This window comes from Bittarella massiliensis (ex Durand et al. 2017), assembly GCF_001486165.1.
GTDB classification, from domain to species: domain Bacteria; phylum Bacillota; class Clostridia; order Oscillospirales; family Ruminococcaceae; genus Bittarella; species Bittarella massiliensis.
On the sequence record NZ_LN908977.1, the window covers coordinates 869,733 to 927,403 of the forward strand.

Genomic DNA, 57,671 nt, shown 5'->3' on the forward strand with positions numbered 1-57,671 from the left:
TGGGTGATTTTAGCGATACTGCCCTGTTTTCAAATGGCGACCGTCGCGGCACACACCTGGCAGGCGACCGTCTGCTTGCCCTTTCCCCGGGGGACCACCCCATTCTGGGGGAGATCGCCGGGGACGACAACAACGAGCACTTTGCGGGGCAGATCGGTACCCTGACCATCTGCAAGACAGAGCCACGCGCGGGGATGGACGCCGCCGCCAACCGGTTTGTCTACGCGACGGGCGCTTGCAATGACAACAGGACGCCGGTCTACCGATCCCCCGTCTACAAGGGCTATGTGGGCGGGCCCGGAGAGAAAATCGCGAAGACCAGCCTGACCTGCGATGGGGTGACCCTCATTTCTGCGACCGGGATGTTCGCGAACGAGATGGATGACTGGGGCTTTGGATACCTGGCAGACGACCCGGAGACCCTCAACCGTTTTCGGCCCGGCGTCTACGACCTGATATACGAGTCGACCGAGAGCGCCCACAACAGCGCGGTGCGCGAAAAGGTGGGGGAGCTGACCTTTACCGGGGCAAAAGGGGTGGCGGTCACCCCCGCTGCGGCCGCCGTGCTGCCGGGCAGCCTGTCGGAGCCCTTTGATGCCGCGGTGGAGACGGTGGGCGACGGGGTGAGCCGCGAAGTGGTGTGGCGGGTGAGCGGCAACACCTCGCCTCAGACGCGGGTGGTGGCGCAGGGAGACGGCTGCCGCCTGCAAGTCGGCGCGGACGAGACGGCGCCTGAGTTGACGCTGACGGCGACCTCGGCACATCAAAATGGGGTACAGGGGGCGGTAGAGGGCACCGCCGTCGTCACCACCGGCGTGGTGACAGGGGTGACGGTTGACCCGCCGTTCGCTACGGTGAAAAAAGGCGGCACCCAGCAATTTACAGCCGCGGTGGCAGCGGCGGGCAATATCGGCCGCGGGGTGGTCTGGTCGGTGGACGGCACCGACTCGGCCATCGACCAAAACGGCCTGCTGACGGTAGGCGCAGGCGAGAGAAACGAGCAACTGCTGGTGACGGCGACTGCCGCCGACAGCGGCGTAAAGGGATACGCCGAGGTGACGGTGGACGTGAGCGGCGGCCCGACCGAGCTGCGGGCGGGAGAGGACGGTCACTGGGTATTTAACGGCGACTACGACACCCTCAAGGCGCTGCGGCTCGACGGCGTCGATCTCGACATTCGGCCCCAATCGGCGACACAGGCAAACTTGGGCTACCCGGGATACGAGGGCCAAGCGGGGACCGCTGAGAAGGGCAGCGTCGAAGTGGCGCTGTACAGCGACTTTCTCGCCACCCTGCCGGCGGGGGTCCACCGACTGGAAGCGGTGTTTGAAAACGACGGGAGAGAGACGGCCGGGACGCTGGAGTTCACCCTCGTAAAGGAGGCGCCGCCGACCCCGGAGAAAGGCGATGGGGTCGCAACCGGCGATCCGTCGCGGCCACTGGCGGTCACGGGCATGGCAGCCCTGGCAGGCGCTGTTTTGCTTGCGGGCAGGAAGCGCCGCCGCTAGGAAAATAGAGTGCGGGGCCGAGCGCCTCAACAGGGGAGAGGGGGACCAGATCGGTCCCCCTCTCCCCTGTCTCTCTGGCAGTTGACGGCGTCCGGTCCGGCACAGGAGGGTGAGGGCTGGACTCCCCCACCGACTGGTCTTTACCGGTGGACTGCCCCGGTCAATCCCCCCAGGACCCCTCTCCACCCCACCCTGGCGACTGTGCTCGCCCTGCCCGATCGCCCTCTCGGGCAGGGCGAGGGCGAGGGCAAGGGCAAGGGCGGGAAAAGGCAGAGAACAAGGGGGCGGGAGAAAAGCCGGGGCAGAAATCCCTCCACCCCCGAAAAAGGAGAGAAGGCCGTATCCCTTTTCGGCGCTGAACCATTGGGACCACCTTTTCGCCCCCTCAGAGAGAAGGGCGGCAGCACCCAGCCGTCGGCCTTGGGACAGGTGCGGATAGAAGCCCCCCTCCCCCCTGCAAGACGGCGGAGGCCCGAGCGGTTTATCACCGCTCGGGCCTCTCTCTTCTTTAGGGCAATCCTCTGCTCAGCCGCATCAAGTCTCCGTGGGGGCGGCGGGATCGCCTCTCTGTCGCACCAGAGGATGGCGGACGAGCCAACGCTGACGGCGCGACCTCGACACATCGAAATGGGGCGCAGGGTGCGGCAAAGGGCACCGCCGGCTGCCTGGAACGTGGAGCAGCGGCTCAATCGACCCAGAACGTGAGCTTCTCCTCGTCGCCGTAGGTGATGCGAAAGCGGCGGGCGGCGAAAAATGCCTCCACCGTCCGGCGCATCTCCTCAAAGCGGCCGGAACAGGCGCACTCCCCCAGCGGTTCGATCCAGCAGGACTGTTTGCCGCAGGCGTCCCGCAGGTGGACGCGAAAGGCCAGGCCCCGCTCCTCCAACAGGTGGTTGCAGTCGAGAATGTCGGTCAGTAAGATGATGTTCATTTTCCCTCTCCCCTCTCTGCGGCCCGGCTGGCCGCGGCCGTTTGCCCTCTCTCCAAACCGCTGTAAAAGGCCTTTAAATCAGCCTTCACGTCGGGGGGCAGCTCCTTCTTCGGCAGGCCGCGGATGGCCCCTTCCAGGGCGTAGAGCAGGTGCAGGCAGGCCCCCGGATCGGCGTGCAGCCGCACCCGCAGCAGGGCCTCCTTGGCCCCGATTGCCCGCAGCTGCTCCGGGGTCTCGATCCCCGCGCGGCGCAGCTTTTCCTCCGCCACCCGGCCCAGACCGGTTATCTGATGAAGTTCCATCTCGCGCCCTCCTCTCTTCTCCGCCCCGCCTCAAATCCCCCTACATCAGGGGGGAAAACACCCGCAGCACCGCCGCGAACATCCGCTTGTAGAGGGGGATGGCATTGTACTTTTTCATGGTCATCTGCTCGCAGCACTCCAGGGTCTGCAAAAAGTCCTTTTTCAGCTGGAGCACCGCCTTGGAGCGGTACATCCAGACGCCGCACTCAAAGTGCAGGTAGAGGCTGCGAAAGTCCAGGTTGGTGGTGCCCACCACCGCCACCTTGTCGTCGGCGACAAAGGTCTTGGAGTGGATGAAGCCGGGGGTGTACTCGTAGATTTTGACCCCCGCCTCCAGCAGTTGTTTGTAGTAGGAGCGGGTCACCATGTGCACATACCACTTGTCGGGCACATGGGGGGTGACGATCCGCACGTCGATGCCGCTCTTGGCCGCCAGGTTGAGGGCGGTCACCACCTCGTTGTCGACGATCAGGTAGGGGGTGTTGATATAGACGTATTCGGTGGCGTTGTTGATGATATTCAGGTAGACCTGCTCCCCCACGATCTCGTCGTCCATGGGGCTGTCGGCGTAGGGCTGCACGTAGCCGTCGCTCTCGCAGGGGGCGGGCATGTACCGCTCGGGGCGAAACTGGCTGAACTCCTCCCCCTTCTTGGTCTCGTACTGCCAGAATTGCAGGAACATCACCGTCAGGTTCCAGACCGCCTCCCCCTTGAGCATGATGGAGGCGTCCTTCCAGTGGCCGTGCTTCTCGTAGCCGTTGATGTACTCGTCGGCCAGGTTGATGCCGCCGGTGAAGCCCACATACCCGTCGATGACGGTGATCTTGCGGTGGTCGCGGTTGTTCATCTGCATCTGCAGCCGGGGGCGGAACTTGTTGAAGGCGTAGCACTTGATCCCCTTCTGGCGCAGCTCCTTGTAGTAGCCGCTGGGAAGGGTGACCAGGCTGCCCACGTCGTCGTAGAGCATCCGCACATCCACCCCCTGGGCGGCCTTGCGCTCCAAAATCTCCAGCACCGTGTCCCACATCACCCCGGCCTGAACGATAAAGTACTCCATAAAGATGAAGTGCTGGGCCTTTTCCAGCTCCTCCACCAGCTTCTCAAACATCCGCTCCCCCGGGGAGAGGTAGCAGGTCTCGGTGTTCTTGTAGACCGGGTAGAAGGAGTTGTTGCTGATGTAGAGGGACTGTTTGGCGGTGTGCCGGCTCATGGACTCGATCTCCTCGGTGACCACCCGGTTGGCGATCAGCTCATCCTTGGTCTTGTCGTAGATCTCGCTGACCCGGCCGCGCAGGGCCCGGGGCACCTTGTTGTTGCCGAAAAAGACGTAGAAGAGCCCGCCGAAGATGGGCAGGGCCATGACGATGAGGATCCAGGGGATCTTGTAGGCCGGGTTGTCGTCCTTGGAGATGACCCAGACGGCGCAGAGGCCGCTGAGGACGATGAGAATGGGCTGTAAGTAGACGAACTCCTCGCTGAGGCGCCAGATGGCGACCACCAGAAAGGCCGCTTGCAGGAGGATCAAGACCCCCACGATGACGATCCTGCTGAGCAGGACCTTGGCTATTTTTTTCATACGTTATCCTTGTCTGTGCTCTGATTTTGCCGGTGCGGCGGAGAAGTAGCCCTGCACCAGCTCCTTGTAAAAGAGGACCGCCTTGGCCAGCGCCTCCACGCTGAGGTTTTCGTCCACCCCGTGGATGCTGCCCAGCTGCTGTTTGTCGATGGAGAGGGGGGCAAAGCGGAGCACGCAGTCGCAGATCCTCTCGTAGTGGCGGGAATCGCTCCCCTGCAACATGATGTAGGGGGCCACCCCCGCCTCGGGGAAGGTCTTCTGCACGCAGGCCTTTACCGCCTGGTAGCCATAGCTGTCGGCGGAGGAGACGCCCGAGCAGTCCCACCCCGAGACCAGCTGTACCTCCACGTCAAAGCGCTCGCCGATGGCGCGCAGCTTCTGCATGGTGGCCTCCTTGCGCTCGTGGGACATGAAGCGCAGGTTGGCGGTGATGGACGCCTCCTGGGGGATGACGTTGGCCGCCTCGCTCCCCGCGGCCATGGTAAAGGCGCAGGTGGTCTGGAGCATGGCCCCAGCCTGGGCGCTGAATTTGGGGAGGAGCGACTTGAGCAGGGGCTTAAAGAGCCAGAGATTTGCCAGCACCAGCCGCAGGGGCATGCTCATATAGGGGGCCATCTCCCGGAACATCCCCTCCACCGGCGGGGTGAACTGCACCGAGAAGGGGTTTTTCTTCTCTATGTAGTTCACCATCCCCGCCAGCCGGGCCAGGGGGGTGCCCCTGGGGGGCGTGGAGGCGTGGCCGCCCTTTGACTTGGCCACAAACTTGACCTGGGCGTTCCCCTTCTCCATCAAACCGATCATGGCGAACTTGCAGTCGAGGCCGGGCAGGGGGCTGTCGGCCACCGCGCCCCCCTCGTCCAGCACCAGGCCCAGCTTGACCCCCTGGGCGGCCAGGTAGTCCACCGTGGCGGGGGCGCCGGGGCCGTTGATCTCTTCGTTGCAGGAGGAGGCCAGATAGACGTCCTGCGGGGGGACGTACCCCTCGGCCAGCAGCTCCTCCACCGCGTTCATAAAGCCGCAGAGGGAGCCCTTGGTGTCCACCGCGCCCCGGCCCCAGATGATCCCATCCTCAACCTCGCCGGCAAAGGGCGGGTGGCTCCACGCCCCCTCGGCGGGCACCACGTCCATGTGGGACATGAGCAGCAGGGGCAGCCGGTCGGAGCGGCCGCTCCCCCTCCAGTGAAAGAGGAGGGCGCCGTCCAGCTCCACCCGCTCCAACTGGCGGTGGATGTTGGGGTAGAGCTCCTCCAGCAGCCGGTGAAAGGCGTAGATCTTTGACAGGTCTCCGCCGGGGGCCACGGTGACCGTCTCCTGTGCCAGCATCCGGGAGAGGGTCTCGGCGTAGTGCGCGACCCGCTCCTCCGGCGGCAGAGGCGCCCCCTGGGGCGACACCGACTTGGTCCCCACCCGCAGGGTGTTGACCAGGATGGCGGCAATCAACAGCAGCAAAAGCCCCAGCACCGCCCACAAAATGATCCAACCCATCTGTCCTCTCTCCCCTCTCGGCCTTTAGTTGGCCTTGGCCTGTTTGGCCTTTTTGCGGGCCCGGCGCTTGCGCATCCTGGCCTGCACCTTTTCTGAAAAATCGACGAATTTCTCTACCCAGGGGGTAAAGACCAGATCGAACTCCCCGGCAAAGGTGACCACCTGGCCGTTAAAGCCCTTTTTGAAGAGGTAGACCCCGTGCATGTGGTCGTTCCCCGACAGGTCCAGGGGGATGCCCTGAAAGTCGTAGACCACACAGCCGGTGTCCACCGCCCACTGGATCATCTCCCACTGCATCAGGTGGTTGGGCATGACATTGCGGAAGGCGTTGTCCGACGCGCCGTAGACATAGCAGGTCTTGCCCGCGTAGTTGGTGGTGATGGCGCCGGAGATGGGCTGCCCCTCGTAGTAGCAGAGGTAGAGGCGCACCCGTTCGCCCAGGGCGTCGAGCATCCGCTCGAAGTAGCTCATGGGGCGGGTGTTGAAGCCGTCGCGCTGGCCGGTGACCTGGTAGACCTTCATAAAGTCGGGCAGGTCTGCCTTGGTGCCCACCTTGCAGACCACCCCTTTGCGCCCGGCCAGGCGGATGTTGTAGCGCCACTTCTGGTGGAAGCTGGCCAGCAGCTCCTCCTTGGTGCGCCCGGCCAGGGGCAGCATGTAGTTGCTGCGGCGCTGGATGGTGTCGTCGTCGGTCTGGTCCTCGGTGTAGGTGAAGCCGTATTTGCGGGCCATCTCCACAAAGGCGGTGTCCCCGGTCATCACCATGGGGTCCATCTTAAAGGCAAAGCCGTGCTCCAACTTGGCCACCGCCTTGACCCCTTCGACCAAGTCGGCAAAGACGGCCTCGTCGCCGTAGTCAAACACCGGGCCCCGGGGGGCATAGAGGAAGTGGCGGTTCAGCCCCGGCACCTTTTTGGTGAGGATGAGCATCCCCCCCACGATCTCCCCCGCCGCGTTGCGGGAGACCACCACCCGGTGGCCCCAGCCGGCCTTGACCTGAGGCCAGTGGATGGACTGGGTAAAGCCGCCGTTTTTGTGGGCGCTGACAAACGCCTCATACTCTCCGTATCTGCTGGGTTCCAAAATTTCCAAAACCAACGCCCTCTCTTCACATATTCCCACAGCTCTCCCCGCAGGCGGGGAAGCCATATCCCAAAAGTCATTTTTCTCCCGCCGGGGTGCCCAGCGGCGAAAAAAGCGATCTGAGCCGCCCCAAAAGGGGGCCGTTTGAGGATGGGCCAAAACCGTCCCCCTCAAACCACTCGCCCGGCGGCCCCACCGCCCGGCGGCGGATCTTTGCCCCCGGCGGAATTTGCGGGGAATGGCCGCCGCCCTCCCACACCTGGGCGAGCGGCAAGCCGCCTCCCCGGGGGGCTGCCCCGACCCTGAAAATCGCTGCCCACCGCTCTGGTAAAAGGCGGGCCGCCCCGCCAGCAGGGCCCGGCGCGCCCCAACCTTGGGGGACAGCCGCCCGCCGACCAGGCAACGGCTGCATTCGCCGCCCCCCTCCCACAAGCGCCGGATGCACAGGGGGGGGCGGCCAGAAGGCAGAGAGCAAACCGCGTTTGTGCAGCTGCCCGGCCGTCCTCCGGCACACTCGCCACTTGGTGGTTATTATACCATATTTTGCCCCCGCGCGCACGGCAAATCCCCGGGAAGCGGGCTTTTCCCAAAGGGGTTTTTGTGATATGATTGGAGCGCAGCCGCAGCGGGCCAAACCTGCCCGCCAAGCGGCAGAGGGGAGGTTGTTTTTTTGAGGGAATTCACAGTGGACAGGGCGGCGGACGGGCGGCGGTTGGACGCCCTGCTGGGGGAGCTGACCCACGGCCTGCCCCAGCCCCTTCTCTACAAGTTTCTGCGCAAGGGCCGCGTCCGGGTCAACGGGAAGCGGGTCTCCCAGCCCGGACACCGGTTGCAGGCGGGGGACCGGCTGGAGTGCTATCTCAACGACGAATTCTTTCAGCGCCCCTCCCCCGAAAACGCCTACCTGCGGGTCAAGCCCCGGTTCCAGGTGGTGTACGAGGACGAAAACATCCTCCTGGCAGACAAATACCCGGGGCTGCTGGTCCTCCCCGACCGGGAGGAGGGGGTCAACACCCTGGAGGCCCAGATCCAGCGCTACCTCTACGACCGGGGGGAGTACCGCCCCGGCGAGACCTTTCCCCCCGCCCTCTGCAACCGCATCGACCGCTGGACCGGGGGCATCGTCATCGCCGCCAAAAACCAGCCCGCCCTGGAGGAGATGCTGGAGCACATCCGCCTGCGGCAGGTGCAAAAGACCTACTGGTGCGTGGTGCTGGGCCGCCTCCCCCGCCGGGAGGGGACCCTCACGGGCTACCTCTTCAAGGACAGCAAAAAGAGCCGGGTCTACGTCGGCGACAGCCCCCGCCCCGGGGCCAAGCAGGCGGTGACCCACTACCGGGTCTTGCGGGCGAACCGGGAGCTGAGCCTGGTGGAGGCCCGGCTGGTGACCGGGCGCACCCACCAGATCCGCGCCCAGTTCGCCGCCGCCGGCCACCCCCTGCTGGGGGACGGCAAGTACGGCCGGGAGCCGGTCAACCGCCGCTACCACCAATCCTACCAGGCCCTCTATTCCCGGGAGGTGACCTTTGCCTTCCCTCCCGGCGAAGGGGTGCTGCAGTACCTGAGCGGCCGGCGCTTTCAGGTGGCCCAGGTCCCCTTTGAAAAGCTGGTGTGACCCCGTCGCCCGGCCCCTTTTCTCCAAACAAAAGAGCGCCCCCTCCCCCGCCGGTGCGGGGAGAAGGGGGCGCTTGTTCTCTCTAGCTGGAAAAGTGCAGCCAAAACTCCCACTTCAGCAGCAGCCAGCCCGCCAGGGCGCTGGCGGCGTTGGCGGTGAGGGCGTAGGCCACCCGGCGGCCCCTCCCCTGCCCCCGCAGCAGGTAGAGGTAGAGAAGGGTCTCGGCCCCGGCCACCGCCAGTTCCAGGGGGACGAGGGCCGCGTAACCGGCGAGCAGCCCGTGCAGCAGGAGCTGCCGCCCCAGGGTGGCGGTCAAAAAGAGCTGGGTGCCCAGGTTGACCAGCAGGAAGACCAGTCCATTTTTCTTGAGGGGGAAGCGGAAGGCCAGCAGCAGCACCCCCTCGATGAGGAGGGTGGGCAGCAGGGTCACGGCGAACTGGCGCAGATAGGCCAGCCAGATGCTGGGGCGGGCCATCTGCCCGGTCTGGTAGTCGTAGGTCAGGGTGGTCTGAAAGGTGACCCGGTCGACCCAGTCGGAGACCCGCAGCTCCCCCTCCGGCGTGGCGATCAGGAGCTTGAAGCGGTCGGGCACCCCGAAATAGCCGAAGGTGTGGCGGCGGCTCTCCCCCCGCGCCTCCCCCCGCAAGTCGCCCCACATGGGGGCGCGGGTGCCGACGGTCAGACCGGCGTGCCACCCGCCCTCCCGGTAATCGGCCAGCAGGGCGAGCTTTTGCGGGTCATATTGGGCGCGCTGGTCCCCCAGGTTGTCGTAGTCCCCCTCGGGGACCAGCAGGTCCAGGTAGTACTCCCCCTGGGGCGGGTCCTCCACCACCACGGTGACCTGGGGCTTGGGGCCCATATCGGCCTGGGCGACGGCGGGAAACAGGGCCAGCAGCAAACAGAGGCAGAGGGCCAGACGGGCCCCGCCCCGCAGCGGCCGAACAGTGTCAAAGGGCTTCACGGCGGCTTCCCCCTTTCCGGGCGCGGGTGGGTGTTCTCTCTGTCACCAGTATACCAGAAAGGCCCCGGCCGGCGCCAGAGGCGGGGCGCAAAAAAAGGGCCGCCCCCGCAGGGCCGGTCCTTTTTCGCGCGCTGTTTAGAGTTTCTCGGCAAACTCCTTGCCGTAGGCAAAGGCCTTTTTCAGATCCTCCTCGCTGGGGACAAAGGTGACCTTCAGCCCGTCCATGGCCACATTGAACTTGAGGTTGCTCAGGTAGCCGTTGAGCAGGGGCACCGCCTCGCCGCTCCAGCCGAAGGAGCCGAAGACGGCCACCGGCTTTTTCTGGTTGCCGATGGCGTCGATGTGGGCCAACAGGTTCCAGATAGGGGGCACCGCGTTGCGGTTGATGGTGGGCGAACCCAGCAGGAAGGCGGTGCTGCGGTTGAGGGCCGCCGCCTGTTCGCCCAGGTCGTGCTCGATGACGTTGTAGAGGGGGATCTCCGCCTCCGGCTTGACCGAGAGGATGCCGGCGCGGATCTCCTCGGCCAACTGGGTGGTGTTGCCGTAGGCCGAGCAGTAGAAGATGGGGATCAGCGGCTTTTCACCGGCGGGCTCGGCGCTCCACTGGCGGTACTGCTCCATCACCCACTCCAGGCAGCAGCCCTTGGTCAAAATGGGGCCGTGGCTGGTGCAGGCGGTGTCAAAATCGAGGGTGGAGAGGATGTCGAGCCCCTTGCGCACATAGCTGGCAAAGGGGGAGAAGATGGCGTCGTAGTAGACCTTGACCGCCTCTTCATAGGCCTTGGGATAGGTGACCTTGTTGTCCCACACCAGGGGCTCGCAGTAGTGGGCGCCCAGGAAGTCGCAGGTAAAGACCACCTTGTCCTCCGGCAGGTAGGTGAAGATGGAGTCGGGCCAGTGGAGGAAGGGGGCCGAAAGGAAGGTCAGGGTCTTGCCGCCCAGGTCGCGGGTGTCGCCGTTTTTGACCACCTCCACCTTCATGTTGGGGTTGTTGGTGATCCCCTTGAGGTAGATGCTGCCCGCCTGGCTCACCAAAACGGTGATGTCGGGGTATTTTTCAACGAGTTTTGCCACCGCGCCCGAGTGGTCGGGCTCGCAGTGGTTCATCACCAGGTAGTCCACCTTGGCGATGTCGCAGACCTGCTCCAGCGTCTCGAGGTAGTCCTCGGCAAAGGTGAGGTGGGAGGCGTCGATGAGGGCGGTCTTCTCGCTGCCCACCACCGTGTAGGCGTTGTAGCTGGTGCCGTATTCGGTGCGCATCACCACATCGAAGACCCGCATGTTGGGGTTGAGGATCCCGGTGTAGTAGATGCCGTCCTTGATTTTCTTGGTTCCGGACAAAGTGATCTCCCCTTTTCTTTTGACAGTCCTGGCAAAAAAGAGGGGCGGCCGCGCCACAGGCGGCTGCCCCGATCGCTTCTTTTACGCCTGCTCTTCAAACATGTCCTTGCCCACGCCACAGAGGGGGCAGACAAAGTCGTCGGGCACGTCGGCCCACTTGGTGCCGGCGGCGATCCCCTCGTCAGGGGCGCCAGCGGCCTCGTCGTACACGTACCCACACACGGTGCAAACATATTTTGCCATTGCGGAACACTCCTTTTTTCTTTGATTTGGTTTCTGACCCAATTATACTGAATTACTCCACGATTGTAAAGGGGCTCTTTCGATTTCAGAGCATTTTTTTCAAATATTGTCCAGTGTAGGAGCGCTCCACCTTGGCCACCTGCTCGGGGGTGCCGGTGGCGACGATCTCGCCCCCCTCGTCGCCCCCCTCGGGGCCGATGTCGATGAGGTAGTCGGCCACCTTGATCATGTCCAGGTTGTGCTCGATGACGATGACGGTGTTCCCCGCGTCCACCAGCCGCTGCAGCACGTCGATGAGCTTGTGCACATCGGCGGTGTGCAGGCCGGTGGTGGGCTCGTCCAGGATGTAGACGGTCTTGCCGGTGGCCCGGCGGGAGAGTTCCAGCGCCAGCTTGACCCGCTGCGCCTCGCCGCCCGAAAGGGTGGTGGCCGGCTGGCCCAACTTGACGTAGCCCAGCCCCACGTCCAGCAGGGTCTGCAGCTTTTCGCGGATGCGAGGGATGTTCTCAAAGAAGGCGCAGGCCTCCTCCACCGACATCTCCAGCACGTCGTAGATGCTCTTGCCCTTGTATTTTACCTCCAAAGTCTCCCGGTTATACCGCTTGCCGCCGCAGACCTCGCAGGGGACGTAGATGTCTGGCAGGAAGTGCATCTCGATCTTGATGATGCCGTCGCCCTGGCAGGCCTCGCAGCGCCCGCCCTTGACGTTGAAGGAGAAGCGGCTGGAGCTGTAGCCCTTGGCCTTGGCGTCGGCGGTCTGGGCGAAGAAGTTGCGGATGTCGGTGAACACCCCGGTGTAGGTGGCCGGGTTGGAGCGGGGGGTGCGGCCGATGGGCGACTGGTCGATGCCGATGACCTTGTCCAGGTGTTTGAGACCCAGGACCTTTTGGCATTTGCCCGGCTTGGACTTGGCGCCGTTGAGCTTTTGCGCCAGGGTCTTGTAGAGCACCTCGTTGATGAGGGAGGACTTGCCCGAACCCGAGACCCCGGTGACGCAGGTGAAGGTGCCCAGGGGGATCTTCACGTTCACCTCTTTGAGGTTGTTCTGGGTCGCGCCCTTGACCTCGAGGAACTTGCCGCTCCCCTTGCGCCGGGACGTGGGCACCTCGATTTTCTTGACCCCGCAGAGGTACTGCCCGGTGATGGAGTGCGGGCAGCCCTCGATGTCCTGCAGAGAGCCCTGGGCCACCACCTCTCCCCCGTTGACACCCGCCCCGGGGCCGATGTCCACAATGTAGTCGGCGGCGCGGATGGTGTCCTCGTCGTGCTCCACCACGATGAGGGTGTTGCCGATGTCCCGCAGGTGGCGGAGGGTGGCGATGAGCTTGTCGTTGTCCCGCTGGTGCAACCCGATGCTGGGCTCGTCCAGGATGTAGAGGACCCCCACCAGGGAGGAGCCGATCTGGGTGGCCAGGCGGATGCGCTGGCTCTCTCCCCCCGAGAGGGTGGCGGCGGCGCGGGAGAGGGTCAGGTACCCCAGCCCCACGCTGCGCAGGAAGTTGAGCCGGGATTTGATCTCCTTGAGGATCTGGTGGGCGATCATCTCGTCGCGGGGGGTGAGCTCCATCGAGTCGATGAAGCGCAGGGCGTCCACCACCGACAGGTCGGTGAAGTCGATGATGTTCTTCCCCGCCACCGTCACCGCCAGGGAGGCCTTTTTCAGCTTTTTGCCACCGCAGTCGGGGCAGGGCACCGAGCTCATGACCTCCTGGATCTCCTCCCGCATCCAGGCCGAGTTGGTCTCGCGGAAGCGGCGTTCCAGGTTGTTGACGATCCCCTCAAAGGTGGTCTTGTACTTGCCGGTGCCGTACTCGTTCTGGCGGGTCATATCGATGGCCCGGTCGCCGGTGCCGTAGAGGATGGCGTTCTGCCCCTCCTCCGAGATCTCCTCAAAGGGGGTGTTCAGGGTGAAGCCGTAGGCCTTGGCCAGCCCGTCGTAGTACATGTGGGAGATGGTGGAGGCGTCTTTGTAGTACCAGCCGGAGGCGCGGATGGCCCCCCCGCGGATGGACTTGGACTTGTCCGGCACCACCAGATCGGGGTCCACCCGCAAAAAGGTGCCCAGGCCGGTGCACTTCTCGCAGGCGCCGTAGGGGTTGTTGAAGGAGAACATCCGGGGGGAGAGCTCCTCGATGCTGATGTCGTGGTCGGGGCAGGCGTAGTTTTGGGAGAAGAGCATCTCCTCCCCCCCGATGACGTCGATGACCGCCAGCCCGCCCGAGATGGAGGTGGCGGTCTCCAGCGAGTCGGTCAGGCGGGACTTGATCTCCTCCTTGATGATCAGCCGGTCCACCACGATCTCGATGGTGTGCTTCTTGTTCTTCTCCAGCTTGATCTCCTCAGAGAGGTCGAAGATGCTGCCGTCCACCCGCACCCGCACAAAGCCGGAGCGCTTGGCCGACTCAAACTCCTTGACGTGCTCCCCCTTGCGCCCGCGCACCACCGGGGCCAGCACCTGGATGCGGCTGCCCTCGGGGAGGGCCAGCACCTTGTCCACGATCTGGTCGACGGTCTGCTGCTTGATCTCCTTGCCGCAGATGGGGCAGTGGGGGATGCCGATGCGGGCGTAGAGGAGGCGGAGATAGTCGTAGATCTCGGTGACGGTGCCCACGGTGGAGCGGGGGTTGCGGGAGGTGGTCTTCTGGTCGATGGAGATGGCCGGAGAGAGCCCCTCGATCAGATCCACGTCCGGCTTCTCCATCTGCCCGAGAAACTGGCGGGCGTAGGAGGAGAGGCTCTCCACGTACCGGCGCTGGCCGTCGGCGTAGATGGTGTCGAAGGCCAGGGAGGACTTGCCCGAGCCGGAGAGGCCGGTAAAGACCACCAGCTTGTCCCGGGGGATCTCGATGTCGATGTTTTTCAGGTTGTGCTCCCGGGCCCCTTTGATGACGATTTTGTCCATTGCCACTGTCGTATTTCCTCGCTTTACTTTAAGGATTTGAGCTGCTCGATCTTGTCGCGAAGGAAGGCCGCCTGCTCGAATTCCAGCAGTTGGGCCGCCTGGCGCATCTCCTTGGTCAGCTTGTTGATCATCTCGGCCTTCTTCTCCCGGCTGAGACGCTTGTACTTCTTGACGTCGTCGGTGTCCTTCTTGGAGATTTCAATGACGTCCCGCACCGCCTTGATGATGGTCTTGGGGACGATGCCGTGGGCCTCGTTGTAGGCCTGCTGGATGGCGCGGCGGCGCTCGGTCTCGCGGATGGCCGCCTCCATCGAGCGGGTGACCACGTCGGCGTACATGATGACCTGGCCGCCGGCGTTGCGGGCGGCGCGGCCGATGGTCTGTACCAGGGAGGTCTCACTGCGCAGGAAGCCCTCCTTGTCGGCGTCGAGGATGGCCACCAGGGAGACCTCGGGGATGTCCAGCCCCTCCCGCAGCAGGTTGATGCCCACCAGCACGTCGAACTCGCCCAGCCGCAGGTCGCGGATGATCTCCATCCGCTCGATGGTCTCGGTGCCGTGGTGCATGTACCGCACCCGCACCCCCATGTTTTCCAGGTAGGCCGTCAGGTCCTCGGCCATCTTCTTGGTGAGGGTGGTCACCATCACCCGCTCCTTGCGGGCGGTGCGCTTTTGGATCTCGGTGTAGAGGTCGTCAATCTGCCCCTCGATGGGCTTGACGATCACTTCGGGGTCGGTGAGGCCGGTGGGGCGGATCACCTGCTCCACGATCTGGGTGCTCTTCTCCCGCTCAAAGTCGCCGGGGGTGGCCGAGACGAAGACCGCCTGGTTGATCTTGCCGTAGAACTCGTCAAAGTTCAGGGGGCGGTTGTCAAAGGCCGAGGGGAGGCGGAAGCCGTAGTCCACCAGATTTTTTTTGCGTGCGTAGTCGCCGGCGAACATCCCTCGCACCTGGGGCAGGGTCACGTGGGACTCGTCCACAAAGAGAAGGAAGTCGTCGGGAAAGTAGTCGATGAGGGTGTTGGGGGTGCTGCCCGGCGCCCGGCCGGAGAGGGTGCGGGAGTAGTTCTCGATCCCCTTGCAAAAGCCGATCTCCTGCAGCATCTCGATGTCGTACATGGTGCGCTGCTCGATGCGCTGGGCCTCCAGCAGCTTGTCGTGGGACTTGAAGTACTGGATGCGCTCACGCAGCTCGTCCTGGATGTCGGTGATGGCCCGCTGCATCTTCTCCTTGGGGACGATGTAGTGGCTGGCCGGGTAGATGGCGATGTGGCCCAGCACATTCTTGCTCTCCCCTGTCAAGGGGTTGATTTCGGAGATGCGGTCCACCTCGTCGCCAAAGAACTCGATGCGCACTGCCGTCTCGGTGGAGTAGGCGGGGTAGACCTCCACCACGTCCCCCCGCACCCGGAATTTGTTGCGGGTGAAGTTGACGTCGTTGCGCTCGTACTGCAGGTCCACCAACTGCTTGACCACATCGTCCCGGCTCCTCTCCATCCCCGGGCGCAGGGAGATGACCATGGTCCGGTAGTCGATGGGGTCGCCCAGGGAGTAGATGCAGGAGACGCTGGCCACCAGGATGACGTCCCGCCGCTCCGAGAGGGCGGCGGTGGCCGAGTGGCGCATCTTCTCGATCTCCTCGTTGATGGAGGAGTCCTTTTCGATGTAGGTGTCGGTGGAGGCCACGTACGCCTCGGGCTGGTAGTAGTCGTAGTAACTGACGAAGTACTCCACCGCGTTTTCAGGGAAGAACTCCCGAAACTCCGAACAGAGCTGGGCGGCCAGGGTCTTGTTGTGGGCCAGCACCAGGGTGGGCCGGTTGACCTGGGCGATGACGTTGGCCATGGTGAAGGTCTTGCCCGAGCCGGTGACCCCCAGCAGGGTCTGCTCCCTGTCCCCCCGCTCGATCCCCTCCACCAGCTCGGCGATGGCCTGGGGCTGATCGCCGGTGGGCTGATAGGGGGAGACCAGTTTGAAAGACCCGTTCGTATTTCCCATTTCTGCACCTCCCTGCCGTCCCCGCCGGGCGGGGACGAGATAACCAGACAACTGTCAAAAAATAGACAATATAATACATGCGCGACCGCCCTCGTCCCCCCTTTTTTCCCCTGGGCGGACAAAGGTGCGCACACAAGAACTCGAGTCTATATTATAGCACAGCGGCCCCCTCTTTAAAAGGTTCACAAGGGAAAACATTTGTTTGTAAGAAATTGAAATTTATATCTATTTTTGCCAAATCGCCGCGGGAAATGCAGGGGGAGCGGCCGCTATCCGGCAGGGCAGCAAAGCGGGTTCAGAAGGCAGGACAAACCGGTTTGGGAGCGGCGGTCCCCCTTCCCTCACCCCTCGGCACAGCGGTGGAGGGCGGGAGAGTGCCGCCAGGGAGAGCTACTGGAAAGGCGACAGCGCCAGAGAGCGCCCACCGAGAGATTTCCCCCGCCACGGACCCAAAGAGAGAACACCAGGGAACCCCTGTCCCAGGGGCCCTTCTGCGCCCGCCAAAGGGGCCGCCGGACCTTTTAACACGCAATCGGAGAGGGCCAAACAGGTCGTTTGAGCCCTCTCCAACGCGCTTATCCGCCCTCGTACCGGCCAATCTGTTCCAGTTGGATGGCGTTGTACTTCTCCGCTGCCTCTTCGGCTGAGAGACCGTCGATCATCTCCAGGCAGAGGGTGCGGGTGGTGTCCCAATAGGTGAAGTGCAGGTTCATGTCCTCGATGGGGATCTGTCCCTCCCGGTTGACCAGGGGCAGCAGCTTCTGCATGTGCTCGGCGCCCATCGGCATCCCCTCCTGCCCCTCTCGCGAGGGCAGGGCGCCCCCTCCGTCTGTCAACAGTTCGGCGGCAGTGGCGTCGCTCATGTACTCCGCCACCTCCAGCGCCTCCTTCAGGTGGTTGCTGTTGGCGTTGACACAGAGTCGGTCGGCGATGGAGGGCAGGCAGACCGCCCCGTCCGGAAGGGCGGGCACCCCCTGCGCCTGATAGGGCATCCCCTCCCCCTCGTCGTCAAAGTACTTCTCCACCCCGGTGCTGAAGAAGGCAAAGGCGACGGTTTGCTCCTGAAAGGCCTGCAAGTCGGTGGTGCAAGCCGGGATGCTGTCCACCCCCTCCCGGGTCAGGTCGTCCCCGTAATAGCCCTGCTCCAAGAACTCCTCAAACAGCTGAAAGCCCTCCAGCATGTAGTTGCCGACGGGGATGCTCCCGTCGTTGAGGCCCTTGGCCAACTCGTCATAGCGGTCGGACTGGTAGAGCTTGTAGAGTCCCCTCGCCATCACCGGCACCGTCATGGCGTACCAGCGGTTGACGGCAAAGGGGGTCACCCCGTTTTCTTTGAGCACCTGGCAGCAGTGCATCCAGGAGGGATAGTCGTCGGGGGGGTCAAGGCCGTATTTTTCCAACAGGTCGGTGTTCACATACATCCCGTAGGCTGCCATGGTGAGGGGGATGGTGTAGACCAGACCGTCTATTTCGGCCTGCTCCCGCGCCGCGGGGTAGAGGCGGCTGCAGGCCGGCAGGTCGGCCAGGTCACACAGGTACCCGCTGGCGGCAAAGGATTTGACGCTGTCGGCGTTGATGGCGAAGAGGTCGTCCCCCTGGCCGGACGCCAGACGCTTTTCCAGCACCTCGTTGTACCCGTCCTTTATCGAGAGCCCTTCCACCTGGATCTGCACGTCGTCGTGGGAGGCGTTGTACTGGTCGATCAGTTTCAAAAAAACATTGGAGCCCTCGTTTTTCTGTTCGCCCATGGGCATAAAAAACGACAGCACAATGGGGTCGGTCTCCTGCTCCACACACATTTCGCCCCGGGTGGTACAGCCACACAGCCCCTGCATCGCCACCGCTGCACAGAGCGCGATGGCAAGTGTTCTCCCCGCGTGTTTCATCGGCAGTTTCGCCCCCTTTTCTACTGCAAGAGATTTTGCAGGACTGCGTACAGCTGCTCAAAATCGATCGGCTTTGACAGGTGTGCGTCCATCCCCGCGTCGAGGGCTCTCTGAACATCCTCCGCGAAGGCGTCGGCCGTCATGGCGACGATGGGGATCGTCCCCGCGTCCGGCCGCGAAAGCCCCCTGATTTTGCGGGCCGCGTCGTAGCCGTTCATCACCGGCATCTGAATGTCCATGAGGATGGCCCGGTAGTATCCCGGCCGGCTGGCGGCAAATTTCTGCACCGCCTCCGCCCCGTTCTCGGCCGTCTCCACCGACAGGCCGAAGAGGGTCAGCATCTCGACGGCGATCTCCCGGTTCAGGCCGTTGTCGTCCGCCAGCAACACCCGCGTGCCGGCGGGGAGCGCCTGGATGTGGTCGGCGGGTGTCCCCGCCCCCTCCACCTGCACTCCCGCCCCGCCCTCCGCGATCTGAAAGCGGAGTTCGACGACAAAGGTGGTCCCCTGGTCCGGCGCGCTCTCCACCGAGATGGTACCGCCCATGAGGTCGAGCAGGCGCTTGGTGATCGCCATGCCGAGACCGCTGCCCAGCCGCCCGTTCTTTTCGCGGTCCTCCTGCTCAAAGGAGTCAAAGAGGTGGGGCAAAAATTCCGGGGACATGCCGACGCCGTTGTCCCGGATGACCTGCTTCATCCGCACCCAGCCGGGCTCGTCCTCCAGCTCGGTGATTTCCCAGGAAATCATCCCCCCGACGGGGGTGAACTTGACGCTGTTGCCCAGGATGTTGATCAGGACCTGCGCCACCCGCAGCGCGTCGCCGTAGACCCAGTTGTGCCGCAGGTCGACAATTTCGACGGCAAAGGTCTGGTTCCGCGCCTCCGCCTGGCTGCGGATGATGGTGGAGATCTTCTGGATCTCCTCCTCCACCTGCAGCGGCTGCAGCTTGATGTGCAGCTTGCCGTTCTCGATCCGGCTCATGTCCAAGATGTCGTTGACCAGGCTCAACAGGTAGCGGCTGGAACTGCTGATTTTTTGCAGCAGTTCCCCGATGCGCGCGGGGCAATCTTCCTGCAACAGGGCCAGCTCGGTCATCCCCATAATGGCGTTCATGGGGGTCCTGATGTCGTGGCTCATGGCGGAGAGGAAGTCGCTCTTGGCCCGGCTGGCCTTCTCCGCCGCCGCCAGGGCGGCGTCCAGGTCCTTTCTGATTTCCCGCTCGGCCGTCTGGTCCTCCACCGCCACAATGTAGCGGTTGTCGTTTGCACTGCCGCCAACGCGCAAGATCCGCACCCTGACCCACAGGGTCTGCCCATCCGGATGCCGGTACCGGCACTCCTCCCCCACGTTTTTATGTAGTGACCCGCCCATCATCCGGGCGGCAGACTGCCGCAGAGAATCGCTCTCGCAGCGCCCAAAAAACAGCATGGGGTCTTCCCGACAGACATCGTCCGGAAGTCCCAGCACCTGAAGGGAGTTTTGGAACACCATCTCCATCCGCTGGCGGCGGCCGTTGTAAATCATGAAGACCTGCTCCACATTCTCCGCAATCAGACCGAAGAGGGTGTCCCGGTACGCCCGCTCCCGCGAGAGGGCTGCCTCCCGCTTTCGGCTGTTGAGCATCAGCATGAGGACCGCCACGCAGATAAAGACAAAGGCGCAGACGACCGACATGAGAAAGAGGATGGAACTGCGGGCCTGTTGGATCACCGCCATCGGCACGATGGCCGTCATGTACCAGCCGGGGGTGCCCGCCACCGGCGTGAAGTAGAGGTAGTTGGCGGCGTCCTCGATTTTGAGCACAACACTGCCGGACCGGCCCGCCTCCACCAGCTCCTTTACCCTTTGCAGCGAGCCTTCGGGGTTCCCGCTCTTTTCCAGCATGTCGTAGAGGGAGGCGTAGGTCCTCTGGGCGACGGTATTTTTGGTGTAGACCAGGTAGTCCCCGCTCGCCCCGTCGATCATGTAGGCAAAACCGCGGCCGCCGAGAAACTCCATCGCCGCCGCGACATAGTAGTCCTCCAGGTCCACATAGCCGTACAGCATGGCCGGCGAACCGTCGCGCAGGGTCGTCGCGGCGCGCAGGACCACCTGCTTTCTGCCGTTCCAGCCAAAAAAGGCGCCGCTGATGTCGCTGCCCTCGGGGAAGGGGGCCCACTGCATATCGGTTTCAGGGGTGATTTCTCCGCCGTCGCTGAAAAGGCCGCTGCCGTCGGCCCGCACCAGAGCGACACGGCTGAAGATGCCCTGCTCGACATATTCCTGAAGCTGGTTCACCAGCCGCTCCTCCGGCAGCAGAGCAACCATCTCCGACAGCTCGCCGAGACAGCGCCGGTCCCGCCCGGCATATTCCGCTATGTAGTCGGCGCCGATCTTGGTCATGCTCTTGATGCCGCTCTCGGTGTCCTCCCGCAGGCTGTCGTTGATGCTGTTGACAAAGACCAATATCCCGACGATCAGCAGCAGCACCAGGGCCAAGCTCCCCACCATGCGAAACAGGCTCTTTCTGTTTTGGTACAGTCCACTTGTTTGACCTGCGCTGTTCGGCGTTTTTTTCACCGAATCTCACCTGCTCTCACTCTGCTGTCCGCTTTCGGAGGAATGTCTCCCCCGTTTGCCCCGCACAGATAAAGACAGGGCAGGCGAGCGCGCTCCCCTCGCTGCCCAACCGGGTGCGCCGCCAAAAGGGTGCGGCCGGTCAAGCTGCCAAAAGGGGGTGTTGTCGTCAAAGCGTGTGGAGCGGTCGAGCCGTGTTTGACAGCCACAGCGGCCACTCCACAATTACATCTCGATATGTATGTTTTTATTGTATCATTTTGTAAATGTCAAAGCAACCAAATCATCCTTTTTTAGACCGTTTTCACAGGTGTGGCGGCAGCGGCACAGAAAGAGCCGGCGGCCAATCGACCACCGGCTCTTTTGTCTCCCCATCCCACGCCCTGTCGGCGGATGTCATCTGCCCTTTGCCAGCAGATGACACCCGCCGACAGGGGAAGCTGATTGAAAATGGCAGCGAGGCGCCCTGCCTCAACAGCGCGCCAACAGGCTGTTCCAGCCCCTTCGGCTGCGAAACAGTCGGTCGCACAGCCGAAACGCCAGGTAGCCGATCACCCCACCCAAAAAGTTGGCAATCACGTCGTCGATATCCGAAGAGCGCCCGATAAAGAACTGCAAAAACTCAATGCTGAAGGTCGTCAAAAACGTGACCAGGGCGACTTTTGAAAACCGCCTCAACCCTTTGAAGACGGCGGGGAGAAAGAACCCCAGCGGAATAAAGAGCAGAACGTTGGGGATTTTCTCGACGATGAGCGGATAGAGATCATCTCCCGTTCCCAGCCATACAAAGGGGATCAGGTTGAGGGTGTGGGTCTCCGGCTGAAAGGTTATGGGGGTAAAGAAAATCGTCGCAAAAGCGATGAGAAAGAGGGAGCAGATCAGCCCCAGATAGCCAACCTGCCGGGGAATGCTCTTCCCCCGCTTTTTCAAGTAAAACAAAACCGGCAGATACAAAATTGCCAACACCGCGGTAAAAATCAGCGCCAGCCTGAAATAGGCTTCCATCCTGTGCACAGTCCACTCCTCCTTTTTTCTGATCATACGGGAAATCAGTCACCAAACCCCGTATGATTTTCCGCATAAATCAATGAAGAAATGAAAAGACAGGGGGATCGTTGCCGCCCTTTCCCGCACCCGCTGTCTGTGTACCGCCCTGCAACCCGCAAAATGGACGCAAAATTGTCCGTCTGCCCCCTGTTCCGGCAGCGCTTGGATGTTCCGGCCCGCTCCCACAAAAAAGCAGGCGTCCCTCTCTGAACGCCTGCTACTGGCAAAGCACTGACCCGATTTTCCCGACACCTGCCGCCCTTTTGCCGCTCGTTTTCCCCGGAGGGGGCCGGTTTCCATCCCCACCGCCCCCCTGAGCAACTCTTAAAAAATGCTACCGCCCCTGCGCAAAGGCAAAGTCGATGGCCGCCTGAAAGAAGCGGTCCCGCGCCTCGACCCGGCGGCGGACGCCCCAGCTCCACGGGGTGGGGTCCTCGGCGGTGGGGTGTTTGTCCGAGACCAGCAGCAGGGCCACCGCCTCGGCCCCCAGGTACTGGCTGACGCTCAGGACGGCGGAGGCCTCCATGTCCACCCCCACGCAGCCCTGCTGCCGCCAGAGCGCCTCCTTGCGCACCGTTTGGCGGTAGACGGCGTCGGTGGTGACCGTCGGCTGCTCCCACACCCGCAGGCGGGGGGAGAGGAACGCCACCGCCTGCCGGTGCAGTTCCGGCGAAGGGGCAGCCCAGCGAATGCGGGGGTGGTAGTGGTGGCTGGTCCCCTCCTCCACCAAGATGCGAGGGGGAGCGACGGCGTCGCAGAGCCCCACCTCCCCCGCAAAGCAGCCGCAGTAGCCCACCAGGATGAATTTTTTTACCCCCAGGGCAAAGAGGGTCTCCACCGTGTCGGCCCCCTGGGGCGCGCCCCGGCCGCCGTCCAGAAAACAGACCCCCTCCTCCCCCTTCACCGCGTAGACGGGGGTGGGAAAGAGGAAGCGGGGCAGCATTTCCGTCAGGGTGATGACGGGATGGTGCGCCTGCAGATAGGGCACCCCCTGGGACTGAAAGAAGAGGACCGCCGTCTCCGGCAGATCGAGGGGCTCCCCCCGGTGTTCGCTGCGGGCGTGGACCCGCGCCTGAATCACCGGTTCGGTGTCGTCATTTTCCAGGTACCAGTCAATCATTTTTTCCTCCTTTTTCTCCGCCCTAAAGGGCGACAAAGATGTTGCTGTCGGCCAGGGAGATGTAGTCGTCCCCCGAGACGATGATGTGGTCCACCAGCTGGATGTGCAAGGCCTTGAGGGTGTTGTGGATCTGCAGGGTGGAGCGGACGTCCTCGTCCGAGGGCAGGGCCACCCCGCCGGGGTGGTTGTGGGCGATGACCACCCGGCTGCACTTGGAGAGGGCGGCCCGCTCCACGATCTTCTTTTGGTTGATGGAGACCGCGTTGTGGATGCCCTGGGCGATCAGCTCGCAGCGAAGCAGCTTGTAGCGGTCGTTGAAGCAGAGCAGATAGAGGGATTCGTCGGTCTTACCGATGAACATGGGGATCAGGTAATCCCCGATTTTCTGGGTGCAGTCGAGGACGTTTTCAAACGACTGCATGTCCTTTAAATAGCTGCGAAAGAGGGAAAGCACCAGCTTGAGGAGCACCGCCGCGTTGTAGCCGATGCCGGGGACCTGCTGCAACTCATCCACGTCGGCCTCCAGCACCCCCTTGATGCCGCCAAAAGCGTCCAGCAGGCGGTGGGCCAGCTCGTTGGTATCCCGCCGGGGGATGGCGTAGTAGAGGAGGATCTCCAACAGGATGTGGTCGGGCAGGCCCTCCCCGCCCATCTGCAAAAAAAGCTGCCGGGTGCGGTCCCGGTGGCCCTTGTGTTCGTCGCTCATAGGCACCTCGGAAAAAGCGGCGCAAAAGCCGCATTTGTAATCTCTCGGCGTTTGGGTTATACTGACAGATATGCGAATTTGGCCCGCCCCCCTCAAAGTGGGGCGAAAGGGGCCCATTCGACAGCGTTCGCCGCGCATCCATTATACCACAAGTGCAAGGCGAGCGGTGGTGTTGGCCATCGGGCAGGGAGCAAACAGCGTTTGCGGGCCTGCCCGGCCGCCCTCGGTATAATAGCTGCTTTGCGGCCATTATACCCCATTCCCACAAAAAAAGCTACGACAGAGGAGCGCCTGTTTTGTACCAGTATTCCATCGGCCCCAACGACGGGGGCCAGCGGCTGGACCGCCTGCTGAAAAAGCTGCTGCCAGACTGTCCGACCGCCCTCTTTTACAAGTGGAACCGGCAGAAAAAAATCAAGCTCAACCGCAAACGAGTCGAGCTCTCCTCCTTTGTGCAGGAGGGGGACCAGTTGGACCTCTACCTGCCCGAGGGGGTCACCCCCCGCGAGAGCCGGGGGGCGGGGCTCACCCTCCCCCCCGCGCTGGAGCCCTGCCGGGTAGTATACGAGGACCCGCAGGTGCTGGTGCTGGAAAAGCCGGTGGGGGTGCCCACCCAGCCGGACGACAGCGGCTCCCCCTCCCTGCGGGAGATGGCCCTGGCCCACCTCATCCAAAACGGCAGCTATCTCCCCCAGCGGGAGCACAGCTTTGCCCCCGCCCCCTGCAACCGGCTGGACCGCAACACCCAGGGGCTGGTGCTCTTTGGCAAAACCGCCGCCGCCCTGCGGGAGCTGACCCGGCTCATCCGGGAGGGGCGGGCGGAGAAGCGATACCTCTGCCTGGCCGCCGGCGCCCTCTCCCCCGACAGGGGGGAACTGGGGGGCCACATCGTCAAGGACGGGCGAAAAAACCGCTCCCAGGTCTACCCGACTCCCCAGCCCGGCAGCAAGCCGGTGCACAGCCGCTACCGGGTCATCGCCCCCTTGGGGGAGGACAGCTTGGTGGAAATCACCCTGCTCACCGGCCGCTCCCACCAGATACGGGCCCAGCTCGCCGCCACCGGCCACCCCTTGCTGGGGGACGGCAAGTACGGCGGCCCCACCGACCGCTACACCCGGCAGGCCCTCTGCGCCTACCTCCTCCGCCTCCACCCCGAGGGGGACAGCCCCCTCGCCTACCTGGAGGGGAAGACCTTTTCCCTGCGCCCCTGGTTCCTGCCAGGGGGCTTTCCCCTCCCCCACGAAGGGGCGCAGACTGCGCCCACCGCATACAGAAAAGAGGAACACTGATTTGCAATTTGTCGATTTAAAACTCTCTCCCCCCATTCAAAAAGCCCTGGCGGAGATGGGATACCAAACCCCCTCCCCCATTCAGGAAAAGGCCATTCCCCCGGTGCTTGCCGGGCGGGACCTCTTCGGTTGCGCCCAGACGGGGACCGGCAAGACCTGCGCCTTTGCCGCCCCCATCCTCCAGCGGCTGGGCACCGACCGCGGCGGCAAGCGCCCGCCCATCCGCGCCCTCGTCCTCACCCCCACCCGGGAACTGGCCCTGCAAATCTACGAGAATTTTGTCCAGTACGGCAAGTACCTCCCCCTGCGCTGCGCCGTCATCTTCGGCGGGGTCTCCCAAAAACCGCAGGTGGAGAAGCTGCAGCGGGGGGTCGACATCCTGGTGGCCACCCCCGGTCGGCTCAACGACCTGATCGGACAGGGGTACATCTCCCTCAAAAAGGTGGAAATATTTGTCCTCGACGAGGGGGACCGGATGCTGGACATGGGCTTTATCCACGACGTGCGTCGGGTGGTGGCCCAGTTGCCCCAGGAACGGCAGACCCTGCTCTTTTCCGCCACCCTGCCGCCGGAAATCGAAAAGCTGGCCCGCACCATCCTCAAAAACCCGCTCAAGGTTTCGGTGACCCCCTCCGCCACCACCGCCGAGAAGGTGAGCCAGTCCCTCTACTACGTGGACAAGCCCAACAAAAAGCGGCTGCTGGCCGACCTCCTCCAGCAGCCGGAAATAGAGTCCGCCCTGGTTTTCACCCGCACCAAACACGGGGCCGACCGGGTGGTCAAAGAGTTGGGTCGGGCGGGGATCGAGGCCAAGGCCATCCACGGCAACAAGAGTCAGGGTGCCCGGCAGACTGCCCTCAAAGCCTTCAAGGACCGCTCCATCCGGGTGCTGGTGGCCACCGACATCGCCGCCCGGGGCATCGACATCGACGAGCTGTCCCACGTCATCAACTACGACCTGCCCAACGAGCCGGAGACCTATGTCCACCGCATCGGCCGCACCGGACGCGCGGGGCTCAGCGGCACGGCGATCTCCTTTTGCATGTTCGACGAGATCCCCTATCTCAAGGACATCCAAAAGCTCATCAAGCAGGAGATCCCGGTGGTCAAGAACCACCCCTACCCCATGGAGATCCTGGAGCCCACCCCCAAACAGCCCCGGCCCCCCCGAAGGGAGCGCCCCGCTCCGCCCAGGCAGTCCGCAGCCAGACAGCCGGGGGGACGGCCCGCGGCCAAGGGAAAACCCGCTGGACAGGGCGGGCAGAGAGGGCAAAACCAGCCCCGCAAGAAGAAGTAAGAAAGAGAGAGCCGGACAGGTGATGCTGTCCGGCTCTCTCTTTTTTGATGGGGGAATGGGAACGTGCTTTGTGGGGGGTAGGATGTCCCCTGCTGCCCTCTAAAAAGCAGGAAGCATGGCAATTCACAAATCGGCAGAAAGATTTTGGTCTACTCGCTCCGCGTGGGAGCGAAACCAGTCTATTCTGTGGGATCTCCAAGGAGCCCATGATTTCAATCCACTCGCTCCGCGGGGGAGCGAGACGGGATTGTTTTCGGCGGGATGGCGGGAGCCGCCAAATTTCAATCCACTCGCTCCGCGAGGGAGCGAGACGCCATCTTCACCTTGGTGGCACGGGCAAGCATCCATTTCAATCCACTCGCTCCGCGTGAGAGCGAGACTAGACGCTGGAGGGTGGGATTGGGGATGCGGGAGGATTTCAATCCACTCGCTCCGCGTGAGAGCGAGACTTTCCCGGCCCTGCGCCGTACATCCCGAACGAGGAATTTCAATCCACTCGCTCCGCGTGAGAGCGAGACGGGCAGCAGCTTGGACTGGGAGTGGAGGCAACTCGATTTCAATCCACTCGCTCCGCGTGAGAGCGAGACGCCATAGGTCTTCTGGGGCGATGGTGGGGACATCCTATTTCAATCCACTCGCTCCGCGTGAGAGCGAGACAGCAAACACCTACAAAAAGGCAGGCATTCTTTCACCACAACAATACAACTTCCACAAACAAATGTCAAACTGCAAGGTCTGTTCCCCCATTCCTCCCCCCTTCCCCCACTCCGCTACCCAATTTTCCGGTGCGAAGGTCCTGGGGAAACGATGTGTGCTTGGGGTTCGCACAAAAAAGCAGCCCGCCCCAGAGAGGGGCGGGCTGCCGAGTAGAAGCGCACACAAACGGCGGAGAAATCAGAAAAAGGTCATCTGGCTGGACTGGGGCAGGTCGCCGAAGGCGCCGCACTCCTTGAGGCTGTCCGCCACCGTCTTGGAGATGCCCGAGCGGGTCTGGATCTCGTCGATGGAGATGAAGCCCCCCTCTTTGATGGTCTCCTCCAGGGCGATGGCGGCGGTGTCGCCCAGCCCGCGCAGACAGTTGAAAGGCAGCCGAATCTTGCCGTCCTCCAGCCGGTAGTCGGTGGCGCCGGACTTGTAGATGTCCACCGGCAGGAACTCGTACCCCCGCAGCATCATCTCGTACATGACCTGCAGGGTGCCGTAGGTGTCCTCCTCCTTGACCGAGCGCTCCATCCCCTTGGCCTTGAGGTTGTCCATCTGGGTCTTGGTGTAGGCCGGGCCGCGGACCGCTGCCTCGGCGTCCAGGTCGCCGCCGCGCACGGTGAAGTGGGCGGCATAGAACTCCAGCGGGCGGTAGATTTTGAACCAGGCCAGCCGCATGGCGCCGATGATATAGGCCGCGGCGTGGGCCTTGGGGAACATGTACTTGATTTTCAGGCAGCTCTCGATGTACCACTCGGGGACGCCGTGTTCCCGCATAGCCTTAAAGTGCTCCTCGGTGAGGAGTTTCTTGGCGTTGCCCTTCCGGGTGATCTCCATGATTTTAAAGGCCATGCTAGGCTCCAAGCCCTTGTGCATCAGGTAGACCATGATGCTGTCGCGCGTCCCCACCACCTCACTGATGGTGCAGATGCCGTCTTTGATCAGGTCCTTTGCGTTGCCCAGCCAGACGTCGGTGCCGTGGGAAAGGCCCGAAATCTGCAGCAGGTCGGTGAAGTTTTTGGGCTGGGTGTCCACCAGCATCTGGCGGACGAAGTTGGTCCCCATCTCGGGGATGGCAAAGGTGCCGGTCTCGCTCCCCAACTCCTCCGCCGTGATGCCTAGGGGCTCCGGGCTGGTGAAGAGCTTGAACACCTGGGGGTCGTTCATGGGCAGGTCGTTGACGTGGATGCCGGTGAGCCGCTCCAGGTGCTTGTAGAGGGTGGGAACATCGTGTCCCAGCTCGTCGAGCTTGAGGATGGTGTCGTGGAGGGAGTGGAAGTCGAAGTGGGTGGTGATGATGTCGGAGTCGGCCTTTTCCGCCGGGTGCTGCACGGCGGTGAAGTCGTACACCTCGTGGTTGGAGGGGACGACCACCATCCCGCCAGGGTGCTGGCCGGTGGTCCGCTTGACCCCGGTACAGCCCTGCACCAGCCGCTTCATCTCCGCCTTGTGGACCACCCGGTCCTTCTCCTCCAGGTACTTCATCACGTAGCCGTAGGCGGTCTTGTCCTGAATGCCGGAAATGGTGCCGGCCTTGAAGACGTGGTCCTTGCCGAAGAGCTCCTCGGTGTACTTGTGGGCGCTGGCCTGGTACTCGCCCGAGAAGTTCAGGTCGATATCAGGGGCCTTGTCGCCGTTGAAGCCCAAAAAGGTCTCAAAGGGGATGTCGTGGCCGTCCCCCACCAGGGGGGCGCCGCACTGGGGGCAGATCTTGTCCGGCAGGTCAAAGCCGGAGCCGATGCTGCCGTCGTCAAAGAACTCGGTGTACTTGCAGGCCGGGCAGCGGTAGTGGGGCACCAGGGGGTTGACCTCCGAAATGCCGGCCATGCTGGCCACAAAGGAGGAGCCGACCGAGCCCCGGGAGCCGACCAGATAGCCGTCCTCCTCCGACTTCCAGACCAGTTTCTGTGCGATGATGTAGAGCACCGCAAACCCGTGTTTGATGATGGAGTCCAGCTCCCTGTCCAGCCGCTTTCGCACCAAATCGGGCAGGGGGTCGCCGTAGAGCTCTTTGGCCCGGTCGTTGGTGATGCGCACCAGATCCTCCTCCGCCCCCTCGATGGTGGGGGTAAAGGTGCCCATGGGGATGGGGCGGATCTGCTCGACCATGTCGGCAATCTTGCCGGGGTTGTCGATGACCACCTCTTCGGCCAGCTCCCGCCCCAGGTAGGCAAACTCCTCCAGCATCTCGTCGGTGGTCTTGAAGTAGAGGGGCGCCTGCTCCGAGGCGTCGCTAAAGCCCTGCCCGGTCATGAGGATCTCCCGGAAGATGGCGTCTTCGGGGTTCAAAAAGTGCACGTCCCCGGTGGCCACCACCGGCTTGCCCAGGTCTTTGGCCAGGCGGCAGATGAGCTTGTTGTGCTCCTGCAGCACCCCCACGTCGCTCACCGAGCCGTTGCGCACCATGAACATGTTGTTGCCCAGGGGCTGGATCTCGAGGAAATCGTAGAAGTCGGCGATCTTCAGCAGCTCTTCATAGGGTTTGCCGTCGGCGATCGCTCTGTAAAGTTCACCCGCTTCACAGGCACTGCCGATGATCAGCCCCTCCCGCAGGGCGTTGATGCGGCTGCGGGGCATCCGCGGGCGGCGGAAAAAGTAGTCCAGGTTGCTCTCGGACACCAGCTTGTAGAGGTTTTTCAGGCCGGTGTTGTTGCGCACCAACAGGATGATGTGGTAGGAGTGCAGCTTCTTGGGGTCGGCTCCCGAGAGGGAGGTGTTGATGTCCCCGGTGGTGCGTAGCCCCCGCTCCCGCAGGGTGGCAAAGAGCCGCACCAGGATGTCGGCCAGCACCTTGGCGTCGTCGGTGGCCCGGTGGTGGTTGAAGGGGGGCAGTTCCAGGTACTTGGCCACCGTGTCCAGCTTGTAGTTGCGCAGGTCCCGGTGGATCATCTGGGTCAGCAGCACCGTGTCTATGTAGGTGTTTTTGAAGGGCAGGCCGTGGCGGGCGGCCGCGGCGGCGATGAAGCCGGTATCGAAATCGGCGTTGTGGGCCACCAGGGTGCGGTCCCCACAGAAGGCCAGGAACTCCCCCACCGCCTCCCTCTCGCTGGGGGCGTCCCGCACCATGGTGTCGTCGATGCCGGTGAGCTGGGTGATTTTTGGGGGGATGGGTTTCTCCGGATTGACAAAGGTGGAGAAGCGGTCCACCTCCTCCCCGTTTTTCAGGAGGATGGCGCCGATCTCGGTGATCCGCTCGCTGGCGGCCTGCAGCCCGGTGGTCTCGATGTCAAAGACCACGAACTCCCCGTCAAAGGGGGTGCTGTCGGGGCCCTTGACGCAGGGGGTGGCGTCGTTGACATAGTACCCCTCCACCCCGTAGATGGCCTTGAAATCCGGGTCCTCCTTGCGGATGCCGGCCACCGTATTCATGATGTCGGGGAAGGCCTGCAGCACCCCGTGATCGGTGATGGCCACCGCCCGGTGGCCCCACTTGTGGGCCTGTTTGATCAGGTCGGAGGCCTCGCTCATCCCGTCCATGGAGGACATTTTGGTATGCATGTGCAGCTCGACCCGCTTGCGGGGAGCGGTGTCCTTGCGCCCCTGCATGGGGTCGGCGGTCTCGTTGATGTCGTAGGGTTGGATGTTGATGTCCCGGTCAAAGCGGTCGTAGACCACCTTGCCCCGCACCAGGATGCTGTCGCCCTTGCCCAGCTGCATGACCTTTTCCAGCTTGGCCGGCTCCTTGATGGTCTTGACCGTCATCGAACCGGTGCCGTCGGTGATGTCCAGCTGCACCACCAGCCGCTGGCCGTTTTGGATCTCCTTCTTCTCGATGTCGAAGATTTTGCCCCGGATCAGCACCGCCATGTCGTTGAAGTCGCTGTTGAGCTCCCCCAAGGGGGTCACCTGGCCGGGCTTTATCTTCTTGCCGAGGATCTCCTCCCCGCCGGAGACGGTGGCCCTGGACGGCTTGGCGGCGGGCGCCTTTGCCCTGGCGGCAGCCGCCGGGCGCGCCGGGCGCTGGAGGGCGGGGGCGGGGGCGTCGGGCGCCGGGCGGGGCGGCGGGGGCGCGTCCTCCCCCACCACGACTAGGGCCACCCCCTCGCCACAGAGCTGCCGGTACTGGCTGCAAAACTTCTGCTCAAACCCCAGCCCCGCCAGGATGTGCTTGCCCCCCTGCTCCAGTTCGAGCACGTAGGCGTTCTCCCCCCCGTCGTAGCGGATGTGGGAGCGGGAGAGGATGCAGTCGAGCATCGAGTTGCCCTCTTTGGCGTACTCGGCCACCAGCTCGAAGAGGGCCTCCCCCGGCTCCTCTGCCGGAAAGGTGGGGACGAGGGCCGCCTCGCAGCCCAACTGGCCCTTCAGGTGGTTTTGCAGGAGCTTGCAGGTGGCATAGGGCAGCGGCTGCGCAAAGCGGGCCGCGATTTCCAACCGGTTCTCCCGGCGGTCCACGGCGATGGAGAGGATGTCGGCGGGGAGGTCTTCCATCTCCCCCCTGGCGATCCCCAGCTGTTCAAAAAAATACTGGCTCAATGGCGGCTTCCTTCCTGGTCACTTCCCGCAGCGCGCGGGGCCGGTTTTTGCTTCACAAAGGGCGGAGGGCCAGAGAGCCTGCCGCCCAACATATCACAGTCGCTCGATCTCCTCCATCAGGGCCGGGAGGATCTGGTCTTCCGGCACCTTGCGGAGGATCTCCCCCTTGCGGAAGAGAAGGCCGCAGCCGTCTCCCCCGGCCACCCCGATGTCGGCCTCTCTGGCCTCGCCGGGGCCGTTGACCGCGCAGCCCATCACCGCCACGGTGATGTCCTTCTCCATCCCCTCCACCAGGCGGTCCACCTCTTTGGCGAGGGAGATCAGGTCGATCTGGGTGCGCCCGCAGGTGGGGCAGGAGACCACCCGCACCCCCTGCTTGCCGATCCCCAGGGCCTTGAGGATGTCCCGGGCGGCCCGCACCTCCTTCACCGGGTCGTCGGTGAGGGAGACGCGGATGGTGTCGCCGATGCCGTCACAGAGGAGGGAGCCGATGCCGACGGCCGACTTGATGAGGCCCATCCGCTCGGTCCCCGCCTCGGTGACCCCCAGGTGGAGGGGGTAGTCGCAGCGCTGGGACATCAGCCGGTAGGCCTCGATCATGGTGGGGACGCTGGAGGACTTGAGGGAGACGGCGATGTCCGCAAAGCCGCACTCCTCCAGCAGGGAGATGTGGTAGAGGGCGCTCTCCACCAGGGCGGGGGCGGTGGGGGCGCCGTATTTCTGCAAGATCTCCTTTTCCAGGGAGCCGCCGTTGACCCCGATGCGGATGGGGACGCCGTGGGCCTTGCAGGCGTCGGCCACCGCCTGCACCCGCTCCCTGCCGCCGATGTTGCCGGGGTTGATGCGGACCTTGTCCACCCCCGCCTCCACCGACGCCAGGGCCAGCCGGTGGTCAAAGTGGATGTCCGCCACCAGGGGGGTGGGCACCGCCGCCTTGATGGCGCCGATGAGCCGCACCGACTCCCGGTCGGGGACGGCAACCCGGATGATGTCGCACCCCGCCGCAAAGAGGCGCTTGGCCTGCTCTACGTTGGCCTCCACATCCGCCGCCGGGGCGCAGAGCATCGACTGGACGGCGATCTCCTCGCCGCCGCCGATCTTGACCGAGCCGATTTGCAGGGTGCGGGTCTTTTTTCTCTCCATGAGCTTGTCCCTCTTCTATGTAAAATTGGTGCGGGGCCGGTTTCGGTCCCCGCAACTGTGTTCAGCCCACCGGTCAGCGGGCAAATATTCGGGTGATGTCGCTGTAGGTCACAAAGAGCATAAAGCCGATGAGGAGTAGGAACCCCGCCGCGTGGACAAAGCCCTCGTACTTGGCCTTGATGGGCTTGCGGCGGATCGCCTCGATGAGGAGGAAGACCAGCCGTCCCCCGTCCAGCGCCGGGATGGGCAACAGGTTGAAGATGCCCACGTTGATGGTCAGCAGCGCCAGCATGTTGAGGGTGGTCTCCCAGCCCATGCTCACCGCCTGGTTGATGATGTCCACCGTCCCCACCGGGCCGGCTACCTGGGAGATGGGCACGTTGCCGGTGATGAGGTCGAGCAGGGAGACCCAGACCATCTTCCCGATGGAGACGGTCTTGAGGGCCGACTCCTTGAGCACCCCGCCCACCGTTTTGGGGACCCCCAGCACCCAGAAGTCGCGGCTGATAAACTGGTTGCCGTTGTCGTCCTGCGCCAGGGCAAACTGCACCCCGGTGAGGGTGACCTTCTCGCCGTCGCGGAGAACGGTCATGTCCACATAGCCGTCTTTGTCCCGCATCAGCTCAAAGTCGATGTCGTTGGCGATGTAGATGCGCCGGCCGTTGATGGAGAGCACCTCGTCCCCCACCTGCAGCCCCGACTGGGCGCTGAGGGAGGTCTCGTCAAACTTGGCCACCGTGGTGGTGGGCACCAGTTTGGAGGCCGAGGTGAGGATGATGAGGATGACAAAGCCCAACACCAGGTTCATCAGGGCCCCGGCGATCACCACCAGGATGCGGATCCAGACCGGGCGGCGGGAGAAGGCCCGCTCGTCGGTGCTGTCCTCGTCCTCCCCCTCCATGGCCACGAAACCGCCGATGGGGACCGCCCGCAGGGCATAGGTGGTCTCCCCCTTCTGCCGCTTGAGGAGGGTCGGCCCCATGCCGATGGCAAATTCGTTGACCTTGATCCCCCCGAGTTTGGCGGTGATGAAATGCCCCAACTCGTGGATCATGATGATCAGCCCGAACATCAGGACTGCCAAGAGGATCGAAAAAACGATGTTCATAGTTCACCTTCCAACTGATGAGCGAGGGCCGAAAGCCGCTTTTGGCTACCTCGCCTGTGCGCGGACATAGGCCCGCGCCTGTGCGTCTGTCTGCAGCACATCCTCTAAAGAATATACGTCTGCGCGGGGCACAGTATTCATGGCCCCCCGCACCAGTTCGCCGATCTCCAAAAAGCTGATCTTCCCGTCCAAAAAGAGGGCCACCGCCTCCTCGTTGGCGCCGCTGATGGCGCAGGGGGCGAGTCCCCCCCGCCGGGCCGCCTCGATACAGGTCTTTAGGCAGGTGAAGGTCTCGACGTCGGGCTTGGCAAAGTGGAGGGTCGGATAGTCTGTCAAGGAGAGTTCCTTTACAGGGGATGGGAGCCGCTCCGGGTAGGTCAGGGCGTACTGGATGGGGATGCGCATGTCCGGCACCCCCAACTGGGCCAGCACCGAGTGGTCGTCGAACTCCACCAGGGAGTGGATAACGCTCTCCCGGTGGACAACGATCTCGATTTCGTCCGGGGTCTTGTCAAAGAGCCAGGCCGCCTCGATGAGTTCCAGCCCCTTGTTCATCAAGGTGGCGGAGTCCACCGTGATCTTGGCCCCCATAGACCAGTTGGGGTGGTTGAGGGCGTCCTCGATGCTCACCTTCTCCAGCTCCTCCCGGCCCCTGCCAAAGAAGGGGCCACCCGAGGCGGTGAGGATGACCTTTTTCAGGGCCTTGGCCGAGTGGCGGTCCTGCAGGCACTGAAAGATGGCCGAGTGCTCGCTGTCCACCGGGAGGATGGGGACCCCCTTGGCCCGGGCGGCCTCGGTCACCAGCTTGCCGCCGGCGACCAGGGTCTCCTTGTTGGCCAGGGCCACCGGTTTGCCCGCCCCGATGGCGGCCAGGGTGGGGCGAAGCCCCACCATCCCCACCACCGAGTTGAGGACCACGTCGGCCTCTTCTCGGGCGGCCAGTTCGCAGAGGCCGTCCACCCCCGCCAGGACCTTGGTGTCGGTGTCCCGCAGGGCGTTCCGCAGGGCGCGCGCCGCCCGCTCGTCCACCATGCAGGCGAAGGGGGGGCGGAACCGGCGCACCTGATTTTCCAGCTCTAAAACAGAAGAGTTGGCCGAAAGGCCAACCACTTCATAGCCGTTTTTTTCAATGACGTCCAGGGCCTGGGTGCCGATGGAGCCGGTGGAGCCCAGCACCGTTACTTTTTTAGCGCACATGAAAAAGCCTTCCTTTCGCCCCCGCCCTAGCGCAGGACGATGGGCAGGTAATAGGAGAGCAGCAGCACCGTGGGCAGGGTGAAGATGACGCTGTCAAATCGGTCCATGATCCCCCCGTGCCCGGGCATGATGGTGCCGTAGTCCTTGATCCCCTGCTGCCGCTTGAGGCTGGAGGCCACCAGGTCCCCCAACATCCCCGCCAGGGCGCCTACGGTGGCCACCACGATCAGGTGGGGATAGGAGATGGGCCCGCCGCCCAAAAAGCGGTGGTAGCCCCAGGCGATGAGGCAGAGGGCCAACACGTTGGTGAGCAGGCCGCCCAGCGAGCCCTCCACCGTCTTGTGGGGGCTGACGTTGGGGGCCAGTTTGTGCTTGCCGAAGAGCCGGCCCGAAAAATAGGCCCCGGTGTCGGCCAGCCACCCGCAGCCCAGCGCGGCGATCAGATAGAAGAGCCCGTCTTGGGGAAAGACGCTGCGCATGAGCAGGGTGGAGGAGAAGCCGAAGAGGATGGCGATGGTCTCCATATAGACGATGGCGATGCTGGAAAAGGGGATGTCTGCAAAGTGAAAGACCGCAAAGGCCGCCATCCCCGCCGTAAAGACGAAGAGCCCCGCCGTCAGGTGGATGGCCCCGGTGGGGGGCATTTTGTCGTAGAGCAGCACAAAGGCCGCAAAGAGGGCGCACCAGCCGTACATCCCAAATTTGTTGTGCAGTTTCACCGCCCCGAAAATCTCGTGCAGGGCGATGAGGGTGATGAGCAGCACGATGACATTAAAGGCCAGGGTGCCGTAAAAGAGCACGGCGATCGCCAGCAGGACAAGGCCCACCGCCGCACTGATGATTCTGGTTGCCAAAATTATACCCCTCCAAACCTTCTGTCGCGGTTCTGGTACTCCAGGATGGCGCGGTCCAGGTCGCGGCGGGTGAAATCGGGCCACAGCACATCCATGAACACCAGTTCGCTGTAAGCCGACTGCCAGAGCAGGAAGTTGGAGGTCCGGTACTCCCCGCTGGGGCGGATGATCAAGTCCGGGTCGGGCTGGCCCGCGGTGTAGAGGTGCGCGGAGATGGCGTCCTCGGTGATCTCCCCGGGGGCCAGTTCCCCCCGCTGCACCTGGCCGGCCAGTTCGCGCACGGCGTGGGTGATCTCGGCCCGGCCGCCGTAGTTGAGGGCGATGTTGAGGGTCATCTGCTTGCAGTCGCGGCTCTCGTCCTCCAGCTTTTTGATGAGGGCGACAATGTCCGGCGCCAGGGGCGCAGTGTCCCCCAAAATCAGACAGCGCACCTCCTCTTCCCGGTGGTCAAAGGCGTCTTTCAGGTAGCTGCGCAGCAGGTCCATAATGGCCTCCACCTCCTCCTTGGGGCGCTTCCAGTTCTCGGTGGAGAAGGCGTAGACGGTCATGTTTTTGATGCCGATGTCCTTGCAGTAGCGGACCATGTCCCGAAAGGTCTTGGCCCCGGCCCGGTGCCCGGCAGAGCGGGGCAGCCCCCGCCGCTTGGCCCAGCGGCCGTTGCCGTCCATAATAAAGCCGATGTGCTGGGGCAGGTTGTCAAAATCCGGTTTCGCGAGAAGCCGTTTCTTCTTTTGAAAGAACACCGGCTAGATCTCCATGATCTCTTTTTCCTTGGCCTTGGCCGCGGCCTCGGCCTTGTCGCAGTAGGTGTCGGTGAGTTTCTGGATCCCCTTCTCCAGGTCCTTCAGGTCGTCTTCAGACAGCTCTCCCGCCTTCTTCTGGGCCTTGAACTTGTCGATGGCGTCCCGGCGGATGGAGCGGATGGCGACCTTGCACTCCTCCTCCAGCTTGTGGACCGACTTGACGATCTCCTTGCGGCGCTCCTCGGTCAGCGGGGGGAAGGCCATGCGGATGACCTTGCCGTCGTTGTTGGGGGTGATGCCCAAATCGCTGGCGAGGATGGCCTTTTCAATGGCTTTGAGGGTCGAGCCGTCCCAGGGCTGGATCAGCAGGGTGCGGGCGTCGGGGACCGAGACCCCGGCCATCTGGGCGATGGGGGTGGGCACGCCGTAGTAGTCCACCGTCACCTTGTCCAGGACGGCGGGGTTGGCGCGGCCGGCGCGGATGGCGGCGAACTCGCCCTCCATCACGCCGATGGACTTGCCCATCTTCTTCTCGTAAACTGCATACTCTTCTCTCATGAAAAGCTACCTCCTGTGAGGCGGCGGGGCCGCCTGATTATTTTCGGGGGGATCTCTCGCTGCTAGTCCTCGCTGACGAGGGTGCCGATGTCCTCGCCGCAGAGGGCGCGGACAATGTTGTAGGGATCGCTCAAGTCAAAGAGCAGGATGGGGAGACTGTTGTCCTTGCAGAGGGAGGCGGCGGTGGAGTCCATGACCCCCAGGGAGTCGGCCAGCACCCGGGAGAACGAGACCCGGTCGAAGCGGACGGCGTCGGGGTACTTTTTGGGGTCTTTGTCGTAGACCCCGTCCACCATGGTGGCCTTGAAGATGACCTCGGCGTTGATTTCGGCGGCGCGCAGGGCGGCGGCGGTGTCGGTGGAGAAGAAGGGGTTGCCGGTGCCGCAGGCCAGGATGACCACCCGCCCCTTTTCCAGGTGGCGCACCGCCCGGTTGCGGATGTAGGGCTCGGCCACCTGCTGCATGGGCAGGGCCGTCTGCACCCGCACCGGCACCCCCTGCTGCTCCAGGCTGTCGGCCAGGGCCAGGGCGTTGATGACGGTGGCCAGCATCCCCATGTGGTCGGCCCGGGTGCGCTCCATCTCGCCGCTGGAGCGGCCCCGCCAGAAGTTGCCGCCGCCCACGACGATGGCCACCTGGCAGCCCAGTTCGGTGCACATCTTGATGTTTTTGCAGATGTCGGTGACGATGTTGTAGTCGATCCCCATCTTTTTATCGCCTGCCAGCGCCTCGCCGGACAGCTTTAACAGGATCCTCTTGTACTTCAGTTCCATTGCTTCTCACACACTCCCACCCAGTATATTTCAAACTATATTCTACTCTATTTGCGGCACCAATGTAAAGGGAAAGCGCCCAATTCACAAATCTTTTTCATCCGCCCCCAGGGCCGCTGCAGGGCCGGGCTTGTCCCCCCTCCCTGGGGCCGCAAAAGGGGGAAGGCCCCCGCAGAGGCCTTCCCCACTTCAGTTTTGCTCGGGTTTGATCTTGAAGATCTTCTTCAGAATTTTCGACATAAATTTGGAACTCTTGATCACGACCACCTGCATCAAAAAACCCTCCTGTCAATTCTGCATCAGCAACCCCAGGGCGATGAGCACCAGGGCGATGGCGATGACGGCAGTGCCGGCGGTGAGGCAAAACGACAGCAGCAGCCCCGCTCCCAACGTCACCATAATGAGCTTGATGACCCTGTTCCTGCCGCGCATCCGCCCCACCGCCCTTTCCGCTGTTGTACCAGTATATACAAAAGGGCCGCCGGGGGTTCACTCCCTGGCCAAAACGGCCAGCAAACACCCCTTTTTGACCGCTGCTTTGCAGCTTTTTCCGGTGATCTCGTTGCTGACGCCCAGGGGGAAGTCGGGGGTCAGCAGGTGCTCGTACAGGGGGTATTTGACCCCTTGCAGGGTGACCCCCGCCGCCTCGCCCCCATAGGCGAAGAAGGAGAGGTAGCGGTAGTCCTCCCGAGGGATCTCCCGCTCCTCCTCCCACATAAAGAAGATGCGGTGGCGGTCGTCTTGCAGACAGCCGTCGGCCCCCTGCCGCTTGAGAAAATAGATGCTTTGCAGGTTGGCCAGGGTGTGGTCCAGCCGCCCGCCGGTGCAGCCCAGCAGCAAAAAGTCCCGGTAGCCCAGGGCCAGCCCCCGCTTGAGGGCGATGTGGGTGTCGGTGTCGTCCTTCACCGGGTCAAAGGCCACCACCTCCACCCCCTCCGGGGGGCTGCTGGCCGAGTCCAAGTCCCCCATCAGCAAGTCGGGGGTCAGGCCCACCCGGCGCAGGTGGTCGATCCCCCCGTCGGCACAGATGACATAGTCCCGGGCGGGGTCGATCTGCCCCAGGACCCGGTCGCTCTCCAGGGGGGCCGCCCCCACCACCACACAGCGCTCTTTCACCGCTTCTCTCTCCCCTCTCAACCAGTCGGGGCCGCCGTCGCCCGGCGGCCCCGACCCAGATAAATCACGATTTTTTGCCGCCCTCCAGCTCCCAGGGGGCGATGTCCTTGACCGCCTCGTAGAGGGCGCAATAGCTCTCGTGGCGGCTGGGAGGGATCTCCCCCGCGGCCACCGCCGCCAGCACCGCGCACCCCTTTTCACAGGTGTGGGAGCAGCCGGTGAACTGGCAGTCGTCCAGGTAGGGGACCATCTCCCGAAAGGTGTAGGGCAGTTGGTCCTTGAGGATCTGCTCCTGCCGGTGCAGCTGCACGTCGGAAAAGCCGGGGGTGTCGGCCAGATAGCCGCCAAAGGGCAGGGGGTAGAGCTCCACCTGGCGGGTGGTGTGCCGCCCCCGGCCCAGCTTGTCGCTGATCTCCCCGGTCTCGATCTCGGGGGTGAACCCCAGGTGGTTGATGAGGGTGGACTTGCCCACCCCCGAGTTGCCGCAGAAGGCCGAGACCTTGCCCTGCAGGCAGCGCTCCAACGGGGCGCGCCAGCCGCCGGAGCGGTAGTCCACCCGCAGGACGGGGAAGCCCGCCCTTTGATAGATGGCGGCGATGCGGTCGGCCTCCTCCATGTCCAGCTTGGTGAGGACGATGACCGGCTCCACCCCCTTGTACTCGGCGATGGAAATCAGCTTGTCGAGCACAAAGAGGTTGGGCGCCGGGCTGCAGGCGCTGACCACAAAGAAAAACTGGTCGATGTTGGCCACCGGGGGGCGGATGAAGCTGTTTTTGCGGGGGAGGATCTCCTCCACCCGGCCGCCCTCCCCCTCGGGGGTGAAGAGGGCCCAGTCCCCCACCAGGGGTTTGATGTGCTGGTTGCGAAAGGCCCCCTTGGCCCGGCAGGCGTAGGTCCTGCCGCCGCTCTCGACGTAGTAAAACCCGCTGATGGCCTTGCAGATGAGTCCCTTCGGCATCTTACCCCTTCACCTCGCCGCCGGCGTTCCCGCCCTGGGCCGCCGACTGGCTGGAAGAAGTGGGGGGAGTGGGTTTGAAGTCACCAGAATGGTCACTTCCTGGTACCAACTCAGCCTTTCCGGTCGCAAAGTTTACTTTATACTCCTGATAGTTCTTTCCATCTATTTTGACGGTAACTGTAACCGGCATATCACTTTCTAGCCCGGAGATTGTCATTTGCTCACTCTTGGCCTTACTTGGCAAAACATTTTTATTGACCTTTTCAGTGCCATTAATATAGATTGTCAGGTTCACACTATCATCGATTTGTGTCGGCAAGGGAATCGAAAAACTAACCTTTACAGGCTCCTTCGGCCCTTTGCTGATTTCAATGTTGACGATGGTGCCCGCGTCCACCTCGGTGCCGCTGGCGGGGTCCTGCCCCACCACGATGCCCTTGGGCTTGTCGCTCTCCACCTCGGTCACCTTGCCCAGGGTGAGGCCGACGCCCTTGAGGGCCGACTCGGCGCCCGCCTTGTCGGTGCCCGAGAGGAGGGGCACCTTCACCTGCTCCTCGGTGTCCTCGTCCTGGCTGACGTAGATGGTGATCTCGTCCCCCTTCTGCACCTCGGTGCCCTTGGCGGGGTTGGTCTCGATGACAAAGTTCACCGGCACGCTGTCGCTCTTCTTGTGCTCGATGACCGGCTTGAGGCCCTGCTTGCGCAGCGCCGCCTCGGCGGCGGAGGCCTCCATCCCATAGACGTCCTGCACCACCAACACCTCGGGGCCCTGGCTCAGGTGCACCTCAATGGTGCCGTTTTTCTTCATCCGGGCATTGCCCTTGGGGCTCTGCTCGGCAATCAGCCCGGCCTCGATCTCGTCGCTGAAGACCGGGTCCCCCTCCTTGTACTTGAAGTCGGGGTACTTGGCCTTGGCGTCCTCCAAACTCATCCCCACCAAGTTGGGGGCGGCGACCCGGCCGCCGAAGATGCCGGTGGAGAAGATGGCCATCCCCCCGATGAGGAGCATGGCCGCCACCAGAAAGGCGCTGGCGATCCCGGCGAGGATGGCCATGTTGTTGCGGCTGCCGTCGTCTTTGTAGAAGATGGAGAAAAAGCCCTTCTTCTTTTTCTTCTTGCCGCCCTTCTTCTCGGGGGCGGGCTCCTCCTGCTCGGTGCGCACCTCCTTGATGACGTCCATGTACTTGGTGGGCTCGGAGTCCACAAAGTACTTGTACTGAAAGCTGATGGAGGGGTTGCGCTTGAACTCCTCGATGTCCGAGAGCATCTCGGAGGCGGACTGGTAGCGCCGGTCCACATCCTTCTGCATGGCCTTGAGGGTGATCTCCTCCAGCCCCTCGGGGATGTCGGGGTTGAGCTGGCGGGGGGAGACCGGCAGATCGGAGATCTGCTTGATGGCCACCGACACGGCGGTGTCCGCCTCGAAGGGGAGCTGGCCGGTGAGCATCTCGAAGAGGATGACCCCGGCCGAGTAGAGGTCGGCCTTGGCGTCGGTCTCGTCGCCGCGGGCCTGCTCGGGGCTGATGTAGTGTACCGAGCCGATGGCGCGGTCGGTGATGGTGCGGTTCTCGCTGCGGGCAAAGCGGGCGATGCCGAAATCCATCACCTTGAGGGAGCCGTCGGGCAGCAGCATGATGTTTTGGGGCTTGATGTCCCGGTGGACGATGCCCCGGTCGTGGGCGTGCTGCAGGGCCCGCAGGATCTGGGTGATGAAGTGGACCGCGTCCTTCCAGGGGAGGATGTCTTTTTGCTGGATGTACTCCTTGAGGGTGATGCCGTCGATGTACTCCATGACGATGTAGTTGACCTTTTCGCTGAAGCTCACGTCAAAGACCTTGACGATGTTGGGGTGCGACAGCAGGGAGATGGCCTTGGATTCGTTTTTGAACCGGCGCAGGAACTCGTCGCTCTCGGCGAATTCGTCCTTGAGGATCTTGACGGCCACGGTGGTGTGCTCCAGCAAGTCGGTGGCCTTGTAGACGTTGGCCATCCCGCCGATGCCGATGAGTTCCTCCACCAGGTAGCGGCCGTCCAGCCGTTTTCCAATGTACTTGTCCATTCTCTTCTCTCCCCCTTTAACCGATGAGCACGGCGGTGGCGTTGTCGCTGCCGCCCCGGGCGTTGGCCGCCTCGACGAGGGCGGCGGTGGCCTGGAAAAAGTCCGTCTCGCGCACGATCTGCAGCATCTCTTCGTCCTCCAGCGGGCCGCTGACCCCGTCGGTGCAGAGCAGCAGCATCTCCCCCTCTTCCAAGGGGACCTCCTCGTAGTCCACATCCACATTGCGGGAGATGCCGACGGCCCGGGTGATGATGTTGCGCTTGGGGTGGGTCTTGGCCTCTTCCGGGGCGATCTGCCCCTGCTCCACCAGCACCTGCACCATCGAGTGGTCCTTGGTCAGTTGGACGATCCCCCCGGGCCCCAGCTTGTAGGCCCGGCTGTCCCCCACGTGGGCGATGTGGGCAAACCCGCTCTTGACCACGCAGGCCACCACGGTGGTCCCCATCCCCGCCAGGGAGGGGTCCTCCTCGATGCGCTGGCAGACCAGGGCGTTGGCCCGGTTGACGGCGGCGATGAGGAAGTTCTTCACCGTCTCGGCGCTGTACTCGCCCGAGAGGGAGCCCGCCGACTCCGCGAAGGCGTCCACCACCACCCGGCTGGCGATGTTGCCGCCCACGGCGCCGCCCATCCCGTCGCAGACGCAGGACCAGATGGTCCCGTCCGCCAGGGCGCCGGACTTGGCCGCGTCCTGGTTTTGGTCGCGCACCAGCCCTTTGTCGGTATTCGATACGATTCGCAACATGGTGTTTTCCTCCTAATTGTGCTGCTCTTGCCTGCGCAGTTGGCCGCAGGCGGCGGAGATGTCGGCCCCCAGGGTCCGCCGCACCGTGGCGTTGACCCCCTGGCGGACCAGCCGCTCCTGAAAGGCGCGGATCTCCCGCTCGCTGCCGTGGGTGTAGCCGGTCTCCTCCACGGCGTTGACCGGGATCAGGTTGACGTGGCTCAAAAAGCCCCGGCAGAGCTGGGCCAGCCGGTCGGCGCAGGCCGGGGTGTCGTTGACCCCGGCGATGAGGGTGTATTCAAAGGAGACCCGCCGCCCGGTCTTTTCGGCGTAGTAGCGGCAGGCGTCCAGCAGCTGGGCGATGTTGTAGCGCCGGTTGACCGGCATCAGCCGGTCCCGCATCTCGTCAAAGGGGGCGTGCAGGCTGATGGAGAGGGTGATGGGCAGCTGCTCGTCGGCCAGCCGGCGGATCTGGTCGCAGAGCCCGCAGGTGGAGAGGGTGATGTGCCGGGGCGAGAGGTCGAGCCCCTTGGGGCTGGTGACGTTTCGGATGAAGCGCAGCACCTGCTCGTAGTTGTCCAGCGGCTCGCCGATGCCCATGAGCACCACGTTGCCGATGCGCTCCCCCAAATCGCGGGAGGCGGTGTAGATCTGGGCCAGCATCTCCCCGGCGGTGAGGCTGCGGACAAAGCCCGCCAGAGTGGAGGCGCAGAAGGAGCAGCCCATCTTGCAGCCCACCTGGGTGGAGAGGCAGATGGAGAGGCCGTGCTTGTAGCGCATCACCACCCCCTCCACCATCTCGCCGTCGCGCAGGCGAAAGAGGTATTTCACCGTGCCGTCGAGCTGGGAGACCAGCCTGCGCTCCACGGCGGCGGTGGCGATGAAGCACTCCCCCGCCAACTGCTCCCGCAGGGCGGAGGGGAGGTTTTTCATCTCCGAAAAGGAGTCCGCCCCCTTTTTGTGCAGCCAGTCAAAGAGCTGGCCCGCCCGGTACCGGGGCTGCCCCCACTGGGTCAAAAGGTCCTCCAACTCCCCCTGGGAGAGGCTGCGGATGTCTGTCATTGGCCGTTCTCCTCCGCTCATTTTACTCGCCTGCACTTGGCCATGAAGAAGCCGTCGGTCCCGGTCTTGTGGGGAAAGAGGGTGAGGGTCTCCTCCTCCTTCACCGCGCCGGGGCAGGCCGGTTCGATGGGGACGCGGACAAACCGCCCGTCGTCCCGCAGGAATTTGCCGAAGACCCCCTGGTTCTCCGCCGGGTTGAGGGTGCAGGTGGAGTAGACCAGTTCGCCCCCCACCCGCAGGTGTTCGGCGGCGTTTTTGAGGATGTCCAGCTGCAGGCTGGGCAGGTCCTTCACCTCGTCGCGCCGCTTGTAGCGCAGGTCAGGCTTTTTGCCCATCACCCCCAACCCCGAGCAGGGCACGTCGCAGAGGATGCGGTCCGCCTCCCCACCCGGGAGGGGCTGCCGGGCATCGTGCACCTGGGCGCGCACGGCGGAGAGCCCCAGGCGCTGTGCCCCCTCGGCGATGAGGGCGGCCTTGTAGCCCTGCAGGTCGCAGGCGAGAAGCTCGCCTTTGTCCCCCATCATCTGGGCCAGGGTGAAACTCTTGCCGCCTGGGGCGGCGCAGAAGTCGATCACCCGCTCCCCCGGCTTGGCGCCCAGGGCCAGGGCGCAGTACTGGGAGGAGAGGTCCTGCACGTGAAAGAGCCCCTCGGCAAAGCCGGGCAGGTCGGGCACCCGGCCCGCCGCCTCCAGCCGCAGGGCGTTTTCACACCCGGTCTCGGCGGCGGGGATCCCCGCCGCCCGCCAGCGGGCCAGCAGGGCCGGGGCGGTGGTCTTTTGAGTGTTGACCCGCACAAAGGTGGGGAACTCGCCCGCAAAGGCCTCCAGCAGGGCCCGGCAGGTGTCGCCGCCGTAGCGCTTTTGCCAGAGCTTTGCGATCCAGGGTTCCACCGAATAGCGCACCGACAGGTCCTCCCCCTCGTAGAGGGGTTTCCCCTCCCGCAGGAAGCGGCGCAGCACGGCGTTGCAGAGCCCGGTGGCCCCGATTTGGCGCAGGGGGCCGGCCAGCTTCACCGTCTCGTTGACGGCGGCGCTGGCGGGGATGCCGTCGCAGAAGGCCAGCTGGTAGAGCCCCAGGCGGAGGATGGTGCGCACCTGCACCGAGAGGGGCCGCCCCCCGCAGAGCCGGTCAACGGCCTCGTCCAGCCGGTATTTGCAGCTGGTGACCCCGTAGACCAGCCGGGTGGCCAGGGCCCGCTGCCGGGGTTCCAGCCCGCTCTGCTCCAGGGCCTGGTCCAGCACCGCGCCGGCGTAGCCGCCGGTCTCCACCCGGCAGAGGGCCTTGGCGGCCACCAGCCGCTCACTCGTCTGTCTGTCAGTCATTGTTCCTCCGTCCGAAAAGCAAGATCAATCGCAGCAGGTTGGCCAGGGAGACCAGCAGGCTGCCCACATAGGTGAGGGCGGCGGCGCTCAACACCCGCTTGGCGCCGGTGAGCTCCTCCCCCTCCAGCAGCCCGGCGTCGCCGAGGATGGCGACGGCCCGGTGGCTGGCGTTGAACTCCACCGGCAGGGTCACCAATTGAAAGACCACCACCAGGGAAAACAGCAGGATCCCCACGTCCACCAGCGGCCCCATCCCCATGATGAAGCCCAGCAGGATGAGGGGCCCCGAGAGGGTGGAACCGATGTTGGTGATGGGGATGATGGCGTTTCGCAGGGTGAGGGGGAAATACCCCTGGGCGTGTTGGAGGGCGTGCCCCGCCTCGTGAGCGGCCACCCCGATGGAGGCCACCGAGGTGCCGGAGTAGACTTCCCCCGAGAGGCGGATCACCCCCGCCCGGGGGTCGTAGTGGTCGCTGAGGTGGCCGCCGGTCTCGCTCACCGAGACGCCCGTCACCCCGTTTTGCCGCAGGATGTAGAGGGCCGCGTCCTTGCCGGTAAAGCCCCGGCGGGAAAAGACGTGGCTGTACTTGGCAAAGGTGGACTTGACCCGCACCTGGGCCCAGAGGGTCACCAGGAGGGCGGGCACCACCAACAACAGGTAGTATCGGTCAATTAGAAAAAAGGGCATCTGCAAATTCTCCTTCCCGGGGCAAGGATGAGGGTGAGGGCAAGGTCGGGTCAGTCGGCGAAGCGGTCAGCCGGCGAAGCGGTCCCCCGCCTTGACCGGGTGGCCGCGCAGAAAGTCGGCCTCGGTGGTGCGCTTGCCGCCCTCCAAGAGGACTTCTTTCAGCCGCACCCCGCTGCCGTCGCCGCAGGCGATACAGAGGGAGCCGTCAGCCACCGCGCAGCCGGGGGGCGCCGCAAAGGGGCCGGGGACCACCTCACAGGAAAAGACCTTGCACTTCTTGCCGCCGAAAAAAGTATAGGCCACCGGCCAGGGGTTTAGACCCCGCACCCGGTCGTGCACCGCCTGGGCGGGGGCGGTGAAATCCAGTTCGGCCAGCTCCTTGTCGAGCATGGAGGCGTAGCAAGACTCCCCCTCCTGCGCCCGGCGGGGGGCCTCGCCCCGCTCCACCAGGCGCAAGGTCTCCACCAGCAGCTCCGCCCCCTGGGCGGCCAGCCGGTCAAAGAGCTCGCCGGAGGTCTCCTCCTGGCCGATGGGGGTGGTGGACTGGAGGATGATGTCCCCGGTGTCCACCCCTTCATCCATATACATGGTGGTGACGCCGGTCTCCTTCTCCCCGTTGATGACCGCCCACTGGATGGGGGCGGCCCCCCGGTAGCGGGGCAGCAGGGAGCCGTGGACGTTGACGCAGCCCAGGGGGGGCAGGTCGATGACCTCCTTGGGGAGGATCTTGCCGTAGGCCACCACCACGATCAAGTCGGGGGCCAGGGCGCGCAGTTCCTCCTGCACCTCGGGCCGGCGCAGGCTCTTGGGCTGGTAGACCGGGATGCCGTGGCGCTGGGCCAGCACCTTGACCGGGGGCGGGGTCAGCACCCGCTTGCGGCCCACCGGCTTGTCGGTCTGGGTGTAGACGGCCTTGACCGAAAAGCCCTGTTCCAGCAGGGCCCGCAGACTCTGTTCGGCAAAGTCGGGGGTCCCCATAAATACGATGTCCATCTGCAAACCGCCTTTCGCGGGAGGGGGGCTACTGCTCCCCCTCCTCCCCTTCTTGCTGGGCGATGAGTTCGGCCAGCTCTTCCTTGGTGAGGATCTGGCTGGCCTTGTCCACAAACAGCACCCCGTCCAGGTGGTCGAGTTCGTGGCAGACGCAGCGGGCGAAGAGGTCTTCCCCCTCCTTTTCCAGCACCTGGCCGGTGCGGTCCTGGTAGCGGACTTTCACCTTGTAGGGGCGGGTGACAAAGCCGAACTCCCCCGGGAAGGAGAGACAGCCCTCCACCGCCTCCTCCTCCCCCTCGCGGGAGAGGATCTCGGGGTTGATGAGCTCCATCGGCCCCTCCCCCACGTCGATGACCACCACCCGGCGCAGAAGCCCCACCTGGGGGGCGGCCAGGCCGACCCCGTCGGCCTCGTTCATGGTCTCGATCATGTCCTCCACCAGTTGGGCCAGTTTCTCGTCAAACTTCTCCACCGGGCGGCTCTTCTTTCGCAGAAGCTCCTGCTCCTTGGTCACGATGTTGCGCATTGCCATGGTCTACCTGCTCCTTCTCTATCGCACAGTCTGTGGACGCCCCGGCCCCGAAGGGGCAAACGGGCGAAAATTGCCTTATCGCGTCTATTATATCTCATTGTCGGGGTGAAAATCTACCCCCACCGCCACATCCCGCAGGGAAACCTGCTGGGCCAGGGCGGCGATGGCCTCCCGCAGCAGGGCGCGGAAGGTGCGGTTGTTCTTGCACTTGACGATGATCTTGTAGCGGTACTTGTCGCTGACGCGCTCCACCAAAAAGGGGGTGGGGCCCATCAGCCGCAGGGGCACTCCCCGGTAGTTGCCCTGGGCCAGCCGCTGCAAGATCTCCATCAGCGCCCGGCCCGCCTCGATGCACCGCTCCCGCTTGGCCCCGGTGAGGCCGATCAGGCAGAGGTCGCAAAAGGGCGGGTAGAGCAGGTACTTGCGGGCCTGCATCTCCTCGGCAAAAAAGGCGTCGTAGTCCTGGCGGGAGGCCAGGCCCAGCACCCGGTTTTGGGGGTCGAAAGTCTGGATGACCGCCCGCCCCGACTGGGCGCCCCGGCCGCCCCGGCCCACCACCTGGGTCACCAGGGAGAAGCAGCGCTCAAAGCTGCGGTAGCTCTGGCCGCCCAGCACGTGATCGATCCCCAGCACCCCCACCAGGGTGACGTTGGGGAAGTCCAGCCCCTTGGCCACCATCTGGGTGCCCACCAGGATGTCGTACTCCCCCCCGGCAAAGGCCTGTAAAAAGGCGCGGTGGGAGTCCTTGCTGACGGTGGTGTCGGTGTCCATGCGCAGGATGCGCGCCTCGGGGAAGAGGAGTTCCAACTGGTCCTCCACCTTCTGGGTGCCGGCCCCCAACAGCCGCAGGTGGCTGTCGCCGCAGTTGTCGCAGCGGCCGGTCAGCTCCACCGAGTAACCGCAGTAGTGGCAGACCAGCCGCCCGTTTTGCCGGTGGTAGGTCAGGGGGATGTCGCAGTGCTTGCAGCGGGCCACCGCCCCGCAGCTCGAACAGACGGCGGTGGTGTTGTACCCCCGGCGGTTGATGAGCAAGATCACCTGGTGCCCCGCGCCCACGGCCAGTTGGATCTGCCGGGCCAGGGGGCGGGATATCTCAAAGGTGTTACCCGAGGCCAGCTCCGCCTTCATGTCCACCAGCTCCACCTGGGGCAGGGCGTTGCCGGAGTACCGCTCCGGCAGTTGGTAGAGGGCGATCTCCCCCCGCTTGGCGGCGCTGAAGGTCAGCACGCTGGGGGTGGCGGAGGCCAACACCAACTGCGCGGCGTGGTATTTGGCGCGAAAGCGGGCCACGTCCCGGGCGTGGTACTTGGGGGAGGAGTCGGAGTGGTAGCTCCCCTCCTGCTCCTCGTCCAGGATGATGATGCCGATGTTTCGCAGGGGGGCGAAGACCGCCGAGCGGGTGCCGATGACGATGTCGGCCTTCCCCTCCTTGATCCGCCGGTACTCGCTGGCCCGCTCCCCCACCGAGAGGCCGCTGTGCAGGACCGCCACCCGCTCCCCAAAGAGGGTCTTGAAGCGGGTGATGACCTGGGGGGTGAGGGCGATTTCCGGCACCAGCAAAATTGCCTGTTTGCCCAGGCGCAGGGCGTTTTCGATCAGCTTGATGAAGACCAGGGTCTTGCCCGAGCCGGTGACCCCGTAGAGGAGCGAGCAGCCGTAGGCCCGTTTCGCCATGGCCGCCGACAGGGGGTCGTAGACCGCCGCCTGGGCCGGGGTCAACACCACCCCGCCCGGGTCCTCCCGCCCGGCCACGTCGAAGACCTCGCGGTAGCTCTCCTGCTCAAAGAGGGCCAGGGCCCCCTTCTTTTTCAGGTTGTCCACCACCGTCCGCCCCACCCCGGTCTGGTAGAGCAGCTCTTTCAAGGTGGCCCCCTCCTCCCTGGTGCAGAGCCAGTCGTAGACCGCCTTCTGCTTGGGGGTCAGCTTACCTGTAAAGGGAATGGCCTTGGCCCACGTGATCTGGTCCCCGCCGTAGCGGCGGCGGTTCTGGTAGTCCCGCTCCAGGGCGCCGCACTCCAGCAGCTCCCGCAGCTCCCTGGCGTCCGGCTTCCAGCCGGTCGCCGCCAGCAAATCGGCGCAGAGGAGCCGCCCCCGGCGGGCGCGCAGGGCCTCCACCGCCGACTGCTGCCGGGGGGTGAGGGCGGGAGGCAGCAGCTCCTCGCGCAGGAGGAAATACTCCTTGATGGTGATCCCCACCCCCGCCGGGAGGATGGCCTTGGCCGCGTCGTAGTAGGTGCAGAAGGTGGTCTCCCGCAGGTAGAAAACCAGCTTGAAGAGCTCTTCATTTTCGCAGAGTTCCCGGTCGTAGACGCTGGCGATCTCCTTGCAGCGGGAGGTGTCCTCCTCCTGGCAGAGTTCCAGCACCAGGCCGCTGCGGCGCTTGTTCCCCCGCCCAAAAGGGACGGTGACCCGCGCCCCGGGGGCGACCTCCTCCCGCAAGGCGGGGGGGATCTTGTAGCTAAAGGGTTTGTCAAAGTAAAAGGCGGCATTGTCCACCGCTATTTTCGCAACCGTTTCGGGCACAGACAAAGCCGCCTCCTCTCTTCTATTTTCCATCTTGGGGACAGGCGCGCCGGCCGCCCGCGGTCACGGATTCCAAAGCCGCTCCGCCGTGCCCCCGCACAGCTCTAGTGCTCGCCCCGCTTGGCCTGCCAGAGGGCGAGCAGCCGGTCCAGCAGCCGGTCGGCCAACTCCCCCTTTTGCAGCAGGGGCAGCTCCTCCGCCCCCTTTTTGGTGAGGAGGGTCGCCACGTTGGTGTCCACCTCGAACCCGGCGCCGGGCTGCTTGAGGTTGTTGGCCACGATCATGTCGGCGCGCTTGGAGGCGAGTTTCTTGGACGAATTCTCCACCAGATCCCTCGTCTCCATCGAGAAGCCGCAGATCACCTGGTCGGGGCGGGCGCGCTCCCCCACCGCCGCCAGGATGTCCTTGGTGCGCACCAGTTCGATGCGGCCGTCCAACTGGTCCTTTTTCAGCTTGTCCTCCGCCGTCTGGGCCGGGGTGAAGTCGGCCACCGCCGCCGCCTTGACCACCATGTCCTGCCCGTCCAGCCGGTCCATCACCGCCCGGTACATCTCCTCCGCCGACTCGACGGGGACCGTCTCCACCCCCTCGGGGGGAGCCAGGGACACCTTGCCGGTGACCAGGGTCACCACCGCCCCCCGGCGCTGGGCCGCGGCGGCGATGGCATAGCCCATCTTCCCGGTGGAGCGGTTGCTGAGAAAGCGCACCGGGTCCAAATACTCCCGGGTGGGGCCGGCGGTCACCAGCAGCCGCACCCCCTCCAGATCCCGCTTGGGGGGGAAGAGGATGCGGTGGATGGCCTCCACCAGGGCCGGGGGCTCGGGCAGCCGCCCCTTGGCGGTGACCCCGCAGGCCAGGTAGCCGCTGTCCGGCTCGACGATCAGCATCCCCCGCCGGCGCAGGGTCTCGATGTTTTGCTGGGTGGCGGGGTTTTCGTACATGTTCACGTTCATGGCCGGGGCCACCAGCTTGGGGCAGGTGGCGGCCAAAAAGGTGGTGGTGAGCATGTCGTCGGCCAGGCCGCAGGCCGCCTTGGCGATGAAGTTGGCGGTGGCCGGGGCCACGGCGAAGAGGTCGGCCCCCTCGGTGAGGGAGATGTGCTTGACATCCCAGGAAAAGACCCGGTCGAAGGTGTCGACATAGGCCTTGCGCCGGGTGAGGGTCTCAAAGGTGAGGGGGGTGATGAACTGGGTGGCGTTCTCGCTCATGAGGACGTGGACCTCGGCCCCCTCCTTGGTGAGGGCCGAGGCCACGTTGGCCATCTTGTAGGCGGCGATGCCGCCGGTGATCCCCAGTAAAATTTTCTTGCCGGTCAGGTCCATCATTCATCCCTCCTGCGCGCCGCCCGCTGTGCGGGGGCGCCTGTCAGTCGTTTCTGCCGTCGTCCCGGATGGAGCAGACATTGTTGGCAAACTCCATCACCGCCAGCTTCACCGGCTTTTCCACCAGGATGCGCTCCTCCTCGGCGGCCTCCTCCACGATCTCCCGGGCGCGCTTGGCCACGGCCACCACCAGCATGTAATAGCTCTGGTTGGGTTTCAGCAGTTCACTCAGTGCGGGTCTTAACATTCTTCCATCACTCTTTCCATAATTTGTCCCATGTAGCGGGAGGCGCGCTTCTGCGCTTCCATAATGGTCTCGATTTGGTCGGCGCAGCTCTCGACGGTGTCGTTGAGCACCACGTAGTCGTACAGGCCGTACTGCCGCAATTCCTCTTTGGCCACCGCCAGCCGCCGCTCGATGGTGGCGGCGTCCTCGGTGCCGCGGCCCTCCAGCCGGCGGCGCAGCTCCTTCATGCTGGGGGGGATGACGAAGAGCAGCGTCGCCTCGGGCGCCAGGGTGCGGATGTTTTTGGCCCCGGTGACCTCGATTTCCAGCAGCACGTCCTGGCCGGCGGCCAGGCTCTCCTCCACCGGCGCCTTGGGGGTGCCGTAGTAGTTGCCGCAGTAGTTGACGTATTCCAGCATCTCGCCGTCGGCGATCCGCCGCTCGAACTCCTCTTTGCTCAAGAAGTAGTACTGCACTCCGTCCACCTCGCCGGGGCGAGGGGCGCGGGTGGTGGCCGAGACCGACAGTTTCAGTGGGCGGCGGCCCATCAGCTCTTTGATGGCCGTGCCCTTGCCGCTGCCCGAGGGGCCGGAGAGGACAAACAGGATCCCGCGATTATTCATCTTCATCCTCCTCCAGCAGGTCCTCCCCCTTGTCCAGCCGGTTGCCGATGGTCTCGGGCTGCACGGCCGAGAGGATGACGTGGTCGCTGTCGGTGACGATGACCGCCCTCGTCCGCCGCCCGTAGGTGGCGTCGATGAGCAGGCCCTTGTCCCGGGCGTCCTGGATGATCCGCTTGATGGGGGCGCTCTCCGGGCTGACAATGGCGATGAGCCGGTTGGCCGACACCATGTTGCCAAAGCCGATGTTGATCAGTTTCATAGCGATTCCTTTCCGGCCTGGGGCCGCTTACTCAATATTCTGCACCTGTTCGCGCATCTTCTCGATCTCCGACTTCATCTCCACCACCAGCTTGCTGATGGCCACGTCGGGGCACTTGGAGCCGATGGTGTTGGCCTCGCGGTTGAACTCCTGTACCAGGAAATCCAGCTTGCGGCCCACCGCCTCACCCCCGGCCAGGATCTCTTCCAGCGAGGCCACGTGGCTGCGCAGCCGCACCGTCTCCTCGTCGGTGGCCACCTTGTCGGCAAAGAGGGCCGCCTCGGTGAGCAGCCGCCCCTCGTCGATCTGGCGGTCGCCCAGCAGCTCCTGCAACTTGGCATAGAGCCTGTCCCGGTAGGCGCTCACCGTCTGGGGGGCGGCGGCCTCGATTTTGGCCACATAGCTGAGCACCGCCTGAGCGCGGGCGAGGATGTCGTCCTTCATCCGCTCCCCCTCGGCGGCCCGCATGGCGAGAAACTCGTCCACCGCGGCCTCGGCCACCTGGGCGACCAGGGACCAGACGGCCTCGGGGTCCTCCTGCGCGCGGCGGACGGCAAAGACATCGGGCAGCCGGGCGATGTCGGATAGGGCGATGTCGTCGTCCACATCCAGCTCAGCGCGCACCTCCCGCAGGGCCTGCAAATAGCCCTGGGCCACCGCCCGGTTGACGGCGATGACCTCGTCCCCCCCGTCGAGCCGCTGCAGGTAGAGGTTGACCTGAATTTTGCCGCGGGAGACCCTCTCCTGCACAAAGGCCTTCAGCCTGTCCTCCAGATAGCCGTACATCCGCGGCGTCTTGCAGGAGAACTCAAAGTAGCGGTGGTTGACGCTCCTGATTTCCAGCAGGATGTCGTAGCCGCCCAGCTGCTGCTGGCTGCGGCCGTACCCGGTCATGCTCCGAACCATCCATTCGCCCCTCTTCTCATTGTTTCACCGGCACAAAACAGCCCGCGTGGCTCCGCCTGGCGGCGGCCCGCAGGCGCCTGTTTTACTCCCTATCGCCGCCCTAAAAGGGGCGGTTTTGTGGCGCGCCGCCGGGGACTCCTGTCCCCTGGCGGGCGGGGGCGTCCGGCTCTCATTTGGGCCGCCCCTATTTTTATCTATTTTACTATTTTGGGGCGGTCACTGTCAACCGCACCCCTTCTATTTTGGGCCGTTTTCTCCGCCAATCTGCAGTTTTCTCGCAAATTTGTTTTCTCCTCCGCCGCCCTGCCACTCTCCTGTGGACGGAGCTCTCCACAAAAAAAGAATGGCCGCCCGCGGGCGGCCGACAAGGAAAGGGGGAGACAGCGCCACTTGGCGGCGCTCTGGGGCGCTGAGCGAGGGGGCAGAGAGGGACTTGCACGCGGCGGGGCAAACCCGCAGACCGCCCTTTTTCAGCAGGGTTTTGCCGATTGGTCTCCCTGCCCAGCACCCGGGCCGGTTTGCCGCCGGGCGGGAGGAGCTTGGGTTTACAGGTGGCACAAGGAAACACTTTCTGCCACCGACTTAGACAGTAAGGACGGAGCAAGACGGTTTACATCCACCGCCACTGCTGGCTGGCATCTCAGTACACTGGCCAAGTGCAGAAGGGAGGCTTGCACGTGCCGGGTCAAACCTGCAGACCGGCCTTTTTCAGAAAGGCTTTGCCGGTCGGCCTCACCCCTGCCCAGCACCCGGGCCGTTTTGCTGCCGGGTGGAAGAAGGTTGGCTTTACAAGCGGTGCGAAAAAACGTCCCCGCCGCCTCGAACAGCGGGTGCAGAGCAAAGCGGCCTCCCCCCTCCAACGCGCCGGTGTGTCGGTTGACACCCCGGTGCGCCAGTCAGGTGCGGAGAGAGGCTTGTGTGCAGCCGAGTGAACCTACAGACTGCCCTTTCTCAGCGGGGATTTACCGGCCCTTCCCTTCCCCTTGCATTGCAGATTTCCCCCTTCCAGACAAAATCACCGCTGAAACGGGCGATCCGCACCGATCCCAAAAGGGCCTCATCTGGGCCCGGCCCCTCGGGGGCATCGAATATCTTTTCATAACACCCACGCCACCGCCAAACCGGCAATCGAGGACACCTCTCAGCCCCAGAACCTGCCCTTCTTTTTGCGCCTTCTGCGCCCCCTCCTTTCGGGAAATCTTTCGCGGGAGCAATTTGACACCCCCGGCAGAGTCGGGGGATCCGGGGCGCGAAAACGACAAAAAAAGACAGCCGGAAGGCTCGTTACCTTCCGGCTGTCTTTCATACCGATCGACGGCAAGGGCTGCGCCCTTTGCGCGCTCTGCTTACAGGGGGTGGACCTTGTTCTGGGTGTCCACGTGCTCGCCGTCGATGTGCAGCTGTTTGTTGCGGCGGTTCTCGAAGAACTTGACCGCGACCTGGCCGAACTGGGCGTAGGTCAGCACGTCCTCTTCCTGCTGCATGTAGTCGGCGCACTCGGCCCGCAGCTTATCCAGCTCGGGCTCGATCAGGTCGGCGGGGCGGCAGGTGATCCGCTCGTCGTCGCCGATGATCTTCTTGACGAAATCGGGCTCGATCTCCACCGGGGTGCGGCCGTATTCGCCGCGCACCAGGCCCTTGAACTCCTTGGTGACCATCTTGTAGCGCTCCCCGCCGATGACATTGAACACCGCCTGGGTGCCGACGATCTGCGAGGTGGGGGTGACCAGCGGGGGATAGCCGGCGTCTTTGCGGACGCGGGGGATCTCCTGCAGCACCTCTTCAAATTTGTCCTCTTTGCCGGCCTGTTTCAGCTGGCTGATGAGGTTGGAGATCATGCCGCCGGGCACCTGGTAGAGCAGGGTGTTGGCGTCCACGCCCAGGACCTTGGGCGAGATCATCCCGTTTTCGATGTACTTGGTGCGGATCTTGGCAAAGTACTCCCGCACCTTGTTGAGCTGGTTCAGGTCCAGACCGGTGTCGTACTCGGTCCCGGCCAGGGCGGCCACCATCGACTCGGTGGGGGCGTGAGAGGTGCCCAGCGCCAGGGGGGAGATGGCGGTGTCGATCACGTCGGCGCCCGCCTCGATGCCCTTGAGCAGCACCATGGAGGCCAGGCCGGAGGTGTAGTGGGAGTGCAGCTGAATGGGGATCTTCACGTTCTCCTTCAGGGCCTTCACCAGATCAAAGACGGTGTAGGGGGTCAACAGGCCCGCCATGTCCTTGATGCAGATGGAGTCGGCGCCCTCGTTCTCCAGCTCCTTGGCGTACTGCACAAAGTAGGGGATGTTGTGCACCGGGGAGGTGGTGTAGGAGATGCAGGCCTGCAGGTGGGCGTTCTGGCGCTTGGTGGCGCGGATGGACGCCTGCAGGTTGCGGATATCGTTGAGGGCGTCAAAGATGCGGATGACGTCGATGCCGTTGGCCACCGACTTCTCGACGAAGTACTCCACCACGTCGTCGGCGTAGTGGCGGTAGCCCAGGCAGTTCTGCCCCCGGTAGAGCATCTGGATGGGGGTGTTGGGCATGTGTTTTTTAATGGTGCGCAGTCTGTCCCAGGGGTCTTCGTCCAAAAAGCGGATGCAGGCGTCGAAGGTGGCGCCGCCCCAAGCTTCCACCGAATGGTAGCCCACTTTGTCCATCTCGCCCAAAATCGGCAACATGTCGTCCATGGTCATCCGGGTGGCAAACAGGGACTGGTGTGCGTCGCGCAATACGGTTTCTGTAATTCCAATCTTAGCCATAAACCAGTACCTCTTTCTCCTTCCAGGTATGCTTTACTGGAGGGTCATAATCAAATCGTTGGAGTTGACCGAGTCGCCCTTCTGCACGTTGATGGAGGCGACGGTGCCGTCCTGCGGGCACATGATCTCGTTCTCCATCTTCATGGCTTCCAGGATGGCCAGCACGTCGCCCTTCTTGACGGCGTCGCCGGCGGCGACCTTGATGTCGAGGATGTGTCTCTTATACACATCTAGATGTGTATAAGGGACAGGGATGAGGATGCCGATGTTTCGTAGGGGGAGGTTGCTCGTATACACATCTAGAGGTGTATAAGGGGCCGGAGCGGGAGCGGGGGCAGCCACGGGGGCGGCGCCGGCGGCCAGCTCTTCCACAGCCACGTCGTAAGCGGTGCCGTTGACAGTTATGTTAAATCTTTTCATGGTGATACTCCTCCTCTATGTTGTTACAGCGGCATGTTGCCATGTTTTTTGGGCAGTTTGGCGACCCGCTTGCCCGCCAGCATCTCGGCGGCGCGGATCAGGGTGGCGCGGGTCTCGGCCGGGTCGATCACGCAGTCCACGTGACCCTTTGCCGCCGCCTCAAAGGCGGAGGCGGTGGTGTCGATGTAGGCCTGCACTCTGGCGGCCCGCTCGGCCACCGGGTCGGCGGCCGCCTTGATCTCCTCGCCGCAGAGGATGTTCACCGCGGCCTCGGGGGCCAGGGTGGAGATGACGGCGGAGGGCCAGGCGACGGTCAGGTCGGCGGAGGCGTTTTTGCCGGCCAGGGCCACATAGGCGGCGCCGTAGGCCTCGCCGGTGATGACGGCGATCTTCGGGCAGGTGGCCTCGGCGTAGACGTGGGCCAGGCGGGCCGCGTCGCGGATGCCGCCGGCCAGCTCGTCGGAGGAGCTCTCTTTAAAGCCCTTGCAGTTGAGCAGGGTGATGACCGGGATGGCGAAGCTGTCGCAGATGGAGACAAAGCGGGCGATGCGGGCGCTGGCGCCCTTGCACAGCCGCTGGTCGCCGCCCACGGTGGCCACCACGCCCACGGCCTGTCCGGCCAGGGTGGCCAGGGCGGTCACGGCGTTGGGGGCGTTCTCCAAGAAGGTGACGTTCCCCTCGTCAAAGATGCTCTCGATGACCTCTTTGGCGTCGTAGGAGGACAGGTCCTCGCAGGCGGCCCGCAGCTTCTCGGCGGCAGCGGGCTCGTCGTACTCGCAGTAGGGGGCCTCGGAGAGGTTGTTGAGGGGCAGCATGGAGACGATCTTCTTGGCCTCCTCGACGGCGGCCATGTCGTCCTCGGCCACCAGCTGCACCACCCCGCTGCGCACGGCGGCCTCGGCCTTGCCGGCGCCCTCGACCTTGTCGCCGGCGGCGCTGGAGACAAAGGGAGCAGTCAGGAAAAACTCGGCGTCTTTGGCCATGATGACCAGGTCGGCGTTGGCGGCCATCAGGGCAGAAGTGCCGGCGCAGACCCCGGCGATGACCGCGATCTGGGGGACCACACCCGAGAGGGCGGCCGAGCGCTGCAGCATCTCCCCGTAGGCGGCGAGCACCTCGCTGTTCTCGGCGATGCAGGCGCCCTTGGAGTCGTAGATGCCCACCACGGGCACCCCCACCTTGGCGGCCATCTCGTACACCTTGGCGATCTTGGCGCCGGTGGCGGCCGAGACGGCGCCGCCCGCGACCGAGCTGTCCTGCGAGAAGGCGAAGACCGAGCCGCCGTTTACCATGCCGTACCCGGTGACCACGCCCGCGCTCTCACAGCCCGCCTTGGCAAAGGCGTCCAGCTCGACAAAGCTGCCCTCGTCAAAGAGCCGGTCCAGCCGCGCATAGGCCACCGACTCCCTGTCCAATTTGCCGCTTTGCTCTGAGAGAATTTCCAGTCTGCTTTTTGGACTCATCGTTGTTCCTCCATTTCTTTTATATCAAGTAGCAGTGAATAGCAAAATCAAATACAGTATACAGCATTGCCGAAAAAATAACAAGGTGCCACCCGTCAGTTTTTACAGTTTTTGCAGGTCTCGAAGAAGGCGGCGATGCCCCCGGTCTCCCCCACCCGGCAGACGGTGTAGCCCAGGGCGGCAAAGGCGGCGGCCGCCGCCTCGTCGGCGGGGCCGTAGTCCAGGTAGCCCCGGCGCTCGAAGTAGTCCAGACAGGCGCGAAAGACCCCGTCGGCCACCGGCAGTTCGGCATAGGCGGGGGCCCCCAGCAAGACGGTGTTCCCCCGCAGGAAAAAATCG

General features: G+C 64.1%; 47 protein-coding genes and 1 CRISPR repeat array (2 of these 48 cut by a window edge). Of the genes, 4 read left to right on the top strand and 43 right to left on the bottom strand.

Features of this window, described 5'->3' with window-relative positions:
- Window positions 1–1,508, top strand: the 3' portion of a protein-coding gene (locus tag BN3266_RS11105; RefSeq protein WP_242861767.1) for an Ig-like domain-containing protein. 154 nt of this gene lie to the left of the window's left edge; 1,508 of the gene's 1,662 nt are visible here — the last part of the coding sequence; its start codon lies off the left edge, out of view; the stop codon is at window positions 1,506–1,508.
- 685 nt (window positions 1,509–2,193) lie between these two features.
- On the opposite strand, the gene BN3266_RS11110 is transcribed toward BN3266_RS11105, so the two are convergent.
- From BN3266_RS11110 to BN3266_RS11130, 5 genes are read right to left on the bottom strand one after another with little or no spacing between them, the layout of a single operon-like run.
- Window positions 2,194–2,439 carry an RDAC family protein gene (locus BN3266_RS11110; RefSeq protein ID WP_059005185.1) on the bottom strand — a complete coding sequence of 82 codons (246 nt, stop codon included), beginning with the start codon at window positions 2,437–2,439 and terminating at the stop codon, window positions 2,194–2,196.
- Window positions 2,436–2,741: a TfoX/Sxy family DNA transformation protein gene (locus tag BN3266_RS11115; RefSeq protein ID WP_059005186.1), complete on the bottom strand. Its 306-nt coding sequence runs from the start codon at window positions 2,739–2,741 to the stop codon at window positions 2,436–2,438. Before BN3266_RS11115 ends, BN3266_RS11110 begins: the two co-directional genes overlap by 4 nt.
- 40 nt (window positions 2,742–2,781) lie before the next feature.
- Window positions 2,782–4,317: a cardiolipin synthase gene (cls, locus tag BN3266_RS11120; RefSeq protein WP_021658269.1), complete on the bottom strand. Its 1,536-nt coding sequence runs from the start codon at window positions 4,315–4,317 to the stop codon at window positions 2,782–2,784.
- Between the two features lie 3 nt (window positions 4,318–4,320).
- Window positions 4,321–5,802 (bottom strand): M20/M25/M40 family metallo-hydrolase, encoded by a 1,482-nt coding sequence (locus BN3266_RS11125; protein WP_059005187.1) that lies wholly within the window; start codon window positions 5,800–5,802, stop codon window positions 4,321–4,323.
- 24 nt (window positions 5,803–5,826) lie between these two features.
- A complete protein-coding gene (locus BN3266_RS11130; protein ID WP_059005188.1) occupies window positions 5,827–6,894 on the bottom strand; it encodes a lipid II:glycine glycyltransferase FemX in 1,068 nt (355 codons plus the stop codon).
- 661 nt (window positions 6,895–7,555) lie between these two features.
- On the opposite strand from BN3266_RS11130, the gene BN3266_RS11135 reads away from it, so the two are divergent.
- Window positions 7,556–8,500, top strand: a complete 945-nt coding sequence (locus BN3266_RS11135; protein WP_059005189.1) for an RluA family pseudouridine synthase — start codon at window positions 7,556–7,558, stop codon at window positions 8,498–8,500.
- Between the two features lie 82 nt (window positions 8,501–8,582).
- Here the strand turns inward: BN3266_RS11135 and BN3266_RS11140 are convergent, their stop codons facing one another.
- From BN3266_RS11140 to BN3266_RS11185, 10 genes are all read right to left on the bottom strand, one after another.
- Window positions 8,583–9,461 carry a hypothetical protein gene (locus BN3266_RS11140; RefSeq protein WP_059005190.1) on the bottom strand — a complete coding sequence of 293 codons (879 nt, stop codon included), beginning with the start codon at window positions 9,459–9,461 and terminating at the stop codon, window positions 8,583–8,585.
- Between the two features lie 135 nt (window positions 9,462–9,596).
- The gene (locus BN3266_RS11145) at window positions 9,597–10,742 is read right to left on the bottom strand and encodes an FprA family A-type flavoprotein (RefSeq protein ID WP_044991894.1); all 1,146 of its coding nucleotides are present in this window, start codon (window positions 10,740–10,742) and stop codon (window positions 9,597–9,599) included.
- A 141-nt stretch (window positions 10,743–10,883) separates the two neighbouring features.
- Complete coding sequence (locus BN3266_RS11150; protein WP_021658277.1) at window positions 10,884–11,045, bottom strand: rubredoxin; 162 nt, start codon at window positions 11,043–11,045, stop codon at window positions 10,884–10,886.
- 85 nt (window positions 11,046–11,130) lie between these two features.
- Window positions 11,131–13,953, bottom strand: coding sequence for an excinuclease ABC subunit UvrA (gene uvrA, locus BN3266_RS11155; protein ID WP_059005191.1), 2,823 nt, complete (start codon window positions 13,951–13,953; stop codon window positions 11,131–11,133).
- A gap of 17 nt (window positions 13,954–13,970) precedes the next feature.
- The gene (uvrB, locus tag BN3266_RS11160) at window positions 13,971–15,944 is read right to left on the bottom strand and encodes an excinuclease ABC subunit UvrB (protein ID WP_021658279.1); all 1,974 of its coding nucleotides are present in this window, start codon (window positions 15,942–15,944) and stop codon (window positions 13,971–13,973) included.
- Between the two features lie 575 nt (window positions 15,945–16,519).
- Complete coding sequence (locus BN3266_RS11165) at window positions 16,520–17,830, bottom strand: ABC transporter substrate-binding protein (RefSeq protein WP_082671807.1); 1,311 nt, start codon at window positions 17,828–17,830, stop codon at window positions 16,520–16,522.
- A gap of 20 nt (window positions 17,831–17,850) precedes the next feature.
- Entirely contained in the window at window positions 17,851–20,319 is a 2,469-nt protein-coding gene (locus BN3266_RS11170; RefSeq protein WP_059005193.1) for an ATP-binding protein, read from the bottom strand.
- Window positions 20,320–20,856: 537 nt separating this feature from the next.
- The gene (locus tag BN3266_RS11175; RefSeq protein ID WP_075109793.1) at window positions 20,857–21,390 is read right to left on the bottom strand and encodes a VanZ family protein; all 534 of its coding nucleotides are present in this window, start codon (window positions 21,388–21,390) and stop codon (window positions 20,857–20,859) included.
- A 376-nt stretch (window positions 21,391–21,766) separates the two neighbouring features.
- The gene (locus BN3266_RS11180; RefSeq protein WP_052537588.1) at window positions 21,767–22,552 is read right to left on the bottom strand and encodes a nucleoside phosphorylase; all 786 of its coding nucleotides are present in this window, start codon (window positions 22,550–22,552) and stop codon (window positions 21,767–21,769) included.
- 22 nt (window positions 22,553–22,574) lie between these two features.
- Complete coding sequence (locus tag BN3266_RS11185; protein ID WP_021658287.1) at window positions 22,575–23,258, bottom strand: JAB domain-containing protein; 684 nt, start codon at window positions 23,256–23,258, stop codon at window positions 22,575–22,577.
- Between the two features lie 296 nt (window positions 23,259–23,554).
- Here BN3266_RS11185 and BN3266_RS11190 point away from each other — a divergent pair, with 296 nt between their 5' ends.
- Together BN3266_RS11190 and BN3266_RS11195 are read left to right on the top strand one after the other, a co-directional pair.
- Window positions 23,555–24,547 (top strand): RluA family pseudouridine synthase, encoded by a 993-nt coding sequence (locus BN3266_RS11190; protein WP_059005195.1) that lies wholly within the window; start codon window positions 23,555–23,557, stop codon window positions 24,545–24,547.
- A 1-nt stretch (window position 24,548) separates the two neighbouring features.
- Entirely contained in the window at window positions 24,549–25,844 is a 1,296-nt protein-coding gene (locus BN3266_RS11195; RefSeq protein WP_059005196.1) for a DEAD/DEAH box helicase, read from the top strand.
- A gap of 141 nt (window positions 25,845–25,985) precedes the next feature.
- Window positions 25,986–26,501: direct repeats of the CRISPR family, unit length 34 nt; unit sequence ATTTCAATCCACTCGCTCCGCGTGAGAGCGAGAC.
- 237 nt (window positions 26,502–26,738) lie between these two features.
- Here the strand turns inward: BN3266_RS11195 and BN3266_RS11200 are convergent.
- From BN3266_RS11200 to BN3266_RS11330, 28 genes are all read right to left on the bottom strand, one after another.
- Window positions 26,739–31,019, bottom strand: a complete 4,281-nt coding sequence (locus tag BN3266_RS11200; protein ID WP_059005197.1) for a PolC-type DNA polymerase III — start codon at window positions 31,017–31,019, stop codon at window positions 26,739–26,741.
- 93 nt (window positions 31,020–31,112) lie between these two features.
- Window positions 31,113–32,162: a flavodoxin-dependent (E)-4-hydroxy-3-methylbut-2-enyl-diphosphate synthase gene (ispG, locus tag BN3266_RS11205; RefSeq protein WP_059005198.1), complete on the bottom strand. Its 1,050-nt coding sequence runs from the start codon at window positions 32,160–32,162 to the stop codon at window positions 31,113–31,115.
- A 73-nt stretch (window positions 32,163–32,235) separates the two neighbouring features.
- The gene (locus BN3266_RS11210) at window positions 32,236–33,270 is read right to left on the bottom strand and encodes a M50 family metallopeptidase (RefSeq protein WP_059005199.1); all 1,035 of its coding nucleotides are present in this window, start codon (window positions 33,268–33,270) and stop codon (window positions 32,236–32,238) included.
- A gap of 45 nt (window positions 33,271–33,315) precedes the next feature.
- Window positions 33,316–34,467, bottom strand: coding sequence for a 1-deoxy-D-xylulose-5-phosphate reductoisomerase (locus BN3266_RS11215; RefSeq protein ID WP_059005200.1), 1,152 nt, complete (start codon window positions 34,465–34,467; stop codon window positions 33,316–33,318).
- 26 nt (window positions 34,468–34,493) lie between these two features.
- Window positions 34,494–35,321: a phosphatidate cytidylyltransferase gene (locus BN3266_RS11220; RefSeq protein ID WP_059005201.1), complete on the bottom strand. Its 828-nt coding sequence runs from the start codon at window positions 35,319–35,321 to the stop codon at window positions 34,494–34,496.
- 2 nt (window positions 35,322–35,323) lie between these two features.
- On the bottom strand, window positions 35,324–35,989 hold the full coding sequence (uppS, locus tag BN3266_RS11225) for a polyprenyl diphosphate synthase (RefSeq protein WP_059005590.1): 666 nt from the start codon (window positions 35,987–35,989) through the stop codon (window positions 35,324–35,326).
- A gap of 78 nt (window positions 35,990–36,067) precedes the next feature.
- Window positions 36,068–36,622, bottom strand: coding sequence for a ribosome recycling factor (frr, locus tag BN3266_RS11230; RefSeq protein ID WP_059005202.1), 555 nt, complete (start codon window positions 36,620–36,622; stop codon window positions 36,068–36,070).
- 62 nt (window positions 36,623–36,684) lie between these two features.
- Complete coding sequence (pyrH, locus tag BN3266_RS11235) at window positions 36,685–37,395, bottom strand: UMP kinase (protein WP_021658615.1); 711 nt, start codon at window positions 37,393–37,395, stop codon at window positions 36,685–36,687.
- A 288-nt stretch (window positions 37,396–37,683) separates the two neighbouring features.
- Window positions 37,684–37,827 carry a hypothetical protein gene (locus BN3266_RS13960; protein WP_021658613.1) on the bottom strand — a complete coding sequence of 48 codons (144 nt, stop codon included), beginning with the start codon at window positions 37,825–37,827 and terminating at the stop codon, window positions 37,684–37,686.
- A gap of 57 nt (window positions 37,828–37,884) precedes the next feature.
- Window positions 37,885–38,511, bottom strand: a complete 627-nt coding sequence (locus BN3266_RS11240; RefSeq protein WP_059005203.1) for a thiamine diphosphokinase — start codon at window positions 38,509–38,511, stop codon at window positions 37,885–37,887.
- Between the two features lie 64 nt (window positions 38,512–38,575).
- Window positions 38,576–39,469 carry a ribosome small subunit-dependent GTPase A gene (gene rsgA / locus BN3266_RS11245; RefSeq protein ID WP_059005204.1) on the bottom strand — a complete coding sequence of 298 codons (894 nt, stop codon included), beginning with the start codon at window positions 39,467–39,469 and terminating at the stop codon, window positions 38,576–38,578.
- A 1-nt stretch (window position 39,470) separates the two neighbouring features.
- Complete coding sequence (gene pknB / locus BN3266_RS11250; protein WP_059005205.1) at window positions 39,471–41,528, bottom strand: Stk1 family PASTA domain-containing Ser/Thr kinase; 2,058 nt, start codon at window positions 41,526–41,528, stop codon at window positions 39,471–39,473.
- A 16-nt stretch (window positions 41,529–41,544) separates the two neighbouring features.
- Complete coding sequence (locus BN3266_RS11255) at window positions 41,545–42,270, bottom strand: Stp1/IreP family PP2C-type Ser/Thr phosphatase (protein ID WP_082671812.1); 726 nt, start codon at window positions 42,268–42,270, stop codon at window positions 41,545–41,547.
- A gap of 12 nt (window positions 42,271–42,282) precedes the next feature.
- Entirely contained in the window at window positions 42,283–43,311 is a 1,029-nt protein-coding gene (rlmN, locus tag BN3266_RS11260) for a dual-specificity RNA methyltransferase RlmN (RefSeq protein WP_059005206.1), read from the bottom strand.
- Between the two features lie 17 nt (window positions 43,312–43,328).
- Entirely contained in the window at window positions 43,329–44,633 is a 1,305-nt protein-coding gene (gene rsmB / locus BN3266_RS11265; protein ID WP_075109742.1) for a 16S rRNA (cytosine(967)-C(5))-methyltransferase RsmB, read from the bottom strand.
- The gene (locus BN3266_RS11270; RefSeq protein WP_059005208.1) at window positions 44,626–45,321 is read right to left on the bottom strand and encodes a zinc metallopeptidase; all 696 of its coding nucleotides are present in this window, start codon (window positions 45,319–45,321) and stop codon (window positions 44,626–44,628) included. Before BN3266_RS11270 ends, rsmB begins: the two co-directional genes overlap by 8 nt.
- Window positions 45,322–45,387: 66 nt before the next feature.
- Window positions 45,388–46,314, bottom strand: coding sequence for a methionyl-tRNA formyltransferase (fmt, locus tag BN3266_RS11275; RefSeq protein ID WP_059005209.1), 927 nt, complete (start codon window positions 46,312–46,314; stop codon window positions 45,388–45,390).
- Window positions 46,315–46,342: 28 nt separating this feature from the next.
- The gene (gene def, locus BN3266_RS11280; protein ID WP_021658604.1) at window positions 46,343–46,846 is read right to left on the bottom strand and encodes a peptide deformylase; all 504 of its coding nucleotides are present in this window, start codon (window positions 46,844–46,846) and stop codon (window positions 46,343–46,345) included.
- An 87-nt stretch (window positions 46,847–46,933) separates the two neighbouring features.
- Window positions 46,934–49,369 (bottom strand): replication restart helicase PriA, encoded by a 2,436-nt coding sequence (gene priA, locus BN3266_RS11285; RefSeq protein ID WP_195891624.1) that lies wholly within the window; start codon window positions 49,367–49,369, stop codon window positions 46,934–46,936.
- Between the two features lie 104 nt (window positions 49,370–49,473).
- Complete coding sequence (gene coaBC / locus BN3266_RS11290; protein ID WP_059005211.1) at window positions 49,474–50,691, bottom strand: bifunctional phosphopantothenoylcysteine decarboxylase/phosphopantothenate--cysteine ligase CoaBC; 1,218 nt, start codon at window positions 50,689–50,691, stop codon at window positions 49,474–49,476.
- A gap of 43 nt (window positions 50,692–50,734) precedes the next feature.
- A complete protein-coding gene (locus tag BN3266_RS11295; RefSeq protein WP_021658601.1) occupies window positions 50,735–50,938 on the bottom strand; it encodes a DNA-directed RNA polymerase subunit omega in 204 nt (67 codons plus the stop codon).
- Window positions 50,932–51,540: a guanylate kinase gene (gmk, locus tag BN3266_RS11300; RefSeq protein ID WP_059005212.1), complete on the bottom strand. Its 609-nt coding sequence runs from the start codon at window positions 51,538–51,540 to the stop codon at window positions 50,932–50,934. Before gmk ends, BN3266_RS11295 begins: the two co-directional genes overlap by 7 nt.
- Entirely contained in the window at window positions 51,533–51,805 is a 273-nt protein-coding gene (gene remA / locus BN3266_RS11305) for an extracellular matrix/biofilm regulator RemA (protein ID WP_044992062.1), read from the bottom strand. Before remA ends, gmk begins: the two co-directional genes overlap by 8 nt.
- Window positions 51,806–51,826: 21 nt before the next feature.
- Window positions 51,827–52,705, bottom strand: coding sequence for a YicC/YloC family endoribonuclease (locus BN3266_RS11310; protein ID WP_059005213.1), 879 nt, complete (start codon window positions 52,703–52,705; stop codon window positions 51,827–51,829).
- A gap of 1,346 nt (window positions 52,706–54,051) precedes the next feature.
- The gene (locus BN3266_RS11315; RefSeq protein ID WP_059005214.1) at window positions 54,052–55,449 is read right to left on the bottom strand and encodes an oxaloacetate decarboxylase subunit alpha; all 1,398 of its coding nucleotides are present in this window, start codon (window positions 55,447–55,449) and stop codon (window positions 54,052–54,054) included.
- 33 nt (window positions 55,450–55,482) lie between these two features.
- Window positions 55,483–55,869 (bottom strand): acyl-CoA carboxylase biotin carboxyl carrier protein subunit, encoded by a 387-nt coding sequence (locus tag BN3266_RS11320; RefSeq protein ID WP_059005215.1) that lies wholly within the window; start codon window positions 55,867–55,869, stop codon window positions 55,483–55,485.
- A gap of 23 nt (window positions 55,870–55,892) precedes the next feature.
- Complete coding sequence (locus BN3266_RS11325; RefSeq protein ID WP_075109744.1) at window positions 55,893–57,332, bottom strand: acyl-CoA carboxylase subunit beta; 1,440 nt, start codon at window positions 57,330–57,332, stop codon at window positions 55,893–55,895.
- A gap of 95 nt (window positions 57,333–57,427) precedes the next feature.
- Window positions 57,428–57,671 carry the 3' portion of a hypothetical protein gene (locus tag BN3266_RS11330; protein ID WP_059005217.1) on the bottom strand. 68 nt of this gene lie beyond the right edge of the window, so 244 of the gene's 312 nt are visible here — the last part of the coding sequence; its start codon lies off the right edge, out of view — the gene reads right to left on this strand; its stop codon occupies window positions 57,428–57,430.

What these genes read in the sequence shown, in the direction of transcription:
- BN3266_RS11325 (WP_075109744.1), bottom strand. Translation starts at nt 57,332, where the DNA reads ATGAGTCCAAAAAGCAGACTGGAAATTCTCTCAGAGCAAAGCGGCAAA.
- BN3266_RS11165 (WP_082671807.1), bottom strand. Translation starts at nt 17,830, where the DNA reads ATGAAACACGCGGGGAGAACACTTGCCATCGCGCTCTGTGCAGCGGTG.
- BN3266_RS11315 (WP_059005214.1), bottom strand. Translation starts at nt 55,449, where the DNA reads ATGGCTAAGATTGGAATTACAGAAACCGTATTGCGCGACGCACACCAG.
- gmk (WP_059005212.1), bottom strand. Translation starts at nt 51,540, where the DNA reads ATGAATAATCGCGGGATCCTGTTTGTCCTCTCCGGCCCCTCGGGCAGC.
- BN3266_RS11295 (WP_021658601.1), bottom strand. Translation starts at nt 50,938, where the DNA reads ATGTTAAGACCCGCACTGAGTGAACTGCTGAAACCCAACCAGAGCTAT.
- BN3266_RS11180 (WP_052537588.1), bottom strand. Translation starts at nt 22,552, where the DNA reads ATGATTGACTGGTACCTGGAAAATGACGACACCGAACCGGTGATTCAG.
- BN3266_RS11115 (WP_059005186.1), bottom strand. Translation starts at nt 2,741, where the DNA reads ATGGAACTTCATCAGATAACCGGTCTGGGCCGGGTGGCGGAGGAAAAG.
- coaBC (WP_059005211.1), bottom strand. Translation starts at nt 50,691, where the DNA reads ATGGACCTGACCGGCAAGAAAATTTTACTGGGGATCACCGGCGGCATC.
- BN3266_RS11320 (WP_059005215.1), bottom strand. Translation starts at nt 55,869, where the DNA reads ATGAAAAGATTTAACATAACTGTCAACGGCACCGCTTACGACGTGGCT.
- rsmB (WP_075109742.1), bottom strand. Translation starts at nt 44,633, where the DNA reads ATGACTGACAGACAGACGAGTGAGCGGCTGGTGGCCGCCAAGGCCCTC.
- BN3266_RS11185 (WP_021658287.1), bottom strand. Translation starts at nt 23,258, where the DNA reads ATGAGCGACGAACACAAGGGCCACCGGGACCGCACCCGGCAGCTTTTT.
- BN3266_RS11170 (WP_059005193.1), bottom strand. Translation starts at nt 20,319, where the DNA reads ATGGTGGGGAGCTTGGCCCTGGTGCTGCTGCTGATCGTCGGGATATTG.
- ispG (WP_059005198.1), bottom strand. Translation starts at nt 32,162, where the DNA reads ATGGAGAGAAAAAAGACCCGCACCCTGCAAATCGGCTCGGTCAAGATC.
- rlmN (WP_059005206.1), bottom strand. Translation starts at nt 43,311, where the DNA reads ATGACAGACATCCGCAGCCTCTCCCAGGGGGAGTTGGAGGACCTTTTG.
- BN3266_RS11255 (WP_082671812.1), bottom strand. Translation starts at nt 42,270, where the DNA reads ATGTTGCGAATCGTATCGAATACCGACAAAGGGCTGGTGCGCGACCAA.
- uppS (WP_059005590.1), bottom strand. Translation starts at nt 35,989, where the DNA reads ATGGACGGCAACGGCCGCTGGGCCAAGCGGCGGGGGCTGCCCCGCTCT.
- BN3266_RS11270 (WP_059005208.1), bottom strand. Translation starts at nt 45,321, where the DNA reads ATGCCCTTTTTTCTAATTGACCGATACTACCTGTTGTTGGTGGTGCCC.
- pknB (WP_059005205.1), bottom strand. Translation starts at nt 41,528, where the DNA reads ATGGACAAGTACATTGGAAAACGGCTGGACGGCCGCTACCTGGTGGAG.
- BN3266_RS11125 (WP_059005187.1), bottom strand. Translation starts at nt 5,802, where the DNA reads ATGGGTTGGATCATTTTGTGGGCGGTGCTGGGGCTTTTGCTGCTGTTG.
- fmt (WP_059005209.1), bottom strand. Translation starts at nt 46,314, where the DNA reads ATGGACATCGTATTTATGGGGACCCCCGACTTTGCCGAACAGAGTCTG.
- BN3266_RS11310 (WP_059005213.1), bottom strand. Translation starts at nt 52,705, where the DNA reads ATGGTTCGGAGCATGACCGGGTACGGCCGCAGCCAGCAGCAGCTGGGC.
- BN3266_RS11210 (WP_059005199.1), bottom strand. Translation starts at nt 33,270, where the DNA reads ATGAACATCGTTTTTTCGATCCTCTTGGCAGTCCTGATGTTCGGGCTG.
- BN3266_RS11145 (WP_044991894.1), bottom strand. Translation starts at nt 10,742, where the DNA reads ATGCGGGTCTTCGATGTGGTGATGCGCACCGAATACGGCACCAGCTAC.
- frr (WP_059005202.1), bottom strand. Translation starts at nt 36,622, where the DNA reads ATGAGAGAAGAGTATGCAGTTTACGAGAAGAAGATGGGCAAGTCCATC.
- BN3266_RS11110 (WP_059005185.1), bottom strand. Translation starts at nt 2,439, where the DNA reads ATGAACATCATCTTACTGACCGACATTCTCGACTGCAACCACCTGTTG.
- def (WP_021658604.1), bottom strand. Translation starts at nt 46,846, where the DNA reads ATGGCAATGCGCAACATCGTGACCAAGGAGCAGGAGCTTCTGCGAAAG.
- rsgA (WP_059005204.1), bottom strand. Translation starts at nt 39,469, where the DNA reads ATGCCGAAGGGACTCATCTGCAAGGCCATCAGCGGGTTTTACTACGTC.
- uvrB (WP_021658279.1), bottom strand. Translation starts at nt 15,944, where the DNA reads ATGGGAAATACGAACGGGTCTTTCAAACTGGTCTCCCCCTATCAGCCC.
- BN3266_RS11215 (WP_059005200.1), bottom strand. Translation starts at nt 34,467, where the DNA reads ATGTGCGCTAAAAAAGTAACGGTGCTGGGCTCCACCGGCTCCATCGGC.
- BN3266_RS11175 (WP_075109793.1), bottom strand. Translation starts at nt 21,390, where the DNA reads ATGGAAGCCTATTTCAGGCTGGCGCTGATTTTTACCGCGGTGTTGGCA.
- BN3266_RS11150 (WP_021658277.1), bottom strand. Translation starts at nt 11,045, where the DNA reads ATGGCAAAATATGTTTGCACCGTGTGTGGGTACGTGTACGACGAGGCC.
- cls (WP_021658269.1), bottom strand. Translation starts at nt 4,317, where the DNA reads ATGAAAAAAATAGCCAAGGTCCTGCTCAGCAGGATCGTCATCGTGGGG.
- BN3266_RS13960 (WP_021658613.1), bottom strand. Translation starts at nt 37,827, where the DNA reads ATGCGCGGCAGGAACAGGGTCATCAAGCTCATTATGGTGACGTTGGGA.
- pyrH (WP_021658615.1), bottom strand. Translation starts at nt 37,395, where the DNA reads ATGGAACTGAAGTACAAGAGGATCCTGTTAAAGCTGTCCGGCGAGGCG.